A 47432-nucleotide genomic window follows, 5' to 3' on the forward strand; every position below is an offset into this window, starting at 1 on the left:
GGTGAAGCCCCTGGAGTAGCCGCGCGCGATCAGGCTGGGCCCCAGGATCCGGGCCTCCATGGCGGCATCGGCGACCGCCGATCCCGACACCCCGCCCATCAGGGCCGACAGCACGATGCAGACCTGGGCGAGACCGCCCGCCATCCACGACACCAGGACGCTGGAGCAGCCGATCAGCCGGGAGGTGATGCCGGTGCGGTTCATCATGTGGCCGGCCAGCACGAAGAACGGCACCGCCAGCAGCGGGAAGCTCTGCGAGGCCGAGGCCACCTGCTGCACGCCGATCGACGGCGGCATCGGTCCGGTGGCGAAGAACGAGAACCCGGCGATGCCGATGGCGAAGGCGACCGGCAGGCCGAGGATCATCAGGACGAAGAAGGTGACCGCCAGCAGGATCACGGCACCATCTCCTCGATCTCGCCGCGGCTCTCGGCCACGAAGATCGGCCGCGCCTCGGTGCGCAGTCGGCTGAGCGACGTCCAGGCCTGGCCGATCAGCGTCGATGCCAGCATCACGCAGCCGGCCGGCACGGCGATCGTGACCAGGGCGTAGGGGATGCCGCTGTCGCCGTAGAGCCGCTCCAGGTTCAGCATGGTCAGCCGGTAGCCGAGCACCGCCATGATCCCGAGGAACGCGACGCACACCGCCGCCAGCAGGGCGTCGAGCAACACCCGCGGCCGACCCGGCAGGCGCCGGACCAGGTAGTCGATGCCGATATGGGCGCGCTTGCGCAGCGCCATGTCGGCGCCGAGGAAACTGACCCAGACGAACAGCAGCTGCGCCAGGTCGACCGACCAGACCAGGGGGTAGCCGAACCACCGCGTGATGCCGGCGCCGAACACCAGGAACACGATGACGGCGAGCAGGACGTTCGCGAGCAGGGCCTCGGCCTTGTAGAGCGTGCCGGTCATGCGTGGCTCATGGTGGGCATGTGCATCTCAGGGAGATTGGCCGGTTGCAGGGCCCGTCGCTTCGTGGGTCCCGGAGCAGCCCGCTCGCGCGGGCCCTCCGGGATGACGATGTTGTGTTCGTCCGTCATTCCGGAGGGGGCGCAGCAGCGCCCGGCTCCGGAACCCACCCGCCGCTGCGGGTACCGACCCGTTCGCTCAGTTCGTCAGGAACTTGTCCAGTTCGGCGTGCAGTTCGCCGTAGCCGAGCTTCTCGTACACCGACTTGGTGGCCTCGCGGAACGGCGTCACGTCGATCTCGGTGACCACCATGCCCTTCTCGGCCATCTGCTTCTCGTAGTCGGCCAGCGACGCCTCGGTGCCGCGCGACGCGATGTCGCCGGCCTTCAGGGCCTCCTCGCGGACGATCTTCTGCAGGTCGGCCGGCAGCCCGTCGAACCAGGCGGCGCTGGTCACCACGCCGGTGATCAGGTTGATGTGGCCGCTCTTGGTCAGGTACTTGGCGACCTCGAAGAGCTTGGAGTTGTAGACCGCCGGGCTCTGCGCCTCGAGCGCGTCGATCACCTTCTGCTGCATGGCGGTGTAGACCTCGGCCCAGCCCATCGGGGTCGGGGTGGCGCCCATCGCCCGGATGGTCTCCATCCACACCGGCGCGCCCGGGGTGCGCATGCGGATGCCGGCGAGGTCGGCCGGCACCTTGACCGGCACGTTGGTGACCAGGTGCCGCTCGCCCTGCCACCAGTTGAACGACAGCACCTGCAGGCCGGCCGCCTTGCGGAGGTTCCCGACCCAGGTCTCGAACATCGGCGAGGTCACGACCTTGCGCACCCCGTCGTAGCCCGAGGCCAGGTAGGGCGCGCCGAGGACGCCGAATTCCTTGGTGTAGACCGCCAGCCGGCCGCCGTCGACGACCACCGCGACGCCGGCGCCGGCGCGCGCCTGCTCCAGCACGTCCTCGTCCTTGCCGAGCTGCGAGCCCGGGAACAGCCGGACCGAGATCTTGCCTTCCGAGCGCTTCTCGACGTTCTCCTTGAACGCGTTCAATCCCTTGAACAACGGGTCCTGCGGCTGCAGGGCGGTGTTGACGCTCAACGAGAACTCGGCCGCCCAGGCGGCGCCGCTGCCAGCCATCAGGATCATGCCGACCGCGGCCGCCCTCAGGGTCCTCTTGACTGTGTTCATGGTTTCCTCCTGCGCCCCTCTGTCCCGCCCTGTGACGGGCGTTGATGCTTGGTTGGAATTCTAGTATGGTAGTATGGTTCATTTCGAATGACAATGCCGTCGCGGCTTTGGTGCAGAATCACCGGGGACACGGACGAAACCGGCCGAAAAGGGGACGGCGATGCTCAATCCGATCAGGCCTGAAGGCGCCGAGCCGGTTGCGCGGCGGGTGTTCCGGGAGCTGCGGGCCGCCATCGTCGAGATGTCGTTCCAGCCGGGCCAGGCTCTGTCCGAGAAGGAGATCGCCGACCGGTTCGGGGTCAGCCGCCAGCCGGTCCGCGAGGCCTTCATCAAGCTGAGCGAGGCCGGCCTTCTGAGCATCCGCCCGCAGCGCGGCACCTATGTCGTCAAGATCTCGGCGCGGCAGGTCTACGACGTCCGGTTCGTGCGCGAGGCGGTCGAGGTCGCGGTGGTCCGCAAGGCCGCCCAGGAACTGCCGGGCAGCGCAATCCGCGCCCTGCGCGACATCGTCAACGAGCAGCGCAAGGTCGCCGCCGACGAACGCCCCGACCGCTTCTTCCCGCTCGACGAGGCGCTGCATCGGGGCCTCGCCCTGGGGGTCGGCTGCGACTACGCCTGGCGCGTGGTCGAGGACATGAAGGTGCAGATGGACCGGGTGCGGTATCTCAGTCTGCCCGAGGCGACGCCGCTGTCCCGCCTGATCGACCAGCACGAGGCCATCGTCGACGCCATCGCCGCCCACGATCCGGCCCGGGCCGAAGCCGCGATGCGCACCCATCTGAGCGAGATCCTGACCTCGCTGCCCGAACTGGCGGAGCGCTTCCCCGACCTGTTCGAGCCGGAGTCGTCGGACTTCGCGGATGCAGAGACCGCCGCATGAGAACCGCCACCATGCGCCCGTCGTCCCGTGGGTCCCGGAGCCGGCTGCTCACGCAGCCCCTCCGGGATGACGATCCTTTCTTTTCCGTCATTCCGGAGGGGGCGCGGGAGCGCCCGGCTCCGGAACCCACCCGCCGCTCCGCCACCGACAGGCAAGCCGCCCCATGAAGATCGCGAACGCCCGCATCATCGTCACCTGCCCCGGCCGCAACTTCGTCACCCTGAAGATCGAGACGACCGACGGCCTGCACGGGATCGGCGACGCCACCCTGAACGGACGCGAACTGGCGGTCGCGGCCTACCTGACCGAGCACGTGATCCCCTGCCTGATCGGCCGCGACGCCCATCGCATCGAGGACATCTGGCAGTTCCTCTACAAGGGCGCCTACTGGCGGCGCGGGCCGGTGACCATGGCGGCGATCGCCGCGGTCGACACGGCACTCTGGGACATCAAGGCCAAGGCCGCCGGCCTGCCGCTCTACCAGCTGCTGGGCGGCCGCAGCCGCGACGGCGCCATGGTCTACGCCCACGCCAACGGTCGCGACCTCGCCGAGACCGTCGATCGTGTCGGAGAGTACCTGGAGAAGGGCTACAAGGCGGTGCGCGCACAGTCCGGCATCCCGGGGATCGAGGGCACCTACGGCATCGGCAAGAAGGACGGCCACTACGAGCCGGCGACCAAGGGCCTGCCGCAGGAATCGGTCTGGTCGACCGAGCCCTATCTGGACTTCGCGCCGAAGCTGTTCGAGGCCCTGCGCGACAGGTTCGGAATGGGCCCGCATTTGCTGCACGACGTCCACCACCGGCTGACCCCGATCGAGGCGGCCCGGCTCGGCAGGTCGCTGGAGCCGTACCGGCTGTTCTGGATGGAGGATCCGACGCCGGCCGAGAACCAGGAGTGCTTCCGGCTGATCCGCCAGCACACCGTGACGCCGATCGCGGTCGGCGAGGTGTTCAACACGATCTGGGACTGCAAGGACCTGATCCAGGAGCAGCTGATCGACTACATCCGGGCCTCGGTGGTGCATGCCGGCGGCATCACCCACCTGCGGCGGATCGCCGACCTGGCCTCGCTGTACGGGGTGCGGACCGGCTGCCACGGCGCCACCGACATGTCGCCGGTGTGCATGGGGGCGGCCCTGCACTTCGCGCTGTGGGTCCCGAATTTCGGGGTGCAGGAGCACATGGCGCACGAGCCGCTGACCGACGAGGTGTTCCCGCACGGCTACCGCTTCGAGGACGGCTACATGCACCCGGGCGAGGCACCGGGGCACGGCGTCGAGATCGACGAGACGCTGGCCGCCAGATACCCCTACGACCCGGCCCAGCTGCCGGTCGCCCGGCTGCCCGACGGCACGCTCTGGAGCTGGTGAGCGGTTCGACTTCGAGTGCCCGTCGCTATCTGGGTTCCGGGTCTTCGCCCGGAATGACGACCTGAAGGAGAGCGGTCAAGCTCCCTCCCAGTCGTCATTCCGGAGCGAACCGCCGTCGGCGGTACGCATCCGGAACCCACGAAGCGACAGGCCTACCCCCGCGGCAGCTTGGTCTCGACCAGCTTGGCGAAGAACGAGGCGCCGACCGGCAGGGCCTCGTCGTTGAAGTCGTATTTCGGGTGGTGCAGGCCGTAGTCCTTGCCCGGCGCGCCACCGCCGAGCCAGACGAACGCGCCCGGCCGCTTGGCGAGCATGATCGAGAAATCCTCGCTGCCCATCGCCTGTGCCGGCTCGCGGTCGACCTTGTCGGCACCGACCAGCGCCTCGCCGACCTCGGCCGCGAAGGTCGCCTCGTCGATGTCGTTGACGGTCGGCGGGACCCCGCGCAGGTACTCCAGCTCGACCCGGGCGCCGTACATCCTGCCGACGCCGTCGCACAGTTCGGTCAGCCGCCGCTCGACCATGTCCTGGACCTCGGTGTCGAAGGTGCGGATCGACGCGATCAGCTGGGCGGTCGCGGGGATCACGTTGTTGGCGGTGCCGGCGTGGAACTGGGTGATGCTCATCACCACCGACTTCAGCGGGTCGGTGTTGCGGCTGACCACGGTCTGCACCGCCTGATAGAGCTGGACGCCGACGGCGATCGGGTCGACGCCGTCATGCGGCCGGGCCGCGTGGGCGCCCTTGCCGTGCACGGTCATGGTCGCGCGGTCGGCCGACGCCAGGATCGGGCCGCCGCGGAACGCCATGGTCCCGGCCGGCATGTGCGGTGCGTTGTGGATGCCGAAGATGCTGTCGCAGGGGAAGCGCTCGAACAGGCCGTCCTCGACCATCTTCTTGGCACCGCCGCGGCCTTCCTCGGCGGGCTGGAAGATGAAGTGCACGGTGCCGTCGAAATTCTTCGTCTCCGCCAGGTACTTGGCGGCGCCCAGCAGCATCGTGGTGTGGCCGTCATGGCCGCAGGCGTGCATCCGCCCCGGAATCTGCGACTTGTAGGGAACGTCGCCCTCCTCGTCCATCGGCAGCGCGTCCATGTCGGCGCGCAGCCCGATCGTGCCGGTGCCCGAGCCGTTGCCCCGCAGCACGCCGACCACCCCCGTCACGCCGATTTCGCGATGCACCTCGATTCCCCAGGACGCCAGCTTCTCGGCGACGATCGCCGAGGTCCGGACCTCCTCCAGGCCGATCTCCGGGTGGGTGTGGAAGTCGCGCCGCCACTCGGTCATCTCGTCGTGGAAATCGGCAATGCGGTTGTTGATGGGCATCGGGGTCTCCGGCAGAGCTGCGTTCGGGACAGCGCCGGGCCGCGCAGCGGATCTTTCGGCCGCCGGGCCCGGTCGCGGGGTGAGGCTGCCGATCCTATGCCCCGTCCGCGGCCCGGCGCCAGAGGCTTGTCGCCACCCGGTCAGCCGGCGGCATCGACCTTTCGCCCCCACAGCTTCGGGGCATAGGCGACCGCATACAGACCGAAAGCCAGCATCCAGGCGCCGCCCGACAACTCGACCGCATGGCCGGCGAGCGCCGGCGCCAGCGCCGCCAGCACCCGGCAGACGGCCGCCGCGCTGACCAGCAGATAGATCGCGGTGGTGACCCGGTCCGCGACCAGCGCCCGGCCGGTGTGGCCGAGGGTGGCCCGCGTCATCATGGCGAGCGTCATCGTGCCCATGGCGCCGACCCCGAAGGCGTGCGGGACGGCCGCCGCGGGGACCAACTCCGGCATCAGCGCGGCGCCGGCCGCCAGCGCCAGCCCGACCGGAACCCACAGGAAGCCCAGGTGCAGGACCCAGACCAGCGGCTCCGCCAAGGTCCGCCAGCCGCACCAGCGCGCAAGCCGCACCGCACCGCCAGCCGCCGCGACCGCCGCCAGGATACCGGTTGCCATCGCCTCGGGCGCCGCCAGCCAGGCCGCCAGGGCCAGGACGGTCGTCGCCAGCACCAGCCCGTCGACCCAGTCGGGCTCGCTCGGCAGCGGGCCGCCGCGGCCGGTGTTGTTCAGCCAGTTGCGCGTGAACGCCGGAATGATGCGGCCGCCGATCATGGCGATCAGCAGCACGATCACCGCCAGCCCGGCCTTCGCGCCCAGTTCGGCGCCGCGCGACGCCAGGCCGGCGGCCTCGGCGTGGACCAGGGCGTTGCCGGCCAGCATCAGCAGCGGCCCGGCCGCGACCGGGAGGTTGCGCCAGTTGCGGCCGGCACGGACCTGCAGGAACCCGCGGCCGGACAGCACCGCCAGGAAGCCCAGGTCGACCGCCGCGACGACCGCCACGCCGGGCAGATCCGGCACCAGCATCAGGACCCGGCCGAGCGCCCAGAGCCCGACCAGCAGCGCCAGCCCGCGACCTGCCAGCTTCGGCTGCCCGGTCCAACCCGGCATCGCGGTCAGCAGGAAGCCGCCGACGATCGCGCTGCCGACCCCGAACACCATCTCGTGGGCGTGCCAGGCCAGGGCGCCGTAGCTGCTGCCGCCCGGGTCGACGAGACCGGACAGGGCGGCCAGCCAGATCGCCAGGACGAGCACCGCCCAGACCGCTCCGGCCAGGAAGAACGGCCGGAACCCGACCTCCAGGACCGGGAGTCCCGGCGCCGCCCGATCCGGGCGGATTGCCGATGTCGCGCTCATGACGCCGTCTCCATGCGGGCCGACGCCCCAATCGTCGCGATGAGATCCTCCGAGAACAGGCGCTCCGACAGATCGTAGGACCGCGCCGCCTCGGCCACCGTCATGAACGGCGCCATGGCGCAGCCGGGGCATGCCATCCGCCGGCGGTGGAAGATCTCCACGGTCTCGGGCCAGCGATCCATCACGTCGCCGACGATCATCGACAGAATCTCGGATTGGGTCATGACGGGCCTCTTTGCCGCGAGTATCGGGTGGCAACGGACCATACGCTTCCCGGCAGGCCGGGATTTGCGCTGGCGCAAGCTCGCGCGATCAGGCCTGCTCGGCGATCTCCACCAGCCGGTGCGGCTGCGCAATGACCAGGTGCGAAGCACGCTTGCCGGACAGGATTCCCTCCTGTTCCCAGGCCGCCAGCGTCCGGCTGACGGTGTGCAGCGTGGTCGCCGTCATCTCGGCCAGATCGTTGCGCGAGACCACGAACGGAATCTCGACCCCGCCTTCGACGCGCCGGCCCGACTGGCGCACCATGCGCAGCAGGGTCGACGCGATCCGTCGCTCGACCCGGTGGGTGGCGACCTCGCGCAGGCGCTCCTGCAGTTCCTCGACCCGGCCGCCGATCACCTCGATGGCGTTCAGCGCGATCGCCGGAAACCGTGTCATGAGGTCCGCCGTGCGGCCGGCGCTCCAGGCGAGCAGCATGCTGTCCTCGATCGCCACGGGGGTGGCCGGGAACGGGATCCGACGCAGGACCGCCACGGTGCCGACCAGGTCGCCCGGCCCCATGTAGCGGAGTACCACGTTCTGGCCGTCCGGCGTGGTCTGGTCGAGGCGCAGGCGCCCCCAGCCCATCACGTAGTTGTGGGCCGCGTCCTCGCCCTGCTGGAACAGGGCGTCGCCCTTCTTCAGCGGCCGCTCATGGGCCTCGCGGGCGACGGCCTCGCGGTCCGCTGGCGCCATTCCCTTGAACAGCGGCACCCGCTCAAGCACGGTCATCCGGGCCGGGATGTCCATCTCGGTCTCTCCTTCGGCACCGTTGTACCAGGCGGTTGTGGTCCCCCGGCGCGGCCGCGGTCAAGGCCGTTGGCCGGAATCTTCCGTGGAGTTGCGCGAGCACAAATTCCCTTGCGCGGCGGCGCCTATGTTCCGGGCTGTCGATAGCACGACAACATCGCAGCCAAGGAGCGGAGCAATGTACGCTTTCAAGAAGGCCCTGGTTCACTCGGTCAGCGCGCTGGCCCTGACCGCCGGGATCGCCCTTGGCGCCGACGCCGCAGAGCCCTACGACGCCGACGCCTTGAACGCCCTGCAGTCGATCGCGTTGGATCCGACGGCCCTGCCGGCCCCGATCGACCGCAACTATGCGACGACGGTGAAGATCGACCTGGAGACCGTCGAGCGGGTCGCCAAGCTGGCCGACGGCACCGCCTTCAAGTACTGGACGTTCAACGGCAAGGTGCCGGGACCGTTCGCCCGCGTCCGCGTCGGCGACACGGTCGAGGTCACGATGAAGAACGCGGCCGACAGCACCTTCATGCACTCGGTCGACTTCCACGCGGTCACCGGTCCGGGCGGCGGCGCCGTCGCCACCCAGACCGCACCCGGCGACAAGACCGGCTTCACCTTCAAGGCCCTGAACCCGGGGATCTACGTCTACCACTGCGCCACGCCGATGGTGGCCGACCACATCCAGGCCGGCATGTACGGCCTCATCCTGGTCGAGCCCGAGGGTGGCCTGCCGAAGGTCGACCGCGAGTTCTACGTCATGCAGGGCGAGATCTACACCGCCGACCCGATGGGCACGCCCGGCCTGGTCGAGACCGACTACGACAAGCTGCTCGACGAGAAGCCGGAGTACTACGTGTTCAACGGCGCCGCCGGCGCCCTGACCGGCGACAACGCCATCCACGCCAGCCGCGGCGAGACCGTGCGGATCTTCTTCGGCGTCGGCGGTCCGAACAAGACGTCGAGCTACCACGTCATCGGCGAGATCTTCGACAAGATCTACACCCACGGCTCGCTGACCAGCCCGGCGGCGACCGACGTGCAGACCGTCACCGTCGCGCCCGGCGGTGCCACCGTCGCCGAACTGAAGTTCGACGTGCCGGGCAAGTACCTGATGGTCGACCACGCCCTGTCGAGGCTCGAGCGCGGCCTGGTGGCCCATATCGAGGTCGACGGCGCCAAGGATCCGGCGGTGTTCGACACCGGCAACGCCCAGCTGAGCATGAAGGGCCACTGAGCCCGAGCGCCGGGGGAGCCGATCTCCCCCGGCCCACTTTCGAGGAGCGCATATCATGAGACCGACTTTCGCCATGGCCGTCGCCGTCGCCGGCGTGCTGGCCACCCTCGCCGCCGCAACCCCGGCCACCGCCGCCGACCATCAGGTCAAGATGCTGAACCGCGGGGCCGCCGGCATGATGGTGTTCGAGCCGGCCTATCTGGCCGTCCAGCCCGGCGACACCGTGACCTTCCTGCCGACCGACAAGGGGCACAACGCCGAGGCGATCGCCGGCATGCTTCCGGACGGCACGGACGGGTTCAAGGGCGGGATGAACAAGGAGATCACCGTCGCCTTCGAGACCCAGGGCATCTACGGCTACAAATGCGCGCCGCACTACGCCATGGGCATGGTCGGCGTGATCAAGGTCGGCGACGGCGGCACGAACGCCGACGCCGCCGCCAAGACCAGGCATCCGGGCAAGGCGAAGAAGGTGATGGCCGCCCTGCTCGGCGAGGCCGGCAACCCGGTCGCCGCCCTGCCGAAGTAACCGACCGCCGACAGGACGACCGCCGATGGCCGGTCCCGCGGGGCCGGCCATCGGTCGTTGGGCCCCCGCCGCGGCGACGGGCCGCGAGACAGGTGCCGTGGAACCGGTCATAACTCCCCGCTGAATGCCCCGACTTCAGACCGTGGCCCGGGAACACCGCGATGAACCTCGACGCCCTCAGGACCAACGCCCGCCGCGTCCTCGACGACGCCACCATCCCGGAGCTGCCGAACCACTATCACGGCAAGGTGCGCGAGAATTACGACCTGCCCGACGGCCGGCGGATCCTGATCGCCACCGACCGGCTGAGCGCCTTCGACATCAGCCTGGCGGCGATCCCGTTCAAGGGCGAGGTGCTGACCCGAACGGCGCGGTTCTGGTTCGAGCAGACCGCCGACATCTGCTCGAACCACGTGCTCGAATACCCCGACCCGAACGTAGTGGTGGCCAGGCGGCTGACCATTCTGCCGGTCGAGATCGTGGTGCGCGACTACTTGGCCGGCACCACCTCGACCGCGATCCTGACCATGTACAAGGCTGGCCGGCGCGAGATGTACGGCCACCGCCTGCCGGACGGACTGCGCGACAACGAGAAGCTGCCCGAGACCATCATCACACCGACCAGCAAGGCCGCCTACGGCGCCCATGACGAACCGCTGACCGCCGCCGAGATCCTGGAGCGCGGGCTGCTGACCGCCGAGCAGTGGGACACCGTGTGCGGCCACGCCCTCGCCCTGTTCGCGCGCGGCCGCGAGATCGCCGCCCGGCGCGGCCTGATCCTGGTCGACACCAAGTACGAGTTCGGCACCGACGCCGACGGCAAGATCGTGCTGGCCGACGAGATCCACACCCCGGACAGCAGCCGCTACTGGTTCGAGGCGAGCTATGCCGAACGGGTGGCGCGCGGCGAGAAGCCGGAGAGCTTCGACAAGGATTTCATGCGCAACTGGGTGGCGGCGCGCTGCGACCCGTACAACGACCCGATCCCGCCGATCCCCGAGGAGGTGATCGTGCAGACCGCCGAGGTCTACATCCGGGCCTACGAGACCATCACCGGCCGGGAGTTCGAGATCCCGGCGATGGACGGCACGGTGCTGGAGCGGATCCGCGGGAACCTGGCGCGGTATTTCTGAGGCCGAGGCGCCCGTCGCCGCGTGGGTTCCGGCTCGGCCGCGCTCGCGCGCGTCCGTCCGGAATGACGACAGGGGGATGGGCGCGCCGACGCGCGCTCAATCTGGTCGTCATTCCGGACCGGACCGCCGCAGGCGGGACGGAGCCGGAACCCACGCGGGACGGGCGTCTCCCTACTCCGCCGCCGCGGCGGCCGCCCTTCGCGCACGCCATACCGAGACCAGCGGCCACAGGGCGGAGAACAGGGTGAGCGCCAGGAAGGTCACCACGATCGGGCGCTCCAGGAAGCGCAGCCACTCGTGGTCGAAGATGATCAGCGACTGCTTGAGGCTGTTCTCCACCAGCTCGCCCAGGATCAGCCCCATGATGATCGGCGCCGCCGCGAAGCCGTAGCGCTTCAGCACGAAGCCGAGCAGGCCGGCGAACACCATGATCCACACGTCCAGCACCGACTGCTCCAGCGCGTAGGCGCCGATGCAGGCCAGCACGAACACCGACGGCCACAGGAAGCGCACCGGGATCAGCGTCACCCGCGCGAACAGCTTGGCGCCGATCAGGCCGAACATCCCGAACACCAGGTTGGCCAGCAGCATCGCCAGGAAGATCGCGTACAGCAGGGTCGGGGTCTCGGTGAACAGGTGCGGCCCCGGCCGCAGGCCGTGCACCAGCAGGGCGCCCAGGATGATCGCGGTGGTGGCGCTGCCCGGGATGCCGAGCGCCAGGGTCGGCACCATGGCGGCGCCGGTGGCGGCGTTGTTAGCGGTCTCCGGCCCGGCGATGCCGCGGATGTCGCCCTTGCCGAACTGCGACTTGTCCCTGGCCCAGCGCTTGGCCTCGTTGTAGCCGATCATGGCGGCGACGGTGCCGCCCTCGGCCGGCAGCAGGCCGATGAAGGTGCCGATGCCGCAGGACCGGGCGATGGTGCCGGCGCATTTCCGGAAGTGCTCCATCCCCGGCAGCCGTACCGCATCGAGGGCGGCGCGGACCTGCACCCGGTCGAGCTGCCCGGCTTGCGTGAGGAACTCGGCGCCGGCGAACAGGCCGATCATCACCGGGATGAAGTGGATACCCTCGGACAATTCCCAGAACCCGAAGGTGAAGCGGTCGACGCCGGTGGTGAAGTCCATGCCGATGGTCGCAAGCAGCACCCCGAAGGCGCCGCCGATCAGGTTCTTGACCGCCGACTCGCCGCTGATGGTGGCCAGCATCGACAGCCCGAACAGCGACAGCGCGAAATACTCCGGCGGCCCGAAGTCGTAGGCGACGCGGGCCAGCAGCGGCGCCGCGACGATCAGCACGACCACGCTGAACAGGCCGCCGATCACGCTCGACACCGCCGCCATGCCGAGCGCCAGCCCGGCCCGGCCCTGCTGGGCCAGCGGATAGCCGTCGAAGGCGGTGGCGGCGGCCGGCGGCGCGCCCGGCGCATTCACCAGGATCGCGGTGATCGACCCGCCATAGGTGCCGGCGCAGTACAGCGCGCTCAGCAGCGCGATCGCCGGGATCGGATCCATGGTCAGGGTGAACGGCAGCAGCAGCGCCGTCGCCATGGTCGAGCTCAGCCCCGGCATGGCACCGACCAGCACGCCGCCGACGGTGCCGATCAGCACCAGGCCGAGCAGGTAGGGATCCATGAAGGCCGCACCGGCGGCCAGGAACGCGTCCATCGTCGACACCGCGCGTGAGGTTCAGTTGATGCCCAGCAGGCCTGGATCGAAATGCACGCCGAGGCCGACCACGAACACCAGGTAGATCGCCGCCGGGAACAGCACCGCGAAGGGCAGCACCAGGCGCCACCGCCGCTCGCCCCACAGGAGCGGCATGGCGGCGGCGAACAGCACCATGGCGGCGATGAATCCCAGGATGTCGAAGGCGATGACGAAGGCGACCATCATGACCGCGGTGGCCACGACCATCGGCCTGACCGGCCGCTTGCGTGCGGAGTCGGCCCGGAACGACATCAGCGCCAGCACCCCGGACAGCACGGCGATCACCGCGATCACCAGGCGCGGGAAGGTCGCCGGCTGGACGTTCTGGGCGACCGCCGCCGGCGCCTTGGCGAAGCCGAGGGTGATACCGTAGGCGACCGCACAGAACGCCAGGATCGCGCACGCGACCAGCAGGTCGCGCGGGAAGCGGGCCGCCGGTGCGGCGGCCCCTCCCTCGCCCGGGGACATGCCCATGGCGGCCGGCCTCAGAGCATGCCGAGCTCGGTCAGCGCGGTCTTGCTCTCCTCGAAGATGCGGCGGATCTGCTTGTTCCAGACCTCGCGCCCGGCGACGCTGGAGACCGGCATGCCGCTGGTCGTCAGGTAGTTCTGGTAGACCGAGTGCTTCATGGCCTTGACCATACCGGCCTCGAGCCGAGCCATCCGCTCCTCCGGCACGCCCGACAGCACCGCGAAGCCGCGCACCGTGGAGGCGAGCGCGTCGATGCCCTTGTCGCGGGCGGTCGGCACGCCGCCCAGGGCCGCGATCGGCTCCTCCGAGAGACTGGCGACGCCACGGATCTCGCCGGCGGTGAACTGCGACTCGCCCTCGGCGTAGTTCAGCAGGGCCACCTCGACGTTGCCGCCGACCAGGTTGGTGACGATGTCGCCGCCGCCCTTGAACGGCACGATGGTGTAGGGGATGCCGCCGGCCGCCTTGGCGAAGTTGTGGATACCGACATGGTCGGCGCCGCCGGCGAAGGTGGTCCCCCACTTCAGGCCGCCCTTGGCGTCCTTGGAGGCGGCGATCAGGTCCTCCAGCGTCTTGATCTTGCTGTTGACGTTCACCGCGATCACCGTCGGGTCGTCGGTCGCCCGGGCGATGCCGACCAGGTCGTCGATCCCGAGCGGCACCTTCTTCTGGATGATCTGGAAGATGTGCGACTGGGTGATGGTCATCACCGTGTAGCCGTCGCGCGGCTGGCTGTTGGTGTACATCAGCGCCGCCGAGCCGCTGCCGCCGCGCTTGTTCACCACCACCAGATCCTGGTCGAACTCCTTGCGGGCCCGCAGCATCATCATGCGGGTGGTGATGTCCGTCCCGCCGCCCGGCCCGGCGTGGGTGACCATGTTGATGGCCTGCGACGGGAAATCGTCGGCCGCGAAGGCCGGGCGACCGAGGCCCGGCAGCAGCAGCGAACCGGCGCCGGCAGCTGCCCCCCACAGGATCGTTCGACGCGTCGGGTGCCCGGGTGTCGTCGTCATGGCTTCCTCCTCGTTGGCTCCGGGGACGTGCCGGACCGGCCGCCTCCTTTTTGGTGACGGGCCCTTGTCCGGGCCCTTTCAGTCAGGCGGCCTTCCCGCCGCACCCGGCGGGCGGCCGTGGGCTAGTCGGTCGCGCCGGCGGCCCGGCGGGTATCATCGCGGCGCTCCTCGGCGACGGTGCCGTCGAGGGTGTCGAGGAACCGCCTGCAGCCGTGCACCACATGGAGGCGGCCAGCCTCGCGGGCGGCGTCGGCGTCGTCCCGCTCGATCGCGTCCATGATGTCGCGGTGCTCGGCCAGCGAGGCGTCCACGTTCGGAACCTTCGACAGGCTGCGGCGGCGGAACAGGTGCATCTCCTTGACCACGCCCTCGTAGATCGAGCGCGCCCGCGCGTTGCCGGAGAATTCCAGGAGGCTGGCGTGGAACTCGACGTTCAGGCGGTAGTAGGTCGCGAGTTCGTCGCGCGCGACCGCATCCTCCATGCCGGCGACCTGCTCGCGCAGGGTGGCCAGCATGGGCTCCGTGTACCGGCGCGCCACCCGCTCGCAGGCATAGGCGAAGATGGTGCCGCGCAGTTCGTACAGGCACACCACCTCGTCCAGGCCGATGCTGCGCACGATCGCGCCGCGGTTGGCGATGATGGTCACCAGGCCGGACCGCTCGAGGGTCCGCATCGCCTCGCGCACCGGGCCGCGGCTGACCCCCAGGCTGTCCGCCAGGGCCGCCTCCCCGATCTTCTCGCCGGCCTTGATCTCGCCGGTCAGGATGCGCCGCTCGATCTCCCGATGCACGCGCGTCGTCAGCGTGGCGAACTCGCTGGCGTGGAACGGTTTTTCGGCGTCCGAGGGCATTCGGCCTCCACGGGATTCTGATCGGAACGGTAGATTCCAGACAGTAGATTGTCAACAATCTGCCGGGACGCTACGGTGCTTGCACAACCCCCGGCACCTGACGTCACCATGGGGGCAAAGGAACAAGTCGCCCCGGAGGAGACCCGCATGCCAATCGAGCGAGCCAGCACGGCGCTGTCCCGGTTCAAGGTCCTCGACCTGACCCGCGTCCGGTCCGGGCCGACCTGCGTGCGCCAGTTGGCGGACTGGGGCGCCGACGTCGTGAAGATCGAGATGCCGGTGACCGACGACGGCGGCCAGCTCGGTGGCCCGCGCTCCGGGTCCGACTTCCAGAACCTGCACCGCAACAAGCGCAGCCTCACCCTCGACCTGAAGAAGCCGGCCGGCATCGAGGTGTTCCGGCGGCTGGCGAAGGAAGCCGACGTCATCGTCGAGAACTTCCGGCCGGACGTGAAGCGCCGGCTCGGGATCGACTACGAGACCCTGAGCGCCGACAACCCGGGGCTGGTGTATGCCAGCATCTCCGGATTCGGGCAGGACGGGCCGTACCGCGACCGCCCCGGCTTCGACCAGATCGCCCAGGGCATGGGCGGCCTGATGTCGATCACCGGCAAGCCCGGCGACGGCCCGATGCGGGTCGGCATCCCGATCGCCGACCTGACGGCCGGCATCTTCTGCTCGCAGGCCATCATGATCGCCCTGCTGGAGCGCGAGGTGTCCGGGAAGGGCCAGTGGGTGCAGACCTCGCTGCTGCAGGCCCAGGTCTTCATGCTGGACTTCCAGGCGGCGCGCTGGACCATGGACGGCGAGGTCCCCAAGCAGGCCGGCAACAACCACCCGACCAGCATTCCGACCGGCGTGTTCAAGACCACGGACGGCTACATGAACCTGGCGGTCGCCGGCCAGGAGATCTGGATGCGGTTCTGCCGCGCGATCGACCGGATGGGCCTGGCCGAGAACCCGGACTACGCGGACGGCAAGCTGCGCTCGAAGAACCGCGACGCTCTCAACGCCGAGATCGAGGCGGTCACCCTCACCCGCTCCACCGCCGACTGGGTCGAGCGGTTCAATGCCGCCGGCGTGCCGTGCGGCGAGATCAACGACATCCGGCAGGCGTTCGAGAACCCCCAGGTCGAGCATCTCGGCATGGCGCAGCCGGTCGATTCCCAGGAACGCGGCCCCAGCCATCTGGTCGGCCAGCCGATCATCATGAGCCGGACGCCGAGCCGCATCGCCGCCCCGCCCCCGACCGCCGGCCAGCACAGCGACGAAGTCCTGCGCGGCGCCGGCTACAGCGACGACGACATCGCCCGGCTGCGCGCCGACGGCGTGATCTGACGAAGAGGACCGACACCATGTCTGACAAGATCATCACCAGCGTCGACGGGGCGATCGGGCGGATCGTCTTCAATCAGCCGGAGAAGCGGAACGCGGTCTCGCTGGAGATGTGGACCGCGGTCGACGAGGCCCTGGACCACTACGCCGCCGACGACAACGTCCGGGTCGTCATCCTGTCGGGCGCCGGCGGCAAGGCCTTCGTGTCCGGCGCCGACATCTCCAAGTTCGAGAGCGAGCGGGCGAGCGAGGAGGCGGTGGCGCACTACAACACCACCACCGCCCGGGTCTACACCAAGGTCCACGCATTCCCGAAACCGGTGATCGCCCAGATCGACGGCTTCTGCGTCGGCGGCGGCTGCGCGCTGGCGGTATGCTGCGACATCCGGGTGTGCGGCGAGGGCGCGCAGTTCGCGGTGCCGGCCGCCAAGCTCGGCCTCGGCTACGCCTATGCCGGGCTGGAGCGGCTGGTCGCCCTGGTCGGCCCGTCCTTCGCCAAGGAGATCTTCTTCACCGCCGACCGCTTCAGCGCCGAGGACGCCAAGTTCATGGGCCTGGTCAACCGGGTGGTGCCGGACGGCGAGGTCGAGGCGTTCTGCACGGCGATGGCGAACCGCATCGCCGGCAACGCGCCGCTGACCGTCGGCTCCGTCAAGTTCATCGTCGGCGAGGCCGTGAAACCGGAGTCCGAGCGCGACCTGCAGAAATGCGCCGACCTGGTGAAGGGCTGCTTCGACAGCCAGGACTACATCGAGGGCCGGCGCGCCTTCATGGAGAAGCGCAAGCCCAACTTCGTCGGGGCCTGACCGCCATGTTGTACGAACTCGACGGCAAGCGGCCGGTCTACGACCCGGCCAGGAGTTGGGTCGCGGACTCCGCGACGGTGATCGGCGACGTGGTGCTGGAGGACGATGCAAGCGTCTGGTTCGGCGCCGTGGTGCGCGGCGACAATGCCCGCATCCATATCGGACGCGGCAGCAACGTGCAGGACGGCTCGGTGCTGCACGTCGACCCCGGGTTCCCGCTGACCCTCGGCGTCGAGGTCTCGATCGGCCATCTGGTCATGCTGCACGGCTGCACGGTCGGCGACGGCACCCTGATCGGCATCGGCGCGGTCGTGCTGAACGGCGCGAAGATCGGTGCCGGCTGCCTGATCGGCGCCAACGCCCTGATCACCGAGGGCAAGGAGATCCCGCCGCGCTCGGTCGTCATGGGGTCGCCCGGCAAGATCGTGCGCGAGGTCAGCGACGAGGACCTGGAGCGCATCCGCCGCCCGGCCCAGAGCTACATCGAGCGGATGCGCGCCTACCGCGACAACCTGCGGCCGATCGTCGGCTGAGCCGCTCCAGGAGGTAGCACGTTGGCTAGACAACGGAAATGAGGCGACACTGAATTCCGGGGCGTCGCCCCGGATGCCCCGGCCGTCCGGCCCAATGAACCAAGCAACTGCCGAAGGCAGATTTCTCAGGAGGAAGCCCATGCGTTCCATGATGCTCTGCGCGACGGCGCTCGCCGTCTCGATGGCGGTGACCGCCGCCGCCAACGCCCAGACCGTTCTCCGCTTCGGCCATGTCGGCGAGGTCGGCTCGCACTTCGACGTCGCCGGCAACGAGTTCGCCAAGCGGGTCAAGGAGAAGAGCGGCGGCAAGATCGAGGTGCAGGTGTTCCCGTCGAGCCAGCTCGGCAACGACAAGGACATGCTGCAGAAGATGAAGCTCGGCCAGATCGACTTCTTCCTGCCGTCGTCGATCATGTCGTCGGTCACGCCCGAGTTCGGCGTGTTCGACATGCCCTACATCATCAAGGACCGCGACCATGCCGCCCGGGTGATGGCGAAGATGGGCGACACGGTGTTCCGCCCGGCCGCCGAGGCCAAGGGCGTCATGATCCTCGGCTTCTGGGAGAACGGCTTCCGGCAGGTCACCAACAATGTCCGGCCGATCGTGAAGCCGGAGGACCTGAAGGGCGTGAAGCTGCGCACCCCGCGCGGCGAGTGGCGCGTGAAGATGTTCCAGTCCTATGGCGCCAACCCGTCGCCGATGGCGTTTTCCGAGGTGTTCACCGCCCTGAAGACCGGCGTCATGGACGGCCAGGAGAACCCGCTCATCAACGTCTGGAGCGCCAAGTTCTACGAGGTACAGAAGTACCTCTCGATGACCGGGCATGTGTACATCCCGGCCTACATCGTCACCTCGCCGAACACGTTCAAGAAGTGGCCGGCGGACGTGCAGAAGATCATCAGCGAGACCGCCGTCGAGATGGAGCCGTTCGCCCGTGAGGCCGGCAAGAACTTCGACGACGACCTGCTCGGCAAGCTCAAGGAGAAGGGCATGGCGATCAACGAGGCCGACAAGGAAGCCTTCGTGAACGCCTCCAAGGGCATCTACGAGGAGTTCGGCACCTCGGTCGAAGGCGGCAAGGCCCTGATCGACCAGATCTCGGCACTGCGCGGCTGATCCGCACCGCGCCTATCCTGCCGGCGGCCGCGCCCAGCGCGTGGCCGCCGGTTCCCGACCCGACCGCCGGAGACCGCCGACGCCATGATCCCCAGTATCCGCCGCAATATCGACGTCGCCCTGCAATGGGTCGTCATCGGCCTGATGATCACCCTGACCGTGATCGTGCTGGTCGCCGTGATCTACCGGAAGTTCGGCGCTTCCCTCAGCTGGTACGACGAGGTCGCCTCGGTGATGCTGGCCTGGATCACCTATTACGGCGCCGCCCTGGCAGCCCTGCGCCGCCAGCATCTGGGCTTCGACGGCCTGCTGCTGCGGATGCCGGTCGATATCCGGATGATCGCGGTCGCGATCGCCGAGATCCTGGTGATCGGCTTCTTCGTGCTGCTCGCCTGGGCCGGCTGGAAGGTGCTGGAGGTGGTCGGCGACGAGAACCTGATCAGCCTGCCCTGGATCTCCGTCAGCCTCACCCAGTCGGTGATCCCGGTCGGGGCCACGCTGTTCGTGATCTGCGAACTGCTGAGCATGCCCGAAGCCTGGCGGGCAGCCCGGGTCGGACGCTCGCTCGAGCATCCCGAAGTCCCGTTTGCGGAGAACTGAGTCATGATTCTCGCGCTCATGTTCTTCGCGATGGTGGCGATGATCCTGATCAACGTCCCCATCGGCATCGCGCTGGCGATCGCCGCCCTCCTGGGCCAGACCGCCTTCCATGGGGTCAGCAGCCTGCTGTCGCTCGGTATCGAGATGTACCGCGGCGCCACCGGGTTTGCGCTGATCTCGATCCCGATGTTCGTGCTGGCCGGCGCCATCATGAACGCCGGCGGCATCTCGCGCCGGCTGATCGCCTTCGTGGCGGCCATCATCGGCTTCGTGCGCGGCGGCCTCGCCATGGTCAACATCGGCGTGTCGCTGTTCTTCGCCGAGATCTCCGGCTCGGCGGTGGCGGACGTCGCGGCCCTCGGCTCGGTGATGATCCCGGAGATGAAGAAGCGCGGCTACTCCGCCCCGTTCGCGGCCGCCGTGACCTCGTCCTCGGCGTCGCTCGCCATCATCATCCCTCCGTCGATCCCGATGATCCTGTACGCGGTCTCGGCCAACGCCTCGGTCGAGCAGCTGTTCGTCGCCGGCCTGGTCCCCGGGCTGATGGGCGGACTCGGGCTGATGTTCGTGGCCTATCTGTTCGCGCGGAAGTACAACTTCCCGGTCGAGAAGGCGTTCAACCTGCACGACCTGCGGACCACCTTCGTGGACGCGCTGCCGGCGCTGATGCTGCCGGTCATCATCCTGGGCGGCATCTTCTCCGGGCTGGTGACCGCGACCGAGGCCGCCGGCCTGGCCGTGCTGGCCTCCGTCGTGGTCGGGCTGTGGTACCGCGACTTCGACCTCAACCATCTGCGCGAGTCGATGCTCGACGGCGGCCTGCAGACCGCAGTGGTGATGATCCTGGTCGCCGCCTCGGTGCTGATGGGCGACCTGCTGACGGTGTCGCAGGTCCCGCAGAAGCTGGCCCAGGGACTGGTCGAGCTGACCGACAACAAGTACCTGATCCTGCTGATCCTGAACGTGTTCTTCCTGGTGATCGGGTTCTTCCTGCACTCGGCGGCGGCGATCATCCTGGTGGTGCCGATCATCGTGCCGCTGATCGAGACGGTCGGCATCAACCCGGTGCATTTCGGCCTGATCGTGACCCTGAACCTGGCGATCGGCCAGCAGACCCCGCCGGTGGCGAGCGTGCTGATCACCTCCTGCTCGATCGCCAAGGCCGACATCTGGGAGACCACCAAGGTCAACCTGCCGTTCATCGGCGTGCTGCTGACGGTGCTGCTGATCTGCACCTATGTGCCGGCGATCCCGATGTTCCTGGTCGACCTGATCTACGGGCCCTGATGACGCCATGCAGCCCGGAGCCGGTTCCCTCGGCTCCGGGCTGCAGCGCGGCACCGTGGCGCGGCGTAAGGGGCCGGCCCGGCGGCGGCGGTGAACGACAGCGGCGGCCCGCACCTTGCGGTGGCCGATGCCACGCCCAACCTCAGGAGACACGCCCGTCCGAGGAGGCCACGATGTCCGCAACCGCCGTCGCCAATCCCGCCCCCGGTTTCGCCCGCAAGCCGGACCACGTCGTGGCCTTCAGGCCCGCCGGCAGGCGCGTGACGGTCAGGCTCGGCGGCGAGGTGATCGCCGAGTCGGACAAGGCGGTGCTGTGCGAGGAGACCGGCCACGGCCCGGTCTACTACCTGCCGATGACCGATACCCGGGCCCACCTGTTCCGGCCGACCGCCACCAACAGCTACTGCCCGTTCAAGGGCGAGGCGAGCTACTGGTCGGTCAGCGCCGGCGGCGTCGACGGCCGCGACGTCGCCTGGTCCTACGACCTGCCCTATGACGAGGCGATGGCGATCCGCGGGCACGTCGCCTTCTACCCGGACCGCGTCGACTCCATCGACGTCGCTTGACGGCGGCACGCCGGTGGCAGGGGCCGCATCGATCGCCGGGATCCGGGCACGCTACGCCGACGAGGTGACGGCCGCCGCCGGATCGCCGGCCGTGCGCGACGCCTTCGCGGCGGTCCCCCGCGAGCGCTTCCTCGGGCCCGGTCCGTGGAAGATCCTCGAGCTGGGCTCCGGCTATCGGTCGACCCCGAACGCCGATCCGGCGCATGTCTATCGCGACGTGCTCGTGGCGCTGGACGCCGAGGCCGGGATCAACAACGGCCAGCCGTCGCTGCACGCGAGCTGCCTCGCCGCCCTCGACCTCCGGGCCGGCGAGACCGCCGTCCACATCGGCTGCGGCACCGGCTACTACACCGCGATCATCGCCGAACTGGTCGGCCCGGCCGGCAGGGTGCAGGGCTGGGAGATCGAGCCGACCCTGGCCGAGATCGCCGCCGAGAACCTGGCGGACCGGCCGAACGTCACGGTCGTCCCCGCCTCGGCGACCGAGGGCGCACTCCCCGACGCCGACGCGATCTATGTCAGCGCCGGCGCCACCACGCCGATGCGGGCCTGGGTCGACGCCCTGCGGCCCGGCGGCAGGCTGCTGTTCCCGCTGGTCGGCCCGGACGGCGGCGGCATGTTGCTGGTCACCCGCCGGATCGCCGGCTTCGCCGCCCGCTTCGTGTGCGGCTGCCGGTTCATTCCCTGCATCGGGGCGCAGGACCGGTCCGACGCCGCAGCGCTCGACCGGGCCTTCCGGCGCGGCTGGAGCGATGTCCGCTCCCTGCGCCTGGACTCCCGGGCGGACGACACCGCCTGGGTCGCCGGGGACGGCTGGTGGCTGTCGACCGCCGCCGTGGACTGACGGTCGAGGGCGTGGCACGGGTGGCGCAGGGTCATGCGCATTTCCGGGCGACGGCACTGCGGATTTTTGCCGGTGCCGGGACCGGGCGCACGACGCACACTGCACCGCCCTGCAGCACCGCACCGGGAGCCGTCCGTGGACCTGCTGGTGATCCTGTCTTCAATCGTCCTGGCAAACCTGATCGCCTGGATCACGCCGGGCCCGAACATGATCGCGGTCATGAGCGCATCCCTGACCGGCGGCCGTCGGGCCGGGCTTCTGACCGGGCTCGGCCTGTCGGCCGGCGCAACCGTCTGGGCGGGTCTCGCGGTGCTCGGGGTCGCCACCCTGTTCGAGCTGTTCCCGAACGCGCTGCTGGCACTCCGCCTGGCCGGCGCCGGCTATCTGCTTTGGCTGGGCTTCAGGTCGCTTCGAGCCGCACTCCTCGACGACGCGTCCGGGCTGGTGGCGTCGGTCGGTTCGGCCCGGACTCCGCGCGCGTTCCGCACCGGGCTGCTGGTCAGCCTGACCAACCCGAAGGCGGCGCTGTTCTTCGGCTCGATTCTGACGACGTTCGTGCCGATCGACGCCTCGCCGACCCTGCTCGGCGGGATCGTGGCGCTCTGCGCGGTCCTGGCCGTGACCTGTCACAGCGTCACGGCGACGCTGTTCTCGGCCGGCCGTGTGATCCGCGCCTTCGAGCGGATGCGGCGCACGGCGACGGCCCTGTTCGGCGTGGTATTCGCCGGCCTCGGCCTGGCGGTCGCCTGGGACTCCGTGCGCCGGCTCTGATCGAACGACCGGCCGCCTCCGAGCCGCTAGACTGACCGCCATGGACGGCACCACGCCCGCGACTTCCCTGCCCCCGGCCTTCGGCGACTGGTTCGCTGCCAAGGGCTGGGCCCCGCACCCGCACCAGATGGAGATGCTGGCGGCGGCGCGCGAGGGTCGCTCGGCCCTGCTGATCGCGCCGACCGGCGGCGGCAAGACCCTGGCCGGCTTCCTGGCCAGCCTGGTCGACCTGGCCGAGAACCCGCGCGACGGGCTGCACACGCTCTACGTCTCGCCGCTGAAGGCGCTGGCGGTCGACATCCACCGCAACCTGACGACCCCGATCGAGGAGATCGGGCTGGCGGTGACCGCCGAGACCCGGACCGGCGACACCCCGCAGGCCAAGCGCCAGCGCCAGCGCCGCGCGCCCCCCAACCTGCTGCTGACCACGCCGGAGAGCCTGGCGCTGCTGATCTCCTACCCGGACGCCGAAAAGGTGTTCGCGGGCCTGCGCTGCGTGGTGGTCGACGAGCTGCACGCCCTGGCCGGCAGCAAGCGCGGCGAGTTGCTGGCGCTCGGCCTCGCGCGGCTGTCGCGGCTGGCCCCCCGGGCCCGGCGGGTCGGGCTGTCGGCGACGGTGGCGCATCCGGCGGCGCTGGAGGTGTTCCTGTCGAAGACCGGCCGGGCACCCGCCGACGACGTGGCGGTGGTGCGCGGCGGCGAGGCGGCCCGGGCCGAGGTCAGGATCCTGATGCCGGACGGCCGGCTGCCGTGGTCGGGGCATATGGGCCTGCACGCGGTCGACCGGATCTACGCCGCCATCAAGGCGCACCGCACCACCATCGTGTTCGTCAACACCCGCGCCCAGTCCGAGCTGATCTTCCAGGCGTTGTGGCACGCCAACGAGGACCACCTGGCGATCGCCCTGCACCACGGCTCGCTGGCGGCCGAGCAGCGCCGCAAGGTCGAGGCGGTGATGGCCCGCGGCGGCCTGCGCGCGGTGGTCGCCACCTCCTCCCTCGACCTCGGCATCGACTGGGCCGCCGTCGATCTGGTGATCCAGGTCGGCGCACCGAAGGGCGCGTCGCGGCTGCTGCAGCGCATCGGCCGCGCCAACCACCGCCTGGACGAGCCGAGCCGGGCGCTGCTGGTCCCCGCCAACCGCTTCGAGGTGCTGGAGTGCAAGGCGGCGCTGGACGCCGTGCGGGCCGGCGACCTGGACGGCGACGAGCCGCGGCCGGGCGGGCTCGACGTGCTGGCCCAGCACGTGCTCGGCAGCGCCTGCGCCACGCCGATCGACCCGGACGCGCTGTACGCCGAGGTGGTGACCGCCGCGCCCTACGCCGAGCTGCCGCGCGCGACCTTCGACGAGGTGGTGGAGTTCGTGCGCTCCGGCGGCTACGCACTGGCCGCCTACGAGCGCTGGCAGCGGTTGCGGCCGACCGACGACGGCCGCTTGCGCCTCGCGCACCCGCGGCTCGCCCAGGCCTACCGCATGAACGTCGGCACCATCGTCGAGGCCGACGTGCTGAAGGTCCGGCTGTCGCGCGGCCGCGTCCTGGGCGAGATCGAGGAGTATTTCGTGCAGGGCCTGAGGCCCGGCGACACCTTCATGTTCGCCGGCCGGCTTTTGACTTTCCAGGGCATCCGCGAGCGCTTCGTCGAGGCCACCCCCGGCGGCAGCGGCGAGCCGGCGGTGCCAGTCTACGGCGGCGGCCGGCTGCCGCTGACCACCCGGCTGTCGGCCCGGGTCCGCGCCATGCTGGAAGACACGGACGCCTGGGCCACCCTGCCTGGCCCGGTCTCGGAGTGGCTGGAGCAGCAGCGCTGGCGCTCGGTGCTGCCGCGCGCCGACACCCTGCTGGTCGAGGCGTTCCCGCGCGCCGAGCGGCAGTACCTGGTGGCCTACACCTTCGAGGGCCGCAACGCCCACCAGACCCTCGGCATGCTGCTGACCCGGCGGATGGAGCGCATGGGCCTCGGCCCGCTCGGCTTCGTCGCCACCGACTACGTGATCGCGATCTGGTCGGTGAAGGAATGCCGGGACGTCGACGCGCTGTTCGACCAGGACATGCTGGGCGACGACCTGGAGGAGTGGATGGCGGAGTCCAGCCTGCTGAAGCGGACCTTCCGCAACGTCGCGGTGATCGCCGGGCTGATCGAGCGCAAGCTGCCCGGCCACGAGAAGTCCGGCCGCCAGGTCACCTTCAACGCCGACCTGATCTACGACGTGCTGCGCCGCCACCAGCCCGACCACATCCTGCTGCAGGCGACCCGCCAGGACGCGGCGCGCGGCCTGACCGACATCTCCCGCCTCGCCGGCCTGCTGACCCGCGTGCAGGGCCGGATCGTGCATCGCCGCCTCGACCGGGTGTCGCCGCTGGCGGTGCCGATCCTGCTGGAGATCGGCCGCGAGCAGGTGGCCGGCGGCGCGGTCGACATCCTGATGGACGAGCTGACGGAGGAACTGGTGGCGGAAGCGACGGGTGGGGAGATGCAGGGGAGTTTGATGGTTTAGATTCTCCCTTGGTCCCGAAAACCGGCCACCGCGTGACATAGCCGTGCCACTGGGAGTTCTCTTCCGGTTGTTCTTGAGGATCGATCGTGGATCTCCTGCCGGACCTGCCATTCGAGTTTATCGTTCGCGGAACCGCGGTCAGCCTGCAGACCTCTCCTCGCTCCCGGATCGAATGGAAGATGATCGTGCAAAGCTCTGCCAGGGCTCAATTGCCCGAGGGAGCGTGGCTCCTGACCGAGCCGCTCGCGGTCACGATCTACATCTTTCCCGATGCCGAACTGCAGGGGGACGTGGACAACCGAGTGAAGCCGATACTGGATGCCATGAACCGGTGCGTGTACGCGGATGATGGCCAGATAGAACGCGTCGTGGTGCAGAAATTCGAGCCTGGACGCGTTTTCGGCTTTCGCGGTCCGACCGGCACCCTCCTTTCGGCCTTAGAAGCCGAGGAGCCGGTAGTGTACGTTCGAGTGTCCGGCGATCCTCACGAGGAGCTGTCATGACAATGCCCGCACTTGCCGACGAACGAACTGCGCTCGACCTGATCGAGAATCGGCTGAAGAAGGATGGGTACACGCTCGTGCGGTCGCCCGGACCCGAGCAGTTGCCGGCCTTCCTCCGCGGCTTTCGACCCGACGCCATCGCGGTGGGCGCCGATCCCTCGCTCGTGATCGAGGTGATGCACTCGCGGACCGCCTCGGCGACGACGCAGATCAGGCAGATCAACAGCCTGCTGAGCGGACACGAGGACTGGCGCCTGGAGGTCGTCTACGTTTCGCCGGACGGCACGGCCGTCGGCTCGACAACCCCGGAGGAGGTTCGAGCCACCCTGCGCGGGCTTCAGAAATTGTCGGAGATCGAGCCGAGAGGCGCCTTGCTGTTGGCGTGGAGTTCAATGGAGGCTATCGGCCGAATCCTTCAACCTGCATTGGCGGCGCGTAGCATCTCGCCGAACTCCTTGATCGACTTGCTGATCTCCCATGGACACGCGTCCCAGGGTGACGGCCCGCTGCTCAGACGTCTGGGAAACATGCGGAACGCGATCTCGCACGGTCAATTGAGCCTGACCCCCTCGTCCGAGGATCTTGCCGAGTTGCTCCGGATCGCCGAGCGCCTCGTCGAAACAAGCATCAATCCATCGCACTGACGGGCCACCACATGTCCCCTCCCCTCCGCCTCGGCATGATCACGCCGTCGTCGAACACCGTGCTGGAGCCGATGACGGCGGCGCTGCTGGCCGGCACGCCGCACATCTCGTCGCATTCGGCGCGAATCCGTGTAACCTCGATCTCGATGGCCGGCGGCTCGACCGCGCAGTTCGACACCGCGCCGATGCGCGAGGCCGCGTCGTTGCTGGCCGACGCCAAGGTCGGGGCGATCTGCTGGAACGGCACCTCGGCCGGCTGGCTCGGCCCCGACCGCGACCGGGCGATCCTGGCCGAGGTCACGGCCGAGACCGGCATCCCGGCGACTTCCGCAGTGCTCGACACCCTGGCGGCGCTGCGCCTGCTCGAGGCGCCCGGCTTCGGGCTGGTCACGCCCTACGTCGCCGACGTCCAGGACCGGGTGCGCGCAAACTTCGAGGACGAGGGCTTCGCCTGCGTCGCCGACCGCCGGCTCGACATCACCGACAACTTCGCCTTCGCCAAGGTGCCGGAGGCGACGGTCGAGCGGATGATCCGCGAGGTCGCCGAGGACGGCGCCGAGGCGGTCGTCGTGCTGTGCACCAACCTGCGCGGCGCCCGCCTGGCGGAACGGCTGGAGGCCGAGCTCGGCATCGTCCTGCTGGACAGCGTCTCGGTCGCCCTGTGGGGCGCGATCCGGGCGGCCGGCGGCGACCCGTCGGGGATCCGCGGCTGGGGCCGGCTGTTCGAGCTGGCCTGACTCAGGCCCGGACCATCCGCGCGGCCAGCGGCCAGCGCGGCGCCGGCGGCACCGGCGGCGCGAAGCCCAGGCGGCCGAGCATCTGCACCGCCTCGCCGAGCTCGGCCAGCAGCTCGTGCGCCCGGCGCCGGTGCATCGACAGTTCGCGATACTCCTGCAGGGCCTGGCTGACCGGGTGCAGCGACAGGCCGAGCCCGGTGGCCGCCAGGTTCAGCCGCAGCCAGCGTCGGCCGGCCTCGATCTGGTCGAGCCTGGTGTTGCCCGGGGTGACCACCGTCGCGAACGCCGGGGTCGCCCAGAACACCCGCTCCTGCAACCGCAGCATCACGTCGAAAGCGGCGGAGTCGCGGTCCAGTAGCGCCGTTCGGTCGAGGGCGCCGACCGCCATCAGCGCCTCCAGGGTCGGCCCCCCGACCGCGATGCCGTCGGGACGGGCCTCGATCTCGGCCTTGCCGAACCGCATCAGGTCGACATTCTCCTTCAGCGCACGCGGGGTCTTGGCCTCGACCTCCCAGGCGGCCCGGGCGAGCCCGGCCAGGCTGCGCACCAGCTCCGGCTCGACGACGATGCGGGCATGGCTCGACAGCGCCGCGGCCATCTCCGGCGGCACCGGCCGTTCCTCGTAGGGCTCCTTGCCGGACCGGCGGTCGAGCGCGTGCCGGAACAGCGGATCCGGCGTGCCGCCGGGCTGCAGATGCAGGATCGCCACCGGCCCGTCCTCGCCGTCCGGGAACAGTTCTGCGTCGGCGGTCGTGCCGTCCTCGGCCAACGCCATCGCCAGCAGCTCGAGGAAGCAGCCCATGGCGATGGTCAGCTGGCGGCCGTAGGGGTCGGTCTCGGGCAGGGTCCGCGCCGGATCGCGCAGGATGACGATCCGGCCGGGCTGCCGCAGGTCGGCCAGCCAGGGCTGCAGGTTGTGCGGGCTGGGCGCCAGGATGGCGTAGGACAGGGCCCGCATGCGCGGCTCGTCGTAGCCGCCCGCGAGGTGCCACGGCTCCAGCGCCTGCGAGGGCCGGCGGGTCCGCGAATACCAGTGCCAGCCGCCCCAGCCGATGGCGGCGAGCACCACGCCGCCGCCGACCAGGGACAACGCCTTCCGTCTCGTGATCCGCTTGCGTCTCATCGATCAACCGTCGCGATCGCTCGGCCCATAGGTAGGACGAGCGCCGGGCCGCGTCGAGACGGTTGGCCCGGGCCGGGACCGCCGCCAGTATGTCGGGGTGGCCACCCCGGCCGACGGTTCGGGAGACCGCCATGCCCGCGCAGCCCTTCCACGGCGCTCTCGCCATCCGCCGGGCGGTCGCGGCCGACCTTCCGGTCCTGGCCGAGCTGAACGGCCAGTTGCTGGCCGACGAAGGGCATCCATCCCGCGCGCCTCTCCTACGAGCAGCTTCTGGCCCGCCACCGGGGCTGGCTGGACAGCGGCGACTGGCGCCAGGAGATCCTGGAGCTGGACGGCCGGGTCGTCGGCTATGTCGCCCATGCGCCGGAGCCGGACGGGGCCGCGATCCACGTCCGGCAGTTCTGCATCGACAGGGCGTGGCGCGGCGTCGGGCTGGGACGCGCCGGCTTCGCGCTGTTCCTGCGCGAGCGGGTCCCGCCGGGGACCCGCGTCACCCTGGACGTGCTGGAGAGCAACCCGGTCGGCCAGGCATTCTGGCAGGCACTCGGGTTCCGATCCTTCTTCCGGCGCCTGGAGATCGTCGCGGGCCAGGACTGACCGCCGGCGCTCAGGCCGCGGCGTCGACGGCCGGGAACGGCTCGCGCCAGGCCGGCAGTTCCTCCAGCCGGGCGTGCCAGCGCGCGACCTCCGGATAGTCGGCGAGCGGGATGCGGGCGCGCGCCGCGTAGGGCAGCGCGATCGCCACCGCGAAGTCGGCGACCGTCAGGCCGTCGCCGACCAGGAAGCGCCGCCCCTTCAGGTGGTCGTCGAGGATCCGGGCGTATTTGCGGACATAGCCCATCGCTTCCTCGACCGCCGCCGGGTCCGGCTCGCCGATACCGAAGTCCGCCTTGATCACGTGCTCGAAATACAGCTCGCCGGTGTAGCGGGTGAAGTGCATCAGGTCCCAGCACAGCCAGCGCATGGCCTCGACCTGCCGGTCGCCGTCGCCCGGCCACAGGTCGGAGCCGGCGGCCCGGGCCAGGAAGCACATGATGGCGTTCGACTCCCACAGGCTGCCGCCGTCATGGACCAGTACCGGCACCTTCAGGTTCGGGTTCAGGGCGGCATATTCCGGCGTGCGCTGCTCGCCCTTCTGCAGGTCGACCCGGACGAACTCGACCGGCGATCCCAGGTGGCGCGCGACCGCGCAGGCCTTCCGCGGCATCAGGGTCTCGGCGTAGTAGAGCTTCATGGCGTGCCCCGCTCGGTTCGGTTTCTTGAAAACATGTTGATATCAACTTGCTTGATCGGGACCGCCTCGTCAAGACGCACTCGCTAGCCTGCCTCCTCGCGGTCGGCCCCGGCGCGTTCCAGCCAATTCAGCAGCCGGCGGCGCAGGACGGGAATGTCGAGCGCCACCAGGGCGAGGCCGAGCGGCAGCATCCAGAATCCGAGCACCGGCAGGAAGCCGAGGACGCCCCCGACCATCAGCAGCAGCCCGACCACCGACCGCACGCCCGGCGGCAGGCGCTCGTCGCTCCAACGCGCGGCGTCGCGCAGCGCCGTCATCGGCCGCCGTCCGGCGATCCTCATCCACTGCCTCCTGTCGAAACGGTCGTGCCCAGCGGGGCAACCTGGGGTATCCGACCTTGGTTCCGCAACCGCGTTGACGTTTCGACCGGCGCGGCTAGGGTCGCGCCATGACGTCCCCCGTCCTCCGTCTCAACGGCGCCGAACTGGTCGCCGACCCGCTCGGCGTCCTGCTGTGGCCGGCCCGGCGGACCCTGGTTGTCGCCGACCTGCACCTGGAGAAGGGATCGGGATTCGCGCGCCGCGGCGTGCTGCTGCCGCCGTTCGACAGCGCCGCGACGCTGTCCCGGCTGGCCGAGGCGATCGACGCCCATCGCCCGAAGCGCGTCGTCTGCCTGGGCGACAGCTTCCACGATTCCGGCGCCGGGGACCGGCTGGGCGAGGCCGAGCGCGACCGGCTGCGCGGCCTGACCGAAGGCCTCGACTGGATCTGGATCGCCGGCAACCACGACCCGGCGCCGCCGGCGGACTGGGGCGGGCGGGTGCTGCCGGACCTGGTAGACGGCCCGCTGCTGTTCCGCCACGAGGCCGCCGACGGCGCGGTGCCGGGCGAGGTATCGGGCCACTACCACCCGAAGGCCCGGGTCCGGCTGCGGGCGCGCAGCGTGTCCGGCCGCTGCTTCGTCACCGACGGCAGGCGGCTGATCCTGCCGTCCTTCGGCGCCTATACCGGTGGCCTCGACGTGCTGCGCCCGGACCTGCGCCGGCTGTTCGCCCGCCGGTTCGAGGTCCTGCTGCTGGCCGCCGACCGCATCCTGCGGGTGCCGCAGGACCGGCTGGTGAAGCCGGCGCCGGACCTGGCCGGCCCGGACCTGCGCGCGCTCGGGTGATCCGCCGGCCATCGCCGCCCGTAGACCGCCCGATGACCGAACCCGCCCCCACCCTCGTCTGGTTCCGCCGCGACCTGCGCCTGACCGACAACCCCGCCCTGACCGCGGCCCTGGCCCGGGGCCGGCCGGTGATCCCGGTGTTCGTGCTGGACGACGAGGACGCCGGCGCCTGGGCGCCCGGCGGCGCCTCGCGCTGGTGGCTTCATCACTCGCTCGAATCCCTGGCGGCATCCCTGGAAGCGCGCGGCAGCCGGCTCGTCCTGCGGCGCGGGCCCGCTGCCGCCGCGATCGACCGGCTGGTCTCCGAGACCGGCGCCGACGCGGTGTACTGGAACCGCCGCTACGAGCCCTGGGCGACGGCGCGCGACGAGACCATCAAGACCGGGCTGAAGCGGCGTGGCATCGAGGCCCGCAGCTTCAACGCCGCCCTGCTGTGCGAGCCCTGGGACATCCGGACCGGGGCCGGCGGCCCGTACAAGGTGTTCACGCCGTTCTGGCGGGCCCTGCGCAGCCGGCTCGACGCCGGCACGCCGGGACCGGCGCCGGATCGCTTGGCGATCCCGGCCGCGGTACCGCGGGGCGACCGCCTGGCGGACTGGGCGCTCACCCCGCGCCGGCCGGACTGGACCCACGGGCTGCGCGCCGCCTGGGTCCCGGGCGAGACGGCGGCCCTGGGCAGTCTCGACCGGTTCCTCGACGATCCGGTGCGGCGCTACGCCGCGCGCCGCGACGTCCCCGGCGAGCCCGGCACCTCGCGGCTGTCGCCGCACCTGCATTTCGGCGAGATCGGCCCGCGCCAGGTCTGGCACGCCGCCACCGTCCGCCACGAAGGCGCCGACACCGGCAAGTTCCTGGCGGAACTCGGCTGGCGCGAGTTCTCCTACCACCTGCTGTATCACTTCCCCGACCTGCCGCACCGGCCGCTGCGGCCGGAGTTCGCCGACTTCCCCTGGGCCGACGACAGCGCGGGGCTGACGGCCTGGCAGCGCGGCCGCACCGGCTATCCGATCGTCGACGCCGGGCTGCGCCAGCTGTGGGAGACCGGCTGGATGCACAACCGCGTCCGCATGGTTGTCGCCTCGTTCCTGATCAAGGACCTGCTGCTGCCCTGGCAGGCCGGCGCCGCCTGGTTCTGGGACACTCTGGTGGACGCCGACCTGGCCAGCAACTCGGCGTCCTGGCAGTGGGTCGCCGGCTGCGGCGCCGACGCCGCCCCGTTCTTCCGGGTATTCAACCCGTCCCTGCAGGGCCAGAAATTCGACCCCGGCGGGACCTATGTGCGGCGCTGGGTGCCGGAGCTGGCCGGCTTGCCGGACGCCGTCGTCCACATGCCGTGGAAGGCGCGCCCGCTGGACCTCGCCGACGCCGGGATCCGGCTCGGCCGTGACTATCCGGTGCCGGTGGTCGACCATGGCGCGGCGCGCGACCGGGCCCTGGCGGCGTTCAAGGGCCTCCGGGACGGCGCGACGGCGTAGTGCCGCCCGTCAGGTCGACAGGTCGATGCCTTGCCCGCGCGCCGGATCGGCGAAGTCCAGCGCGAGGGCGCCCAGCTCGGCGATGTAGCCGTCGAGCTCCCGGACCGCCTTGTGGCGCTCCCTCGCCGCCTCCGGGTCGATCAGGGCCTCCATCCGCTCCGCCTGGCTGACGGTGTCGCGCATCTTCTTCAGGATCTCGGCCGCATATTTCAGCAGGGCCCTGGTACCGCCGCGGCCGGCATCGCCGGACTCTTCGCGCGGCGCGGCACCCTGCTCCAGCCCGGCATCGGACGGCGCGGTGTCTCCCGATGCCGCCGTGGCGTCGCCGGCCGACGACGTCTTCTCGTCCGTCGCAAGGTCCGATCGGCCTTCCGCCGCCTCCGCCTCGGTTTCGCCCGGTCGCCCTCCGCCGGCATCCGTGTCAGCGGCCGACGGCGTCGCGGCTGCAGCCGCCGGCGCCGGCGGCACCGCGACCGCCGGCACGCCGCGCCGGGCGGCCGCCGGCAGGGCGCGCTCGGCGTCGGCCAGCGCCCGCGCCACCTTGGCGATCTCCCGGGCGAGCGACTGCAGGGCGTCGGCGTTGCTGCGCAGGTCGCCGACCCCGTTCAGCTTGCGGGCGACCTCCAGCAGTCGCTGCAGATCGCGGGCCAGCGCGTCGCGTCGCGCGGTCCGGGACTTGCCGGCCGCCTCGCCGGCGCCCGCCAGGGACCGGGACGTCCCGGTGTCGGTAGGTGCCCGCTCGATCGTCGGCCCGGCGCCGGTGGCGGGCATGCGCTTCGGGACGGGCGCCGGGACGCCCGCGAGCGGCGTATTCGAGACGAGCATGGCCCAACCTCCAACCGACCTTCTGTCGGCAGCATCAGCTTGCGACCGGCCGCGACCGCCGGCAAGGGCATCCGCACCGGGCGGGTTGGCAGGCGGCCGCCGAACTCTGATATACCGGGGGCATCAGCCGACGGAGACCGCATGGCCGACGCCGAACGCTTCACCGGAGACGAGCACGACCACGATCACTGCGTGGCCGACGCCCTGGCCGCTGCCGAGGTGGTGTGCCGGCAGCGCGGCGCCCGGCTGACCGACCTGCGCCGGCAGGTGCTGGAGCTGATCTGGGAGAGCCACGCGCCGATTGGCGCCTACGAGCTGATCGACAAGCTGTCGCGGGCCCGCGAGAGCGACGGCGAAGGCGGACGGGTGGCGCCGCCGACGGTCTACCGGGCGCTCGAGTTCCTGATCGAGCAGGGACTGGTGCACCGGATCGAGAGCCGCAACGCCTTCGTCGGCTGCGCCCAGCCCGAGCACCCGCACCGCGGCTACTTCCTGATCTGCGAAACCTGCGGGGTTGCCCACGAGCTCGGCGGCGGGGCGCTCGATGCCAACCTGCGCGCCACCGCCCGCGACATGGGTTTCGAGATCCGCCGCATCACCATCGAGGTGGCCGGCCGCTGCCCGGCCTGCTGCCGGGCCGGCACCGACGCCCGGCCCCGACCGCCCCACGCCGGAGAACACGCATGACCGATGACGCCGCCCCCTCCCCGCTCGACCGCATGCCGGTCTCGATCCTCACCGGGTTCCTCGGCAGCGGGAAGACCACGCTGCTGAAGGCGCTGCTGGCGCATCCCGGCATGAACCGGGTCGCGGTGATCATCAACGAGTTCGGCGAGATCGGCCTGGATCACAGCCTGATCGAGAAGATCGAGGAGGACGCGGTCCTGCTGAATTCCGGCTGCCTGTGCTGCACCGTGCGCGGCGACCTGCTGGACACCCTGAAGTCGCTGTACAAGCGCCGCGCCAAGGGCGAGGTCGCGCCGTTCGACCGCATCGTCATCGAGACCACCGGCCTGGCCGATCCGGCGCCGATCCTGCACACCATGATGTCGGACGGCTTCCTGGTGACCCGCTTCACCCTTGACGGGGTGATCGCGGTGGTCGACGCGGTGAACGCGCCCTGGCAGCTCGACCAGCAGTTCGAGAGCGTCAAGCAGGTGGCGGTCGCCGACCGCATCGTGCTGAGCAAGACCGACCTGGTCCCGGACGGCGCGACCGCCGCGCTCGAGCAGCGGCTCTACGCGATCAACCCGGCCGCGCCGATCCTGCGTGCGGTCAACGGCGCGATCGAGCCGGCCGCGCTGTTCGACGCCGGGCTGTACAACCCGATGACCAAGTCGAGCGACGTGCAGCGCTGGCTGAAGGAGGAGGCCTACCGGGACACCGAGGGCCACGTCTATCACCGCCCGCACGAGCACGGTCATGAGCATGCCCATGGGCACGGGCATGACCACGGGCATGACCACGGGCACGGGCACCACGACCACGGCCATCACCACCACGACGTCAACCGCCACGACGACCACATCCGGGCGTTCTGCCTGACCTTCGACGAGCCGTTCGCCTGGAACGCCATCGCCCCGGCGCTCGACATGCTGGTCCAGAGCCACGGCCTGAACATCCTGCGCATGAAGGGCATCCTGAACGTCAAGGAGGTCGACCAGCCGGTGGTGGTGCACGCCGTCCAGCACCTGTTCCACCCGCCGGCCAAGCTCGACGCCTGGCCGGACGACGACCGCCGCTCCAAGCTGGTGATCATCGCCCGTGACCTGGAGAAGGACGCCATCGAGCGCATCCTGAACTCCTACCTGGCGCTGGAGTTCGCATAAGGAAACATGCGGGTCGTTCCATGGGTTCCGGCTCCGTCCCGCCGCGGCGGGTCGGTCCGGAATGACGACCAGTATTGAGGGTTGGAGACAGCACCCCTTCCTCACCGTCATTCCGGACGGACGCGCCGCCCCGGCGCGGCTGAGCCGGAACCCACCGACTGCCTCGAGCACCTTCGGAATTGCACAGCAAACGCCGGGACGCCGCCGCGCCCGCCGGCACCTAGCTTCCCTCCATCGCAACGATGGAGGCCGCCATGGATTTCCGCATCACCGGGTTGTCGCCCGAGCCGTTCCGCCATCTGTACGGCCTGTCCGACGCCGCCCTGGCCGGGCACGGCGCCCGGCGCTACGTGGCCGACAGCAAGCCGGGCTTCCCGGATCGCGTCGAGCTGCGCGACGCCGAGCCGGGTGAGAGCCTGCTGCTGGTCAACCACACCCACCAGCCGGCCGACACGCCGTACCGCTCGAGCCATGCGATCTTCGTGCTGGAGGGAGCCGAGTCGACCTACGACCGGGTCAACGAGGTACCGGAGGCCCTGAAGCTCCGGCCGATCTCGCTGCGCGCCTTCGACGCCGGGCACATGATCGTCGCCGCCGACCTGGCCCAGGGCGACGAGGTCGAGGTGCTGATCCGGCGCTACCTGGCCGACCCGGCGACCGCCTACCTGCACGCCCACTACGCCACGCGCGGCTGCTACGCCGCCCGTGTGACCCGCGCCTGACCGTCGAGCCCCGGACGAGATCCCGCCATGTCGACCACCGCCGCGCGGCTGCCCGCCGCCTTCCACCGCCTCGCCTGGTCCAACCTGACCGCCCAGTCGGCCGAGCAGGTGGCGCTCGCCGCCGCCCCGCTGGTCGCGGTGCTGGCGCTCGGTGCCGACGCCGCCGAGACCGGCCTGCTGCAGACCGCGCTGACCCTGCCGTTCCTGCTACTGGCGGTCCCGGCCGGGGTGCTGGCCGACCGGATGTCGCGGCGCGGCCTGATGGCCGGGGCCGAGGCGATGCGGGCCGCCGCCCTGCTGGCGATCCTGCTGCTGATCCTGACCGGGACCGTCTCCTGGCCGCTGCTGGCCCTGCTCGGCTTCCTGGCGACCTGCGGGACCGTCGCCTACAGCGTCGCCGCCCCGGCGATCGTGCCGGCCCTGGTGCCGCGCGACCGGCTGGCCCCGGCGAACGCCCGGCTCGAGCTGGCCCGCACCCTGGCCTTCACGGCCGGACCGGCCGTCGGCGGCGTGCTGGTCGGCTGGACCGGCGCCGGCGCCGCCTTCGGAGCGGCAGCCGCGCTGTCGCTGCTGGCCGCCTTCCTGCTGGCCGGGCTGCGGGAGCCGCCGCGGACCGCGGCACCGCGCCGGCGCTGGCGCTGGCGGCAGGAGATCGCCGAGGGGGCATCCTTCGTGGCCCGCCACCCGCTGCTGCGCCCGGTGCTGATCACCCAGTTCGTCTTCAACACCGCCTACTTCGTCATCATGGCGGTGTTCGTGCCCTATGCGGTCCGCCACCTCGGCATGACCGCCTCCGGCATCGGCGCGGTGCTGGGGCTGTACGGCGCCGGCATGCTGGTCGGCGCCGTGCTGGCCCCGGCGGTGATGCGCCGGCTGGCCTTCGGGACGGTGATCGCGGTCGGGCCGGTCACCGGCCTCGTCGCCTCGCTGGTAATGGCCCTGACGATCTGGGCGTCGACCCCGGCGCTCGCCGGGCTGAGCTTCTTCCTGCTCGGGCTCGGGCCGATCCTGTGGGTGATCAGCACCACCACCCTGCGCCAGGCGGTGACCCCCCAGGGCCTGCTCGGCCGGGTCTCGTCGTTCAGCGTGCTGGCCCAGGGCTCGCGCCCGCTCGGCGCGGCGCTGGGGGCCGCGGTCGCGGCGCTGTCCGGTGCCGAGGCCTGCCTGCTGCTGGCGGTCGGCGGGTTCCTGGTCCAGGCCCTGGTGATCCTGGCTTCGCCGGCGGTGCGGCTGGTCCTCCAGCCGGAACCGGCGGTGGCGGGCTGAGTCAGAACGAGATTCCGGCGAACCGCACCAGCCAGATCACCACCGGCAGGCTGACGAAGCCGAGCAGCGACGACAGCACCACCGCGCCGGCCACCGCCTCCGGGCGGCGGCCGTAGCGCAGCGCGAACAGGTAGCTGAACACGGCGATCGGCATCGACGACTGCAGGATCAGCACGCCGGCGGCGTCCGGCGGCAGGCCGAAGCCCCAGGCGACCGCGGTGCCGACCCCGAAGCCGATCAGCAGCCGGGCGAGCGCCACCGCCAGGCCGTCGCCGAGCGACCGGACCTCCAGCTTGGCCAGCGACACCCCGAGCGCGATCAGCATCACCGGGATGGTGAAGCCGGCCAGCAGGTGCAGGGTCTTGGCGGCGACCGCCGGCACTTCCCAGTCGAAGGCCATGACCGGCAGGGCCGCGGCCACCGCGTACAGCACCGGCGAGGTCAGCGCCATCCGCAGCGAGGCCCGCCCCGAAGCGATCGCCACGCCGACCGTGAACTGCAGGATCACCATGGCGGCGAAGAACGAGATCGCCAGCGCCAGCCCCCGGTCGCCGAACGCGAACAGGCAGATCGGCAGCCCCATGTTGCCGGTGTTCGGGAACATCAGGGCCGGCAGGAAGGTCGCCCGGTCCAGCCTGGCGGCATACAGCCAGGGCAGCGCCAGCACCGCGAAGCCGACGACGGTGGCCGCCGTCGCCGCCGCCATGATCGCGAAGTCGGCGAGGTTCAGGTCGAGCCGGGTCAGGGTGTCGAACACCAGGCACGGGGTGCCGATCTGGACCGTCAGCCCGGTCACGGTCTCGCTGTCGAACGCCTTGCCGAGCTTGGCCCAGGTCCAGCCGATGAGGGCGCATACGAAGACCGGGAACACGATTCCCAGGAGATCCAGGACGACCACGCGCTCGTTTCCCCCGCTCCGCCTCGCACCGGCCCGCCACGGGCACCGCACCGTTTCCGCCGCCGCCGTTGCGCCGGCCGGGATTGTGGGCCAAGTGTCGTGTCGTCTTAACGCGTGCGGGAGGGATTCGCATGATCTTCTATGAGCCGGGCCGCCACAAGGACCAGGGTTTCCGCCACGACCCGTTCAAGGCCTTCGTGTCGCCCCGGCCGATCGGCTGGATCTCCACGGTCGACGCCGAGGGCCGCACCAACCTGGCGCCGTACAGTTTCTTCAACGCCATGTCGTTCCTGCCGCCGGTGGTGGTGTTCGGCACCGGCACAAGGTCCGACGGCTCGCCGAAGGACAGCCAGCGCAACGTCGAGGCGACCGGCGAGTTCGTCTGCAACATCGTCTCCGAGGCGCTGAAGGAGCAGATGAACAAGACCGCCGTGCACCTGCCGCACGGCGAGGACGAGATGACCCTGGCCGGGCTCGAAGGGGTCGCCTGCCAGAAGGTGAAGCCGCTGCGCGTGGCCGCCGCCCCGGTGGCGCTGGAGTGCCGCTACCTGCAGACCGTCGAGCTGCCGTCCTGGGATCCGACCCACGGCAACTACGCGATCTTCGGCGAGGTGATCGGCGTCCACGTCGACCCGGCGATCGTCGAGGACGGCCTGGTCGACGTCACCCGCTACCGCCCGGTTTCCCGCCTCGGCTACTTCGACTATGCGACGGTGACCGAGGTGTTCCAGATGTTCCGGCCGGACTGAGGCGGCCCGGGAGACCGACCTTCAGGCCCGGGCCGCCGCCTCGGCGTCCTTGCCGAGCGCCAGCAGGGCCGTGGCCACGATCCCGGCGGCGTCGAGGCCGGCCTGGGCGTACTGCACCTCGGGCTTCTCGTGGTCGATGAAACGGTCGGGCAGGGTCATCGGCCGCACCACCAGGCCGCGGTCCAGCAGGCCCTCGCTCGCCAGGTAGTGCAGCACCTGGGCGGAGAACCCGCCGATCGAGCCTTCCTCGACGGTGATCAGCACGGCGTGCTCGGCCGCCAGCCGGCGGATCAGCGCGGTGTCGACCGGCTTGGCGAAGCGGGCGTCGGCGACCGTGGTCGACAGCCCGCGCGACGCCAGCTCGTCGGCCGCCGTCAGGCATTCCTGCAGCCGTCCGCCGAGCGACAGCAGCGCCACCGACGTGCCCTCGCGCACGACCCGGCCGCGGCCGATCTCCAGCGGCGTGCCGCGCGCCGGCAGCTCGACCCCGACGCCCTCGCCGCGCGGGTAGCGCACCGCGCTCGGGCCGTCGTCGATCGCCGCCGCGGTGGCCACCATGTGCACCAGCTCGGCCTCGTCCGACGGCGCCATGATCACGAAGCCCGGCAGGCAGCCGAGATAGGCGAGGTCGAACGACCCGGCATGGGTGGCGCCGTCGGCGCCGACCAGCCCGGCCCGGTCGATGGCGAAGCGCACCGGCAGCCCCTGGATCGCCACGTCGTGCACGACCTGGTCGTAGCCGCGCTGCAGGAAGGTCGAGTAGATGGCGCAGAACGGCTTCATGCCCTCGGTCGCCATGCCGGCGGCGAAGGTCACGGCGTGCTGCTCGGCGATGCCGACGTCGAAGCTGCGGTCCGGGAACCGTTTCGCGAACCGGTCGAGGCCGGTGCCCGACGGCATGGCGGCGGTGATCGCCACGATCCGCTCGTCGGCCTCGGCCTCGGCGCTCAGGCTTTCGGCGAACACATGGGTGTAGGACGGCGCGTTGGCCTTCGGCTTGGTCTGGGCGCCGGTGACCAGGTCGAACTTGGCGACTGCGTGATACTTCTCGGCGCTGGCCTCAGGGAACGGATGGCCGCGGCCCTTCTCGGTGACCACATGCAGCAGCACCGGCCCGTCGCCGGGGGTATCGCGCAGGTTCTTCAGCACCGGCAGCAGGTGCTCGAGGTTGTGGCCGTCGACCGGGCCGACGTACAGGAATCCGAGCTCCTCGAACAGGGTGCCGCCGGTCACCAGGCCGCGGGCGAACTCCTCGGCGCGCCTGGCGGTGCGCTCCAGCGGCTTCGGCAGGTGCTGGGCGACCTGCTTCGCCAGGTGCCGCAGCGACCGGTAGGAGCGCGACGAGACGATCTGCGAGAGATAGGCGCTCATGGCGCCGACCGCCGGGGCGATCGACATGTCGTTGTCGTTGAGGATCACGATCAGCCGGCTGTCGGACGAGCCGGCGTTGTTCATCGCTTCGTAGGCCATGCCGGCGCTCATGGCGCCGTCGCCGATCACCGCCAGCACGTTGAACTTCTCGCCCTTCAGGTCGCGGGCGACCGCCATGCCGAGGCCGGCCGAGATCGAGGTCGAGGAATGCGCCGCGCCGAACGGGTCGTACTCGCTTTCCGAGCGGCGGGTGAAGCCACTCAGGCCGCCGCCCTGGCGCAGGGTGCGGATCCGGTCGCGCCGGCCGGTGAGGATCTTGTGCGGATAGGCCTGGTGACCGACGTCCCAGATCAGCTTGTCGCGCGGCGCGTCGAACACGTGATGCAGCGCAACCGTCAGCTCGACCACGCCGAGCCCGGCGCCGAGATGCCCGCCGGTGACCGAGACCGCGTCGATGGTCTCGCGCCGCAGCTCGCCGGCGAGCTGCTTGAGCTGGGCGACGTCGAGCCCCTTGAGGTCGGCGGGGATCCGGACCTCGTCCAGCAGTGGTGTCATGCTCTCGGCCATCCCCAATCCTTCAGTCCGTCGGCCTTCAGTCCGTCGGCCTTCACTTCGTCCGCGCGACCACGAAGCGCGCAGCCTCTCTCAGAAGATCCGCCTTCTCGTCGAACACGTCGAGGGCCCTGATGGCCTGGTCGATCAGCAGTCCGGCCTGGGCGCGGGCCCGCTCGGCGCCGAGAATCGACACGAAGGTCGCCTTGCCGGCCTCCGCATCGCGGCCGGTCGGCTTGCCGACCCACTGGGAGTCGCCTTGGGCGTCCAGCAGGTCGTCGACGATCTGGAACGCCAGGCCGAACTCCTGCGCGTAGTTGTGCAGCGCCATATAGGCCCGGTACGAGCCCTTGCCCAGGACCGCCCCGGCGACCGCCGAGAACGCGAACATCTCGCCGGTCTTCAGGCGCTGCAGCCGGGTGACGGCGCCGATGTCCATCTCGGCCTTCCCGGCCAGCAGATCGATCATCTGGCCGCCGCACATGCCGTGCCCGCCCGACGCCCGCGCCAGTTCGCGTACCAGTTCGACCCGGACCGCCGGATCCGAGTGGGTCTCCGGCACCGCCAGCACCTCGAAGGCCAGCGCCTGCAGCGCGTCGCCCGCCAGAATCGCCGTCGCCTCGTCGAACTTGGCATGGCAGCTCGGCCGGCCGCGCCGCATGTCGGCGTCGTCCATCGCCGGCAGGTCGTCGTGGATCAGCGAATAGGTATGCATGAACTCGACGGCGGCCGCCACCCGGGCGGCACACCGGCGGTCGACCCCGAACAGCCGGGACGACTGCATCACCAGGAACGGTCGCAGCCGCTTGCCGCCGGCGAACGCGGAATGCCGCATCGCCTCGTACAGCCGCGCCTCCGGTCCGTCCGGTTGCGGAAGCAACAGGTCCATCATGCGCTCGATGTCCTCGGCGCACTCCGCCAGCGCAGCCTGCAGCCCGTTCATCTCAGACACCACCATCGGGTCAGCCGTCGAGGCCGGTTGTCCCGGCCGGCTGGCCGCTGTCGTCGAGCTTGATCTTCTCGACCTTCAGCCGGGCCTCCTCGAGCTTGGCCTGACAATATTTCTTCAGCTTGGCTCCACGCTCATAGGCGGCGATGGCATCGTCCAGCGAACCCTGGCCTCGCTCCAGGGTCTCCACGATGCGCTCCAGTTCCTTGAGCGCGTCCTCGAAGCTCATGGCCTCGGGGTCGGTCCCGGCTGCGGTTTCGGTCGTCACGGCATCCCTCCGAAAGAGCCGCGGAGTGTATTCATCGGCCGATGGCGAAACAAGGGCGGCGGGCCGCGACCGAGCGCCACTGTTCGGGTCGCCTGGCCTCAAGCCGTCGCTTGTCGACCGCAGTGCGAGATGAGAGTATTCACCCCCGCCACTAGGGATTGCTCCGTGATCCGATTTCTCAAGCGCTCCACCGGGCAGAATCTCGTTCACCGTCTCAAGGAAGACATCGGCGACCCGGCGATGGCGCAGCTCCTCGATTCGTGGCTGCGGGTCGCACCGGACGACGGGCTGCCGGACAAGGCGCTGTTCGATCCCCTGGACCATCCGACGCTGCTGCCACGGATGTGGATCTACGAACTGATGCCGGACAGAAGCGATTTCGTGTGCCGCCTGTCGGGCGAGGAGATCCGGCACGTCTGGGGACAGACCAACAAGGGAATGACACTGTCCCGGCTCTCGTCGCCGCAGCATTTCCGGCCGGGACACCGGCGTTGGCTGTACTGCGTGACCGCCCCGGCCGTGTTGCTGGGACGCTCGATCGAACAGGAGCGGTTCGTCGTCCATCGGCTGTCCTTGCCGTTCACCGACAATACCGGCCGGCGCTATCTCATCGGCGCCAGCCGATACGACTTCGACCATATCGACCCGTATGCCGACCGCGACCCGTTTCGATACTCGCAGTACGCCGTCGCCGTTCGCGCAGTCGATCTGATCCGATCGGCGAGAGACCAGGAGGATGACGGTCAGGCCGCCAGCAGCTCCCGCACGTGGGCGGCGCAGGCCTCGCCGAGAGCATGAAGGTCGTAGCCGCCCTCCAGGCATGACACCACCCGGCCGTCGCACAGCATGTCGGCCACCCTGATCAGTTCACGGGTCGCCCAGGCGAAGTCCTCGGTCTCCAGCGCGACCGACGCCAACGGATCGTCGACATGGGCGTCGAAGCCGGCCGAGATGATCAGCAGGTCCGGGTGGAAGTCGATCAGGGCCGGCACCACCACCTCGCCGATGGCATGCCGGAACTCGGCCCCGCCGGCCATCGGGCGAAGCGGCACGTTCAGGATGTTGCCGACCCCGCGCTCGCCCGGGGCGCCGGTACCCGGATACAACGGCACCTGGTGGGTCGAGGCGTAGAACAGACTGCCGTCGGCCTCGAACGCCGCCTGGGTACCGTTGCCGTGGTGGACGTCGAAGTCGACCACCGCGACGTGCCGCAGGCCGTGTACGGCGCGGGCATGAGCGGCAGCGACCGCGACATTGTTGAAGAAGCAGAACCCCATGGCGCGGGTCGGCTCGGCGTGATGGCCCGGCGGTCGGGTCGCGCAGAACGCGTTGCGGGCCTCACCGGCCAGGACGGCATCGACCGCGGCGATCGCCGCCCCCGCGGCGCGCAGCGCGGCATCGCCGGTGCCGGGCGACATGAAGGTGTCGGCGTCGATCGCCGCCATGCCCTCGGCCGGCACCGACGCCAGGATCTTCCGCACATGGGCCTCGGGATGCACCCGGGCGATCTGCTCGATGCTGGCCTCCGGCGCCTCGCGCCGCTCCAGCGCCGCGAACTCCGGCCCGGCGAGCGCCATCAGCACCGACTTCAGACGGGCCGGGTGCTCCGGGTGCATGCGGCCCGGATCGTGTGCGAAGCAGGCCTCGTGGGTGAACAGCAGAGTCGTCATGGCAACCACCGTAGCATGGCCGAAAGATGCTGACAGCTGCCACCGGCGAGCCCGGTGACGCCGTCAGTCGGCCGCGTCTGCCAGCAGCCGGCGGCGGCGGCCGAGCGGCATCGGAAGGTCGAAACGCACCAGGCGCTCCGGGCACAACCGGCAGATCTCCTCCTCCTCCCGCGCAAAGAAGGCGTCGAGTTCGGCATCGCCGGCCGACGGCTCAAGCGGCATGTACCCGCCGAACAGCGCATGCGCCGACGGGTCGGCACGGCGGGTCTGCGACACCAGCTCGAAATAGGCAGCCGGTGCGCACTTCCACAGCATGCCATCGTGCAACTGCGTGCAGTACTTGCCCATGCAGGCCTTCCAAGCCCGGCGCGCATCGCTGTCACAGAACCGGATCGCCTCGTCGTCGGCCTCGTAGCGCCGGGTCCAGAAGCGGCTGGCCTCGGTCATGTGCACGTTCACCCCATGGTTCTGCCGCCATTCGCCGACCAGCGCCCGGACCGGCTCGAACCGGCGCTGGAACGCCTCGGACGCGTGGTGCGACGAGACGACCAGGGTGGAGCGCTTCGCCCGCGACAATACTTCCGGCAGGCGCGGATGACGGTGCAGGAAGAAGCCGTTGGTCACGACCCGGATGTGGCTGTTCGGCCAGCATTGCACCGCCGCCTCGACGATTTCGACGAACTCCCGGTTCATGGTGGGCTCGCCGCCCAGGACGGAGAACGACGCGGGCTCCAGGCGGTCCCGCCAGGCGTTCATCCATGACAGGCAATCGTCCGCCGACGGCCCGCCGCGCAGGTCCAGCGACGAGAAGTGGGAACAGCTCTCGCAGGCCAGGTTGCAGCCGTGCCACGCATGTATCTCGAGATTGCGTATCGGCTTCATGCTTCCGTGCCCCGAAAGGTCGCCCCGACGGATCCGATCCAGACATCCACGACGCCGCCAAACCAGACACGCCTCGACCGGCGCGTTCACGCGCCCACCCAACCGGCGGCAAGGAGCAGTTCTTTGCTGTGAATCCGGACCGCGTCGATCCGGCTGAGTGACGGCGGCAGAAACGGAAATGCGGAAGCGCCCCCAAGCGTCCCCTACACCCCTGCGGTCAGCCTAACCCTGCGCATTATTGTGTGACAAGCTTCGCCGCGGGCGGTTGTGGCTGACTCACGATCTGTCCGGATTTTTTAATCTGGTGACAGTGCACTCATCTCCGGCTTCGGCCCCGGCCTCCCGGGCTTGAGGCGACGGCCGGTCAGCGCCTCCAGGCGGCCGAGGAATTCGTCGTCGCCGACCGGCCGCCCGATGCTCTCGGCCCGCCGCAGCGCCCGGAACTCGTCGGCGGCGTCGCCGGCCGCCAGCAGCCCCGCGAAGTCCGGGTAGCGCTCGCGCACCGGCGCCGTGTCGGTCACCCCGTCACCGGCGGCCCCTGCGAGCTGGGCGTGCACGCTCGACCACGGCCAGTCCTCCGGCCGCGCGGCGAGACCGGCCCGCACCGGATTGCCCGCGACGTAGCGCAGCGCCGCCAGCAGGTGCGGCTCGTCCATCGCCACGCAGCCGAACCGGCCCTGCCAGAAATGCCCGCTGCGCCCGAGCCGCGCGTGGATCCGCCCGGCATGGGCGCGGTGCACCTTCGCCAGTGCCCGCCGCAGGCCGTCCTCGTCGGACGGCGTGAGGATCAGATGGACGTGGTTCGGCATCAGCACCCAGGCCCACACCGCGACCCCGGCCGCGCGGCACTCGGCGCCGAGCCGGTCGCGGTAGAAGCGATAGTCGTCATCGTCGAAGAAAGTCCGCGCCCGGCCGTTGCCACGCTGGGTGACGTGGTGCGGGATGCCTGGGATCACCGTGCGTGCCATGCGAGCCATCGGCGGATCCTGTCATGGGCGCTCGGACCCGTCAATTAAATGCACTGTCACCGGAACTTGACACCGCCTGTTGCGACTGCCCTTACAACCACCGCATCGTCATTCCCCGTATTAACACAGCTGGCGACGCAAACAGTTGAAGTGCTGACGGAACAATGTCGTGGTAAAATAAAAATTCACTATATCTTCCAATTACCTGTTCATCGGAATTTGTAAAGATTATCGTGTTCTCGATTGATCCAAACAGATTTACGTCGTTCCGTTGCTCTCGGAATACAAGTTTCCTTGTGTTGCAACTTTCTTCTGGTTTTTTGGCAACGCATATGTCGAAGCTCGTATTGTCGTATTCCGGACGTGTTGATTTTGTGCAAGGATCGCTAGGCCCAGTACGTTTGAAGTATACGATATCAATTTCACATTTCCGTTCGGGATGATTGTTCTGATGAACGATAACCCCATTGAGATCATACGAACTGAGATATTTTCTGCAAGATATACCGCACGACTGGTCATAGTGATTGATAAAGACAAGTATTTTTTTGGTAAAATGCGAGTCGTTTGGCGAGAACGACTGAATCACAATTATTAGTCCAAATATTAGTAAAGCACTATATCTAACGATTGGTAAAACAATATAAATACAAAGTCCCACCATAGTCAGCGTGCCAATTGAATTGGCAGTCCATGACGGCCCACTCAACAACGTGCGATTGTTAATGATCAATACGGAAACTGCAAGCGCGCTTGTTATAATGGTCATAACGCCAGGAACTTCTGCTTCGTCAATGACTCCATTTAACAGAATAATCAATAACGGCACTATAAGTGCAATTACATTAGCGATGAATATCACAAATAGCAGCACTACATGTGACGCTTTGTTCATCCGGCTGAATGCAGATTTGGCTGAATTCATCTTTCCCTCAAACCCTCCGCCGCGTATCGTAGCACTGGCTGCAGCACGAACTCGATCAGCCTTCTCTGACCGGTCCGCACGTCGACCATCACCGTCATCCCCGGGGTCGGGCGCACCGGGCGGCCGTCGACCGCGATCCTGTCGGTATCGAGCCTGATGCGGGCGGTGTAGGACGGCGGCGCCTGCGGGTTCTGGCCGGACTGCGCGGCGGCGCCGGCCGCACCCGCTCCGGCGCCCGAGCGTGCCGCCGCCGTCGGGTCGACGGCGGCGGCCGACAGGCCGACCACCGTGCCGCTCAGGGTGCCGTAGCGCAGGTAGTTGAAGGCGTCGAGCTTCACCACCGCCTCCTGGCCTACATCCACGAAACCGATGTCGCGGTTCAGAATGGTGGCGCTGATCTCGAGGATGTCGTCGCTCGGCACGATCCGCATCAGCGCCTCGCCGGCGCTCACCACCCCGCCCACCGAGGTCACCCCGAGCTGGGTGACGATGCCGTCGGCGGGTGCGGCCACAACGCGCCGGGCGTTGCGGTCGGCAGCCTTCACCAGCTCCTGCGTCACGGCCGCGGTCTGCTCGCGGATCTGCGACAGGTCCTTGACCCGCTCGGATTCCGCGCGCGTCAGCCGGGCGTCGCGGTCGGCCCGGGCCTTGGCGGTGTCGGCGGCGGCCCGCGCCATCTCGGCCTCGGTCACGGTGATCTCGTGGCGGGCCTCGACCAGCCGGCGCTTGACCTCGAGATACTCCGAGCGCGCCACCAGCTGGCTGGCCAGCTGGCTGGCGAGCGCCTCCTCGCGCTCGGCCAGGATCGGCACCACCGCCAGGTCGGTGACCATCGCCCGCCAGTCTGCCGCCAGGCGCTCGGCCGCCGCCCGCGCCATCGCCGGGTCGGTGCCGGCCGGGGCCTCGAAGAAGTCGGTCGGATCCAGATCGCGCTGGTCGGACACCGGCACGCCGAGGCCGATCAGGGTTTCCAGGCGAGCGATCTCCAGGGTGCCGGCCTCGACCTGGCGGGCCAGCTTGCCGCGCTCGGCCCCGGTCTCGGTCGGGTCGAGCACGACCAGCGCCAGGAATACCGTCGGCAGGATCACCAGCACCCGGCCCGGCGGCGCCACCGAGGCCTCGATCCGCGAGGCTAGGTAGTCGCGGTGCAGACCCGACATCGCCATCCGGTCGTCGGCCAGGGCGGGGGCTCGGCGGGGGTACCCGTCGCTTCGTCTACGGTGTTCACACATTTCTCGGCGGCTGGTGGGTTCCGGAGCCGGACGCTCACGCGTCCCCTCCGGAATGACGGAAGTTTGGCGGAATTCGGCCGATTTCACCGCGAGATCCCACCCCCCTGTCGTCATCCCGGAG

Annotated in this window: 50 protein-coding genes (1 of these 50 only partly in view); 27 read left to right on the forward strand and 23 right to left on the reverse strand. The window is 69.9% G+C overall.

From position 1 onward, the window contains the following. The 3 genes from RIC31_RS11640 to RIC31_RS11650 form a co-directional block, all read right to left on the reverse strand. Window positions 1-399, reverse strand: partial view of a TRAP transporter large permease gene (locus RIC31_RS11640; protein ID WP_350107035.1) — the start only. Its footprint begins 876 nt before the window's first position; only the first 399 of its 1275 coding nucleotides appear in the window; its start codon is at window positions 397-399; its stop codon lies beyond the left edge, outside the window. Beyond that, the gene (locus RIC31_RS11645) at window positions 396-911 is read right to left on the reverse strand and encodes a TRAP transporter small permease (protein ID WP_350107037.1); all 516 of its coding nucleotides are present in this window, start codon (window positions 909-911) and stop codon (window positions 396-398) included. The genes RIC31_RS11640 and RIC31_RS11645 overlap by 4 nt, the downstream gene beginning before the upstream one ends. Window positions 912-1106: 195 nt before the next feature. Continuing rightward, window positions 1107-2090, reverse strand: a complete 984-nt coding sequence (locus RIC31_RS11650; protein WP_350107040.1) for a C4-dicarboxylate TRAP transporter substrate-binding protein — start codon at window positions 2088-2090, stop codon at window positions 1107-1109. A gap of 160 nt (window positions 2091-2250) precedes the next feature. On the opposite strand from RIC31_RS11650, the gene RIC31_RS11655 reads away from it, so the two are divergent. Both RIC31_RS11655 and manD read left to right on the forward strand, forming a co-directional pair. Further along, the gene (locus RIC31_RS11655; protein ID WP_350107043.1) at window positions 2251-2970 is read left to right on the forward strand and encodes a GntR family transcriptional regulator; all 720 of its coding nucleotides are present in this window, start codon (window positions 2251-2253) and stop codon (window positions 2968-2970) included. A 163-nt stretch (window positions 2971-3133) separates the two neighbouring features. Then, a complete protein-coding gene (manD, locus tag RIC31_RS11660; RefSeq protein WP_350107046.1) occupies window positions 3134-4342 on the forward strand; it encodes a D-mannonate dehydratase ManD in 1209 nt (402 codons plus the stop codon). A 152-nt stretch (window positions 4343-4494) separates the two neighbouring features. On the opposite strand, the gene RIC31_RS11665 is transcribed toward manD, so the two are convergent. The 4 genes from RIC31_RS11665 to RIC31_RS11680 all read right to left on the reverse strand — a co-directional run bounded on the left by RIC31_RS11665 (window position 4495) and on the right by RIC31_RS11680 (window position 8033). Then, window positions 4495-5667: a M20 aminoacylase family protein gene (locus RIC31_RS11665; RefSeq protein ID WP_350107049.1), complete on the reverse strand. Its 1173-nt coding sequence runs from the start codon at window positions 5665-5667 to the stop codon at window positions 4495-4497. 140 nt (window positions 5668-5807) lie between these two features. Next, window positions 5808-7022 carry an NnrS family protein gene (locus RIC31_RS11670; protein WP_350107052.1) on the reverse strand — a complete coding sequence of 405 codons (1215 nt, stop codon included), beginning with the start codon at window positions 7020-7022 and terminating at the stop codon, window positions 5808-5810. Then, window positions 7019-7246, reverse strand: a complete 228-nt coding sequence (locus tag RIC31_RS11675) for a DUF1858 domain-containing protein (RefSeq protein ID WP_350107055.1) — start codon at window positions 7244-7246, stop codon at window positions 7019-7021. The genes RIC31_RS11670 and RIC31_RS11675 overlap by 4 nt, the downstream gene beginning before the upstream one ends. An 88-nt stretch (window positions 7247-7334) precedes the next feature. After that, complete coding sequence (locus RIC31_RS11680; RefSeq protein ID WP_350107057.1) at window positions 7335-8033, reverse strand: Crp/Fnr family transcriptional regulator; 699 nt, start codon at window positions 8031-8033, stop codon at window positions 7335-7337. A 178-nt stretch (window positions 8034-8211) separates the two neighbouring features. On the opposite strand from RIC31_RS11680, the gene nirK reads away from it, so the two are divergent. From nirK to RIC31_RS11695, 3 genes are all read left to right on the forward strand, one after another. Next, window positions 8212-9261 carry a copper-containing nitrite reductase gene (gene nirK / locus RIC31_RS11685; protein ID WP_350107060.1) on the forward strand — a complete coding sequence of 350 codons (1050 nt, stop codon included), beginning with the start codon at window positions 8212-8214 and terminating at the stop codon, window positions 9259-9261. Between the two features lie 55 nt (window positions 9262-9316). Beyond that, complete coding sequence (locus RIC31_RS11690) at window positions 9317-9790, forward strand: pseudoazurin (RefSeq protein ID WP_350107063.1); 474 nt, start codon at window positions 9317-9319, stop codon at window positions 9788-9790. A gap of 161 nt (window positions 9791-9951) precedes the next feature. Continuing rightward, entirely contained in the window at window positions 9952-10923 is a 972-nt protein-coding gene (locus RIC31_RS11695; protein WP_350107066.1) for a phosphoribosylaminoimidazolesuccinocarboxamide synthase, read from the forward strand. Window positions 10924-11094: 171 nt separating this feature from the next. On the opposite strand, the gene RIC31_RS11700 is transcribed toward RIC31_RS11695, so the two are convergent. The 4 genes from RIC31_RS11700 to RIC31_RS11715 form a co-directional block, all read right to left on the reverse strand. Further along, window positions 11095-12588, reverse strand: coding sequence for a tripartite tricarboxylate transporter permease (locus RIC31_RS11700; protein WP_350107069.1), 1494 nt, complete (start codon window positions 12586-12588; stop codon window positions 11095-11097). Between the two features lie 21 nt (window positions 12589-12609). After that, window positions 12610-13104 carry a tripartite tricarboxylate transporter TctB family protein gene (locus RIC31_RS11705; protein ID WP_350107072.1) on the reverse strand — a complete coding sequence of 165 codons (495 nt, stop codon included), beginning with the start codon at window positions 13102-13104 and terminating at the stop codon, window positions 12610-12612. 11 nt (window positions 13105-13115) lie between these two features. After that, window positions 13116-14114 carry a Bug family tripartite tricarboxylate transporter substrate binding protein gene (locus tag RIC31_RS11710; RefSeq protein ID WP_350107075.1) on the reverse strand — a complete coding sequence of 333 codons (999 nt, stop codon included), beginning with the start codon at window positions 14112-14114 and terminating at the stop codon, window positions 13116-13118. Between the two features lie 122 nt (window positions 14115-14236). Then, on the reverse strand, window positions 14237-14965 hold the full coding sequence (locus tag RIC31_RS11715) for a GntR family transcriptional regulator (protein WP_350107078.1): 729 nt from the start codon (window positions 14963-14965) through the stop codon (window positions 14237-14239). Window positions 14966-15112: 147 nt separating this feature from the next. Here RIC31_RS11715 and RIC31_RS11720 point away from each other — a divergent pair, with 147 nt between their 5' ends. The 13 genes from RIC31_RS11720 to RIC31_RS11780 all read left to right on the forward strand — a co-directional run bounded on the left by RIC31_RS11720 (window position 15113) and on the right by RIC31_RS11780 (window position 27205). Beyond that, window positions 15113-16303, forward strand: a complete 1191-nt coding sequence (locus RIC31_RS11720) for a CaiB/BaiF CoA transferase family protein (RefSeq protein WP_350107081.1) — start codon at window positions 15113-15115, stop codon at window positions 16301-16303. Between the two features lie 17 nt (window positions 16304-16320). After that, on the forward strand, window positions 16321-17106 hold the full coding sequence (locus tag RIC31_RS11725) for an enoyl-CoA hydratase (protein WP_350107084.1): 786 nt from the start codon (window positions 16321-16323) through the stop codon (window positions 17104-17106). 5 nt (window positions 17107-17111) lie between these two features. Next, window positions 17112-17639 carry a gamma carbonic anhydrase family protein gene (locus tag RIC31_RS11730; protein WP_350107087.1) on the forward strand — a complete coding sequence of 176 codons (528 nt, stop codon included), beginning with the start codon at window positions 17112-17114 and terminating at the stop codon, window positions 17637-17639. 139 nt (window positions 17640-17778) lie between these two features. Then, on the forward strand, window positions 17779-18756 hold the full coding sequence (locus RIC31_RS11735; RefSeq protein WP_350107090.1) for a TRAP transporter substrate-binding protein: 978 nt from the start codon (window positions 17779-17781) through the stop codon (window positions 18754-18756). 84 nt (window positions 18757-18840) lie between these two features. After that, complete coding sequence (locus tag RIC31_RS11740; protein WP_350107094.1) at window positions 18841-19356, forward strand: TRAP transporter small permease; 516 nt, start codon at window positions 18841-18843, stop codon at window positions 19354-19356. 3 nt (window positions 19357-19359) lie between these two features. Then, window positions 19360-20643 (forward strand): TRAP transporter large permease, encoded by a 1284-nt coding sequence (locus RIC31_RS11745; protein ID WP_350107096.1) that lies wholly within the window; start codon window positions 19360-19362, stop codon window positions 20641-20643. Window positions 20644-20816: 173 nt separating this feature from the next. Continuing rightward, window positions 20817-21209: a DUF427 domain-containing protein gene (locus RIC31_RS11750; RefSeq protein WP_350107099.1), complete on the forward strand. Its 393-nt coding sequence runs from the start codon at window positions 20817-20819 to the stop codon at window positions 21207-21209. A gap of 13 nt (window positions 21210-21222) precedes the next feature. Beyond that, entirely contained in the window at window positions 21223-22053 is an 831-nt protein-coding gene (locus RIC31_RS11755) for a protein-L-isoaspartate O-methyltransferase family protein (protein WP_350107102.1), read from the forward strand. A gap of 135 nt (window positions 22054-22188) precedes the next feature. After that, on the forward strand, window positions 22189-22824 hold the full coding sequence (locus RIC31_RS11760) for a LysE family translocator (RefSeq protein WP_350107105.1): 636 nt from the start codon (window positions 22189-22191) through the stop codon (window positions 22822-22824). A gap of 40 nt (window positions 22825-22864) precedes the next feature. Beyond that, complete coding sequence (locus RIC31_RS11765; protein WP_350107109.1) at window positions 22865-25321, forward strand: ligase-associated DNA damage response DEXH box helicase; 2457 nt, start codon at window positions 22865-22867, stop codon at window positions 25319-25321. 86 nt (window positions 25322-25407) lie between these two features. After that, the gene (locus tag RIC31_RS11770) at window positions 25408-25824 is read left to right on the forward strand and encodes a RusA family crossover junction endodeoxyribonuclease (protein ID WP_350107112.1); all 417 of its coding nucleotides are present in this window, start codon (window positions 25408-25410) and stop codon (window positions 25822-25824) included. Continuing rightward, on the forward strand, window positions 25821-26468 hold the full coding sequence (locus RIC31_RS11775) for a hypothetical protein (RefSeq protein WP_350107115.1): 648 nt from the start codon (window positions 25821-25823) through the stop codon (window positions 26466-26468). The genes RIC31_RS11770 and RIC31_RS11775 overlap by 4 nt, the downstream gene beginning before the upstream one ends. 11 nt (window positions 26469-26479) lie before the next feature. After that, window positions 26480-27205 (forward strand): maleate cis-trans isomerase family protein, encoded by a 726-nt coding sequence (locus tag RIC31_RS11780; RefSeq protein WP_350107118.1) that lies wholly within the window; start codon window positions 26480-26482, stop codon window positions 27203-27205. Between the two features lies 1 nt (window position 27206). Here the strand turns inward: RIC31_RS11780 and RIC31_RS11785 are convergent, their stop codons facing one another. Beyond that, window positions 27207-28328 (reverse strand): Acg family FMN-binding oxidoreductase, encoded by a 1122-nt coding sequence (locus RIC31_RS11785; protein ID WP_350107121.1) that lies wholly within the window; start codon window positions 28326-28328, stop codon window positions 27207-27209. A 327-nt stretch (window positions 28329-28655) separates the two neighbouring features. On the opposite strand from RIC31_RS11785, the gene RIC31_RS11790 reads away from it, so the two are divergent. After that, on the forward strand, window positions 28656-28925 hold the full coding sequence (locus RIC31_RS11790; protein WP_350107179.1) for a GNAT family N-acetyltransferase: 270 nt from the start codon (window positions 28656-28658) through the stop codon (window positions 28923-28925). Window positions 28926-28935: 10 nt separating this feature from the next. Here the strand turns inward: RIC31_RS11790 and RIC31_RS11795 are convergent, their stop codons facing one another. Together RIC31_RS11795 and RIC31_RS11800 are read right to left on the reverse strand one after the other, a co-directional pair. Further along, entirely contained in the window at window positions 28936-29562 is a 627-nt protein-coding gene (locus RIC31_RS11795) for a glutathione S-transferase family protein (RefSeq protein WP_350107124.1), read from the reverse strand. 83 nt (window positions 29563-29645) lie between these two features. After that, complete coding sequence (locus RIC31_RS11800; RefSeq protein ID WP_350107182.1) at window positions 29646-29903, reverse strand: hypothetical protein; 258 nt, start codon at window positions 29901-29903, stop codon at window positions 29646-29648. 107 nt (window positions 29904-30010) lie between these two features. Between RIC31_RS11800 and pdeM the strand changes: the two genes are divergently transcribed. Continuing rightward, a complete protein-coding gene (gene pdeM, locus RIC31_RS11805) occupies window positions 30011-30730 on the forward strand; it encodes a ligase-associated DNA damage response endonuclease PdeM (protein WP_350107127.1) in 720 nt (239 codons plus the stop codon). Between the two features lie 32 nt (window positions 30731-30762). Continuing rightward, entirely contained in the window at window positions 30763-32205 is a 1443-nt protein-coding gene (locus tag RIC31_RS11810; protein ID WP_350107130.1) for a cryptochrome/photolyase family protein, read from the forward strand. A gap of 9 nt (window positions 32206-32214) precedes the next feature. Here the strand turns inward: RIC31_RS11810 and RIC31_RS11815 are convergent, their stop codons facing one another. Beyond that, the gene (locus RIC31_RS11815; protein ID WP_350107133.1) at window positions 32215-33030 is read right to left on the reverse strand and encodes a hypothetical protein; all 816 of its coding nucleotides are present in this window, start codon (window positions 33028-33030) and stop codon (window positions 32215-32217) included. A 141-nt stretch (window positions 33031-33171) separates the two neighbouring features. Between RIC31_RS11815 and RIC31_RS11820 the strand changes: the two genes are divergently transcribed. The 4 genes from RIC31_RS11820 (at window position 33172) to RIC31_RS11835 (ending at window position 36847) form a co-directional block, all read left to right on the forward strand. Next, window positions 33172-33717: a transcriptional repressor gene (locus tag RIC31_RS11820; protein ID WP_350107136.1), complete on the forward strand. Its 546-nt coding sequence runs from the start codon at window positions 33172-33174 to the stop codon at window positions 33715-33717. Next, a complete protein-coding gene (locus RIC31_RS11825; protein WP_350107140.1) occupies window positions 33714-34859 on the forward strand; it encodes a CobW family GTP-binding protein in 1146 nt (381 codons plus the stop codon). Before RIC31_RS11820 ends, RIC31_RS11825 begins: the two co-directional genes overlap by 4 nt. 254 nt (window positions 34860-35113) lie before the next feature. After that, a complete protein-coding gene (locus tag RIC31_RS11830; protein ID WP_350107143.1) occupies window positions 35114-35581 on the forward strand; it encodes a DUF1203 domain-containing protein in 468 nt (155 codons plus the stop codon). Window positions 35582-35608: 27 nt separating this feature from the next. Further along, on the forward strand, window positions 35609-36847 hold the full coding sequence (locus RIC31_RS11835; RefSeq protein WP_350107146.1) for an MFS transporter: 1239 nt from the start codon (window positions 35609-35611) through the stop codon (window positions 36845-36847). A 1-nt stretch (window position 36848) separates the two neighbouring features. On the opposite strand, the gene RIC31_RS11840 is transcribed toward RIC31_RS11835, so the two are convergent. After that, complete coding sequence (locus RIC31_RS11840; RefSeq protein WP_350107149.1) at window positions 36849-37745, reverse strand: AEC family transporter; 897 nt, start codon at window positions 37743-37745, stop codon at window positions 36849-36851. Between the two features lie 131 nt (window positions 37746-37876). Here RIC31_RS11840 and RIC31_RS11845 point away from each other — a divergent pair, with 131 nt between their 5' ends. Then, window positions 37877-38494, forward strand: coding sequence for a flavin reductase family protein (locus RIC31_RS11845; protein ID WP_350107152.1), 618 nt, complete (start codon window positions 37877-37879; stop codon window positions 38492-38494). 21 nt (window positions 38495-38515) lie between these two features. Here RIC31_RS11845 and dxs read toward each other — a convergent pair whose 3' ends face one another. The 3 genes from dxs to RIC31_RS11860 are packed head-to-tail and all read right to left on the reverse strand — an operon-like array spanning window position 38516 to window position 41634. Then, window positions 38516-40432: a 1-deoxy-D-xylulose-5-phosphate synthase gene (dxs, locus tag RIC31_RS11850; protein WP_350107155.1), complete on the reverse strand. Its 1917-nt coding sequence runs from the start codon at window positions 40430-40432 to the stop codon at window positions 38516-38518. Window positions 40433-40472: 40 nt separating this feature from the next. Further along, complete coding sequence (locus RIC31_RS11855; protein WP_350107157.1) at window positions 40473-41375, reverse strand: polyprenyl synthetase family protein; 903 nt, start codon at window positions 41373-41375, stop codon at window positions 40473-40475. A gap of 4 nt (window positions 41376-41379) precedes the next feature. Continuing rightward, the gene (locus RIC31_RS11860; protein ID WP_350107160.1) at window positions 41380-41634 is read right to left on the reverse strand and encodes an exodeoxyribonuclease VII small subunit; all 255 of its coding nucleotides are present in this window, start codon (window positions 41632-41634) and stop codon (window positions 41380-41382) included. A gap of 165 nt (window positions 41635-41799) precedes the next feature. On the opposite strand from RIC31_RS11860, the gene RIC31_RS11865 reads away from it, so the two are divergent. Beyond that, complete coding sequence (locus RIC31_RS11865; RefSeq protein ID WP_350107163.1) at window positions 41800-42432, forward strand: PAS domain-containing protein; 633 nt, start codon at window positions 41800-41802, stop codon at window positions 42430-42432. Here the strand turns inward: RIC31_RS11865 and RIC31_RS11870 are convergent. The 4 genes from RIC31_RS11870 to RIC31_RS11885 all read right to left on the reverse strand — a co-directional run bounded on the left by RIC31_RS11870 (window position 42378) and on the right by RIC31_RS11885 (window position 47245). Next, window positions 42378-43304, reverse strand: a complete 927-nt coding sequence (locus tag RIC31_RS11870) for a histone deacetylase family protein (protein ID WP_350107166.1) — start codon at window positions 43302-43304, stop codon at window positions 42378-42380. The genes RIC31_RS11865 and RIC31_RS11870 overlap by 55 nt on opposite strands. Window positions 43305-43367: 63 nt before the next feature. Beyond that, window positions 43368-44276, reverse strand: coding sequence for a radical SAM protein (locus tag RIC31_RS11875; protein ID WP_350107169.1), 909 nt, complete (start codon window positions 44274-44276; stop codon window positions 43368-43370). Window positions 44277-44482: 206 nt separating this feature from the next. Then, complete coding sequence (locus tag RIC31_RS11880; RefSeq protein ID WP_350107172.1) at window positions 44483-45163, reverse strand: transposase; 681 nt, start codon at window positions 45161-45163, stop codon at window positions 44483-44485. A 912-nt stretch (window positions 45164-46075) separates the two neighbouring features. Then, window positions 46076-47245 (reverse strand): HlyD family type I secretion periplasmic adaptor subunit, encoded by a 1170-nt coding sequence (locus tag RIC31_RS11885; RefSeq protein WP_350107176.1) that lies wholly within the window; start codon window positions 47243-47245, stop codon window positions 46076-46078. Between the last annotated feature and the right edge of the window lie 187 nt (window positions 47246-47432).

It is taken from the genome of Thalassobaculum sp., from assembly GCF_040219615.1.
Lineage (GTDB): Bacteria > Pseudomonadota > Alphaproteobacteria > Thalassobaculales > Thalassobaculaceae > Thalassobaculum_A.

Bases quoted from the DNA above. Each gene is read 5' to 3' on its own strand.
- RIC31_RS11765 (WP_350107109.1), top strand. From the start codon at position 22,865: ATGGACGGCACCACGCCCGCGACTTCCCTGCCCCCGGCCTTCGGCGAC.
- RIC31_RS11720 (WP_350107081.1), top strand. From the start codon at position 15,113: ATGCCAATCGAGCGAGCCAGCACGGCGCTGTCCCGGTTCAAGGTCCTC.
- RIC31_RS11645 (WP_350107037.1), bottom strand. From the start codon at position 911: ATGACCGGCACGCTCTACAAGGCCGAGGCCCTGCTCGCGAACGTCCTG.
- RIC31_RS11785 (WP_350107121.1), bottom strand. From the start codon at position 28,328: ATGAGACGCAAGCGGATCACGAGACGGAAGGCGTTGTCCCTGGTCGGC.
- manD (WP_350107046.1), top strand. From the start codon at position 3,134: ATGAAGATCGCGAACGCCCGCATCATCGTCACCTGCCCCGGCCGCAAC.
- RIC31_RS11780 (WP_350107118.1), top strand. From the start codon at position 26,480: ATGTCCCCTCCCCTCCGCCTCGGCATGATCACGCCGTCGTCGAACACC.
- RIC31_RS11665 (WP_350107049.1), bottom strand. From the start codon at position 5,667: ATGCCCATCAACAACCGCATTGCCGATTTCCACGACGAGATGACCGAG.
- RIC31_RS11750 (WP_350107099.1), top strand. From the start codon at position 20,817: ATGTCCGCAACCGCCGTCGCCAATCCCGCCCCCGGTTTCGCCCGCAAG.
- RIC31_RS11675 (WP_350107055.1), bottom strand. From the start codon at position 7,246: ATGACCCAATCCGAGATTCTGTCGATGATCGTCGGCGACGTGATGGAT.
- RIC31_RS11845 (WP_350107152.1), top strand. From the start codon at position 37,877: ATGATCTTCTATGAGCCGGGCCGCCACAAGGACCAGGGTTTCCGCCAC.
- RIC31_RS11655 (WP_350107043.1), top strand. From the start codon at position 2,251: ATGCTCAATCCGATCAGGCCTGAAGGCGCCGAGCCGGTTGCGCGGCGG.
- pdeM (WP_350107127.1), top strand. From the start codon at position 30,011: ATGACGTCCCCCGTCCTCCGTCTCAACGGCGCCGAACTGGTCGCCGAC.
- RIC31_RS11775 (WP_350107115.1), top strand. From the start codon at position 25,821: ATGACAATGCCCGCACTTGCCGACGAACGAACTGCGCTCGACCTGATC.
- RIC31_RS11825 (WP_350107140.1), top strand. From the start codon at position 33,714: ATGACCGATGACGCCGCCCCCTCCCCGCTCGACCGCATGCCGGTCTCG.
- RIC31_RS11745 (WP_350107096.1), top strand. From the start codon at position 19,360: ATGATTCTCGCGCTCATGTTCTTCGCGATGGTGGCGATGATCCTGATC.
- RIC31_RS11795 (WP_350107124.1), bottom strand. From the start codon at position 29,562: ATGAAGCTCTACTACGCCGAGACCCTGATGCCGCGGAAGGCCTGCGCG.
- RIC31_RS11680 (WP_350107057.1), bottom strand. From the start codon at position 8,033: ATGGACATCCCGGCCCGGATGACCGTGCTTGAGCGGGTGCCGCTGTTC.
- RIC31_RS11705 (WP_350107072.1), bottom strand. From the start codon at position 13,104: ATGGGCATGTCCCCGGGCGAGGGAGGGGCCGCCGCACCGGCGGCCCGC.
- dxs (WP_350107155.1), bottom strand. From the start codon at position 40,432: ATGGCCGAGAGCATGACACCACTGCTGGACGAGGTCCGGATCCCCGCC.
- RIC31_RS11740 (WP_350107094.1), top strand. From the start codon at position 18,841: ATGATCCCCAGTATCCGCCGCAATATCGACGTCGCCCTGCAATGGGTC.
- RIC31_RS11695 (WP_350107066.1), top strand. From the start codon at position 9,952: ATGAACCTCGACGCCCTCAGGACCAACGCCCGCCGCGTCCTCGACGAC.
- RIC31_RS11880 (WP_350107172.1), bottom strand. From the start codon at position 45,163: ATGGCTCGCATGGCACGCACGGTGATCCCAGGCATCCCGCACCACGTC.
- RIC31_RS11700 (WP_350107069.1), bottom strand. From the start codon at position 12,588: ATGGACGCGTTCCTGGCCGCCGGTGCGGCCTTCATGGATCCCTACCTG.
- RIC31_RS11820 (WP_350107136.1), top strand. From the start codon at position 33,172: ATGGCCGACGCCGAACGCTTCACCGGAGACGAGCACGACCACGATCAC.
- RIC31_RS11670 (WP_350107052.1), bottom strand. From the start codon at position 7,022: ATGAGCGCGACATCGGCAATCCGCCCGGATCGGGCGGCGCCGGGACTC.
- RIC31_RS11815 (WP_350107133.1), bottom strand. From the start codon at position 33,030: ATGCTCGTCTCGAATACGCCGCTCGCGGGCGTCCCGGCGCCCGTCCCG.
- RIC31_RS11855 (WP_350107157.1), bottom strand. From the start codon at position 41,375: ATGGTGGTGTCTGAGATGAACGGGCTGCAGGCTGCGCTGGCGGAGTGC.
- RIC31_RS11885 (WP_350107176.1), bottom strand. From the start codon at position 47,245: ATGGCGATGTCGGGTCTGCACCGCGACTACCTAGCCTCGCGGATCGAG.
- nirK (WP_350107060.1), top strand. From the start codon at position 8,212: ATGTACGCTTTCAAGAAGGCCCTGGTTCACTCGGTCAGCGCGCTGGCC.
- RIC31_RS11835 (WP_350107146.1), top strand. From the start codon at position 35,609: ATGTCGACCACCGCCGCGCGGCTGCCCGCCGCCTTCCACCGCCTCGCC.
- RIC31_RS11715 (WP_350107078.1), bottom strand. From the start codon at position 14,965: ATGCCCTCGGACGCCGAAAAACCGTTCCACGCCAGCGAGTTCGCCACG.
- RIC31_RS11730 (WP_350107087.1), top strand. From the start codon at position 17,112: ATGTTGTACGAACTCGACGGCAAGCGGCCGGTCTACGACCCGGCCAGG.
- RIC31_RS11800 (WP_350107182.1), bottom strand. From the start codon at position 29,903: ATGAGGATCGCCGGACGGCGGCCGATGACGGCGCTGCGCGACGCCGCG.
- RIC31_RS11830 (WP_350107143.1), top strand. From the start codon at position 35,114: ATGGATTTCCGCATCACCGGGTTGTCGCCCGAGCCGTTCCGCCATCTG.
- RIC31_RS11710 (WP_350107075.1), bottom strand. From the start codon at position 14,114: ATGACGACGACACCCGGGCACCCGACGCGTCGAACGATCCTGTGGGGG.
- RIC31_RS11690 (WP_350107063.1), top strand. From the start codon at position 9,317: ATGAGACCGACTTTCGCCATGGCCGTCGCCGTCGCCGGCGTGCTGGCC.
- RIC31_RS11810 (WP_350107130.1), top strand. From the start codon at position 30,763: ATGACCGAACCCGCCCCCACCCTCGTCTGGTTCCGCCGCGACCTGCGC.
- RIC31_RS11870 (WP_350107166.1), bottom strand. From the start codon at position 43,304: ATGACGACTCTGCTGTTCACCCACGAGGCCTGCTTCGCACACGATCCG.
- RIC31_RS11650 (WP_350107040.1), bottom strand. From the start codon at position 2,090: ATGAACACAGTCAAGAGGACCCTGAGGGCGGCCGCGGTCGGCATGATC.
- RIC31_RS11735 (WP_350107090.1), top strand. From the start codon at position 17,779: ATGCGTTCCATGATGCTCTGCGCGACGGCGCTCGCCGTCTCGATGGCG.
- RIC31_RS11725 (WP_350107084.1), top strand. From the start codon at position 16,321: ATGTCTGACAAGATCATCACCAGCGTCGACGGGGCGATCGGGCGGATC.